54 protein-coding genes (2 of these 54 only partly in view) are annotated in these 55,756 nt (G+C 72.2%); 27 read left to right on the plus strand and 27 right to left on the minus strand.

Annotation, left to right across the window (positions count from 1 at the left end):
• From ABZ842_RS29085 to ABZ842_RS29095, 3 genes are all read right to left on the minus strand, one after another.
• Positions 1–734: the 5' portion of a PDR/VanB family oxidoreductase gene (locus ABZ842_RS29085; protein WP_361543058.1), read on the minus strand. It extends 406 nt beyond the left edge of the window; the window shows 734 of its 1,140 coding nt (coding positions 1–734); it begins with the start codon at positions 732–734; its stop codon lies off the left edge, out of view.
• 3 nt (positions 735–737) lie between these two features.
• The gene (locus tag ABZ842_RS29090; protein ID WP_361543061.1) at positions 738–1,622 is read right to left on the minus strand and encodes a metal-dependent hydrolase; all 885 of its coding nucleotides are present in this window, start codon (positions 1,620–1,622) and stop codon (positions 738–740) included.
• Positions 1,623–1,977: 355 nt separating this feature from the next.
• Positions 1,978–5,112 carry an alpha-N-acetylglucosaminidase gene (locus ABZ842_RS29095; protein WP_361543064.1) on the minus strand — a complete coding sequence of 1,045 codons (3,135 nt, stop codon included), beginning with the start codon at positions 5,110–5,112 and terminating at the stop codon, positions 1,978–1,980.
• Between the two features lie 112 nt (positions 5,113–5,224).
• On the opposite strand from ABZ842_RS29095, the gene ABZ842_RS29100 reads away from it, so the two are divergent.
• Positions 5,225–5,731, plus strand: coding sequence for a hypothetical protein (locus ABZ842_RS29100; RefSeq protein WP_361543067.1), 507 nt, complete (start codon positions 5,225–5,227; stop codon positions 5,729–5,731).
• 43 nt (positions 5,732–5,774) lie between these two features.
• On the opposite strand, the gene ABZ842_RS29105 is transcribed toward ABZ842_RS29100, so the two are convergent.
• The 3 genes from ABZ842_RS29105 to ABZ842_RS29115 form a co-directional block, all read right to left on the minus strand.
• Positions 5,775–7,232, minus strand: a complete 1,458-nt coding sequence (locus ABZ842_RS29105; protein ID WP_361543070.1) for a DUF1996 domain-containing protein — start codon at positions 7,230–7,232, stop codon at positions 5,775–5,777.
• Positions 7,233–7,702: 470 nt separating this feature from the next.
• Positions 7,703–8,359, minus strand: coding sequence for a response regulator transcription factor (locus tag ABZ842_RS29110; protein WP_361543073.1), 657 nt, complete (start codon positions 8,357–8,359; stop codon positions 7,703–7,705).
• On the minus strand, positions 8,344–9,639 hold the full coding sequence (locus tag ABZ842_RS29115) for a histidine kinase (protein WP_361543076.1): 1,296 nt from the start codon (positions 9,637–9,639) through the stop codon (positions 8,344–8,346). The genes ABZ842_RS29110 and ABZ842_RS29115 overlap by 16 nt, the downstream gene beginning before the upstream one ends.
• A 233-nt stretch (positions 9,640–9,872) precedes the next feature.
• Between ABZ842_RS29115 and ABZ842_RS29120 the strand changes: the two genes are divergently transcribed.
• Entirely contained in the window at positions 9,873–12,059 is a 2,187-nt protein-coding gene (locus ABZ842_RS29120) for an MMPL family transporter (RefSeq protein ID WP_361543079.1), read from the plus strand.
• Positions 12,060–12,122: 63 nt separating this feature from the next.
• Here the strand turns inward: ABZ842_RS29120 and ABZ842_RS29125 are convergent, their stop codons facing one another.
• Positions 12,123–13,115, minus strand: coding sequence for an NAD-dependent epimerase/dehydratase family protein (locus ABZ842_RS29125; RefSeq protein ID WP_361543082.1), 993 nt, complete (start codon positions 13,113–13,115; stop codon positions 12,123–12,125).
• Here ABZ842_RS29125 and ABZ842_RS29130 point away from each other — a divergent pair.
• Together ABZ842_RS29130 and ABZ842_RS29135 are read left to right on the plus strand one after the other, a co-directional pair.
• Positions 13,114–13,962 (plus strand): hypothetical protein, encoded by an 849-nt coding sequence (locus tag ABZ842_RS29130; protein ID WP_361543085.1) that lies wholly within the window; start codon positions 13,114–13,116, stop codon positions 13,960–13,962. The two genes, ABZ842_RS29125 and ABZ842_RS29130, sit on opposite strands and share 2 nt — an antisense overlap.
• A gap of 45 nt (positions 13,963–14,007) precedes the next feature.
• The gene (locus ABZ842_RS29135; RefSeq protein ID WP_361543088.1) at positions 14,008–15,480 is read left to right on the plus strand and encodes a PepSY domain-containing protein; all 1,473 of its coding nucleotides are present in this window, start codon (positions 14,008–14,010) and stop codon (positions 15,478–15,480) included.
• A 60-nt stretch (positions 15,481–15,540) separates the two neighbouring features.
• Here the strand turns inward: ABZ842_RS29135 and ABZ842_RS29140 are convergent, their stop codons facing one another.
• Together ABZ842_RS29140 and glnII are read right to left on the minus strand one after the other, a co-directional pair.
• Entirely contained in the window at positions 15,541–16,164 is a 624-nt protein-coding gene (locus ABZ842_RS29140) for a winged helix-turn-helix domain-containing protein (protein ID WP_361543091.1), read from the minus strand.
• Positions 16,165–16,599: 435 nt separating this feature from the next.
• A complete protein-coding gene (gene glnII, locus ABZ842_RS29145; RefSeq protein WP_361543094.1) occupies positions 16,600–17,619 on the minus strand; it encodes a glutamine synthetase in 1,020 nt (339 codons plus the stop codon).
• Positions 17,620–17,862: 243 nt separating this feature from the next.
• On the opposite strand from glnII, the gene ABZ842_RS29150 reads away from it, so the two are divergent.
• Complete coding sequence (locus ABZ842_RS29150) at positions 17,863–18,747, plus strand: Gfo/Idh/MocA family oxidoreductase (protein WP_361543213.1); 885 nt, start codon at positions 17,863–17,865, stop codon at positions 18,745–18,747.
• Between the two features lie 20 nt (positions 18,748–18,767).
• On the opposite strand, the gene ABZ842_RS29155 is transcribed toward ABZ842_RS29150, so the two are convergent.
• Positions 18,768–19,130 (minus strand): arsenate reductase family protein, encoded by a 363-nt coding sequence (locus ABZ842_RS29155; protein ID WP_361543097.1) that lies wholly within the window; start codon positions 19,128–19,130, stop codon positions 18,768–18,770.
• A 121-nt stretch (positions 19,131–19,251) separates the two neighbouring features.
• Here ABZ842_RS29155 and ABZ842_RS29160 point away from each other — a divergent pair, with 121 nt between their 5' ends.
• Positions 19,252–19,551: a hypothetical protein gene (locus ABZ842_RS29160; RefSeq protein WP_361543100.1), complete on the plus strand. Its 300-nt coding sequence runs from the start codon at positions 19,252–19,254 to the stop codon at positions 19,549–19,551.
• 96 nt (positions 19,552–19,647) lie between these two features.
• Here the strand turns inward: ABZ842_RS29160 and hemC are convergent, their stop codons facing one another.
• Together hemC and ABZ842_RS29170 are read right to left on the minus strand one after the other, a co-directional pair.
• A complete protein-coding gene (hemC, locus tag ABZ842_RS29165; RefSeq protein ID WP_361543103.1) occupies positions 19,648–20,583 on the minus strand; it encodes a hydroxymethylbilane synthase in 936 nt (311 codons plus the stop codon).
• Positions 20,584–20,671: 88 nt separating this feature from the next.
• On the minus strand, positions 20,672–21,421 hold the full coding sequence (locus ABZ842_RS29170; RefSeq protein WP_361543106.1) for an SDR family oxidoreductase: 750 nt from the start codon (positions 21,419–21,421) through the stop codon (positions 20,672–20,674).
• A 64-nt stretch (positions 21,422–21,485) separates the two neighbouring features.
• Between ABZ842_RS29170 and ABZ842_RS29175 the strand changes: the two genes are divergently transcribed.
• Positions 21,486–22,037: a MarR family transcriptional regulator gene (locus tag ABZ842_RS29175; protein WP_361543109.1), complete on the plus strand. Its 552-nt coding sequence runs from the start codon at positions 21,486–21,488 to the stop codon at positions 22,035–22,037.
• Between the two features lie 678 nt (positions 22,038–22,715).
• Here the strand turns inward: ABZ842_RS29175 and ABZ842_RS29180 are convergent.
• Entirely contained in the window at positions 22,716–23,252 is a 537-nt protein-coding gene (locus ABZ842_RS29180; protein ID WP_361543112.1) for a GNAT family N-acetyltransferase, read from the minus strand.
• A 40-nt stretch (positions 23,253–23,292) separates the two neighbouring features.
• Positions 23,293–24,051: a GntR family transcriptional regulator gene (locus ABZ842_RS29185; protein ID WP_361543115.1), complete on the minus strand. Its 759-nt coding sequence runs from the start codon at positions 24,049–24,051 to the stop codon at positions 23,293–23,295.
• Between the two features lie 602 nt (positions 24,052–24,653).
• Here ABZ842_RS29185 and ABZ842_RS29190 point away from each other — a divergent pair.
• The 16 genes from ABZ842_RS29190 (at position 24,654) to ABZ842_RS29265 (ending at position 35,962) form a co-directional block, all read left to right on the plus strand.
• Positions 24,654–24,851 (plus strand): hypothetical protein, encoded by a 198-nt coding sequence (locus tag ABZ842_RS29190; protein ID WP_361543118.1) that lies wholly within the window; start codon positions 24,654–24,656, stop codon positions 24,849–24,851.
• Between the two features lie 110 nt (positions 24,852–24,961).
• Positions 24,962–25,159 (plus strand): hypothetical protein, encoded by a 198-nt coding sequence (locus ABZ842_RS29195; protein WP_361543121.1) that lies wholly within the window; start codon positions 24,962–24,964, stop codon positions 25,157–25,159.
• An 80-nt stretch (positions 25,160–25,239) separates the two neighbouring features.
• The gene (locus ABZ842_RS29200) at positions 25,240–25,515 is read left to right on the plus strand and encodes a DUF6284 family protein (RefSeq protein WP_361543124.1); all 276 of its coding nucleotides are present in this window, start codon (positions 25,240–25,242) and stop codon (positions 25,513–25,515) included.
• Positions 25,512–25,784: a DUF6303 family protein gene (locus ABZ842_RS29205; protein WP_361543127.1), complete on the plus strand. Its 273-nt coding sequence runs from the start codon at positions 25,512–25,514 to the stop codon at positions 25,782–25,784. The genes ABZ842_RS29200 and ABZ842_RS29205 overlap by 4 nt, the downstream gene beginning before the upstream one ends.
• Positions 25,785–25,825: 41 nt before the next feature.
• Complete coding sequence (locus ABZ842_RS29210) at positions 25,826–26,650, plus strand: protein spdB (protein WP_361543216.1); 825 nt, start codon at positions 25,826–25,828, stop codon at positions 26,648–26,650.
• Positions 26,647–27,033 (plus strand): RRQRL motif-containing zinc-binding protein, encoded by a 387-nt coding sequence (locus ABZ842_RS29215; protein ID WP_361543130.1) that lies wholly within the window; start codon positions 26,647–26,649, stop codon positions 27,031–27,033. Before ABZ842_RS29210 ends, ABZ842_RS29215 begins: the two co-directional genes overlap by 4 nt.
• A gap of 21 nt (positions 27,034–27,054) precedes the next feature.
• Complete coding sequence (locus ABZ842_RS29220) at positions 27,055–27,399, plus strand: hypothetical protein (RefSeq protein WP_361543133.1); 345 nt, start codon at positions 27,055–27,057, stop codon at positions 27,397–27,399.
• An 85-nt stretch (positions 27,400–27,484) separates the two neighbouring features.
• Positions 27,485–27,703, plus strand: coding sequence for a DUF6257 family protein (locus tag ABZ842_RS29225; RefSeq protein ID WP_361543136.1), 219 nt, complete (start codon positions 27,485–27,487; stop codon positions 27,701–27,703).
• 97 nt (positions 27,704–27,800) lie between these two features.
• Positions 27,801–29,972 carry an ATP-binding protein gene (locus ABZ842_RS29230; protein WP_361543137.1) on the plus strand — a complete coding sequence of 724 codons (2,172 nt, stop codon included), beginning with the start codon at positions 27,801–27,803 and terminating at the stop codon, positions 29,970–29,972.
• A gap of 224 nt (positions 29,973–30,196) precedes the next feature.
• A complete protein-coding gene (locus tag ABZ842_RS29235; RefSeq protein ID WP_361543138.1) occupies positions 30,197–30,322 on the plus strand; it encodes a hypothetical protein in 126 nt (41 codons plus the stop codon).
• 81 nt (positions 30,323–30,403) lie between these two features.
• Positions 30,404–31,273 (plus strand): hypothetical protein, encoded by an 870-nt coding sequence (locus ABZ842_RS29240; protein WP_361543139.1) that lies wholly within the window; start codon positions 30,404–30,406, stop codon positions 31,271–31,273.
• Positions 31,270–32,160, plus strand: coding sequence for a bifunctional DNA primase/polymerase (locus tag ABZ842_RS29245; protein ID WP_361543142.1), 891 nt, complete (start codon positions 31,270–31,272; stop codon positions 32,158–32,160). Before ABZ842_RS29240 ends, ABZ842_RS29245 begins: the two co-directional genes overlap by 4 nt.
• Positions 32,157–32,516, plus strand: coding sequence for a hypothetical protein (locus ABZ842_RS29250; RefSeq protein ID WP_361543145.1), 360 nt, complete (start codon positions 32,157–32,159; stop codon positions 32,514–32,516). Before ABZ842_RS29245 ends, ABZ842_RS29250 begins: the two co-directional genes overlap by 4 nt.
• A complete protein-coding gene (locus ABZ842_RS29255; RefSeq protein ID WP_361543148.1) occupies positions 32,513–34,057 on the plus strand; it encodes a YfjI family protein in 1,545 nt (514 codons plus the stop codon). The genes ABZ842_RS29250 and ABZ842_RS29255 overlap by 4 nt, the downstream gene beginning before the upstream one ends.
• A gap of 322 nt (positions 34,058–34,379) precedes the next feature.
• Entirely contained in the window at positions 34,380–34,619 is a 240-nt protein-coding gene (locus ABZ842_RS29260) for a helix-turn-helix domain-containing protein (RefSeq protein WP_361543151.1), read from the plus strand.
• Between the two features lie 71 nt (positions 34,620–34,690).
• The gene (locus tag ABZ842_RS29265) at positions 34,691–35,962 is read left to right on the plus strand and encodes a site-specific integrase (RefSeq protein ID WP_361543154.1); all 1,272 of its coding nucleotides are present in this window, start codon (positions 34,691–34,693) and stop codon (positions 35,960–35,962) included.
• 110 nt (positions 35,963–36,072) lie between these two features.
• On the opposite strand, the gene glnA is transcribed toward ABZ842_RS29265, so the two are convergent.
• Positions 36,073–37,482: a type I glutamate--ammonia ligase gene (gene glnA, locus ABZ842_RS29270; RefSeq protein ID WP_361543157.1), complete on the minus strand. Its 1,410-nt coding sequence runs from the start codon at positions 37,480–37,482 to the stop codon at positions 36,073–36,075.
• Between the two features lie 228 nt (positions 37,483–37,710).
• Here glnA and ABZ842_RS29275 point away from each other — a divergent pair, with 228 nt between their 5' ends.
• On the plus strand, positions 37,711–38,178 hold the full coding sequence (locus ABZ842_RS29275) for an RDD family protein (protein ID WP_361543219.1): 468 nt from the start codon (positions 37,711–37,713) through the stop codon (positions 38,176–38,178).
• 154 nt (positions 38,179–38,332) lie between these two features.
• Here ABZ842_RS29275 and ABZ842_RS29280 read toward each other — a convergent pair whose 3' ends face one another.
• The 4 genes from ABZ842_RS29280 to lipB all read right to left on the minus strand — a co-directional run bounded on the left by ABZ842_RS29280 (position 38,333) and on the right by lipB (position 41,555).
• Complete coding sequence (locus ABZ842_RS29280) at positions 38,333–39,043, minus strand: DUF4191 domain-containing protein (RefSeq protein ID WP_361543159.1); 711 nt, start codon at positions 39,041–39,043, stop codon at positions 38,333–38,335.
• A 10-nt stretch (positions 39,044–39,053) separates the two neighbouring features.
• Positions 39,054–39,263 carry a hypothetical protein gene (locus ABZ842_RS29285; RefSeq protein WP_361543162.1) on the minus strand — a complete coding sequence of 70 codons (210 nt, stop codon included), beginning with the start codon at positions 39,261–39,263 and terminating at the stop codon, positions 39,054–39,056.
• Between the two features lie 288 nt (positions 39,264–39,551).
• Complete coding sequence (lipA, locus tag ABZ842_RS29290) at positions 39,552–40,523, minus strand: lipoyl synthase (RefSeq protein WP_361543165.1); 972 nt, start codon at positions 40,521–40,523, stop codon at positions 39,552–39,554.
• A gap of 237 nt (positions 40,524–40,760) precedes the next feature.
• Positions 40,761–41,555 (minus strand): lipoyl(octanoyl) transferase LipB, encoded by a 795-nt coding sequence (lipB, locus tag ABZ842_RS29295; protein WP_361543168.1) that lies wholly within the window; start codon positions 41,553–41,555, stop codon positions 40,761–40,763.
• Positions 41,556–41,791: 236 nt separating this feature from the next.
• On the opposite strand from lipB, the gene ABZ842_RS29300 reads away from it, so the two are divergent.
• Positions 41,792–43,327, plus strand: coding sequence for a regulator (locus tag ABZ842_RS29300; protein WP_361543171.1), 1,536 nt, complete (start codon positions 41,792–41,794; stop codon positions 43,325–43,327).
• A 55-nt stretch (positions 43,328–43,382) separates the two neighbouring features.
• Here the strand turns inward: ABZ842_RS29300 and ABZ842_RS29305 are convergent, their stop codons facing one another.
• Both ABZ842_RS29305 and ABZ842_RS29310 read right to left on the minus strand, forming a co-directional pair.
• On the minus strand, positions 43,383–44,717 hold the full coding sequence (locus tag ABZ842_RS29305; protein WP_361543222.1) for an NAD(P)/FAD-dependent oxidoreductase: 1,335 nt from the start codon (positions 44,715–44,717) through the stop codon (positions 43,383–43,385).
• A gap of 640 nt (positions 44,718–45,357) precedes the next feature.
• Positions 45,358–46,266 (minus strand): TIGR01777 family oxidoreductase, encoded by a 909-nt coding sequence (locus ABZ842_RS29310; protein ID WP_361543225.1) that lies wholly within the window; start codon positions 46,264–46,266, stop codon positions 45,358–45,360.
• 36 nt (positions 46,267–46,302) lie between these two features.
• Between ABZ842_RS29310 and ABZ842_RS29315 the strand changes: the two genes are divergently transcribed.
• Positions 46,303–46,839, plus strand: a complete 537-nt coding sequence (locus tag ABZ842_RS29315; RefSeq protein WP_361543174.1) for a GNAT family N-acetyltransferase — start codon at positions 46,303–46,305, stop codon at positions 46,837–46,839.
• Between the two features lie 16 nt (positions 46,840–46,855).
• Here the strand turns inward: ABZ842_RS29315 and ABZ842_RS29320 are convergent, their stop codons facing one another.
• Positions 46,856–47,377, minus strand: coding sequence for a DUF4240 domain-containing protein (locus tag ABZ842_RS29320; RefSeq protein ID WP_361543227.1), 522 nt, complete (start codon positions 47,375–47,377; stop codon positions 46,856–46,858).
• A 96-nt stretch (positions 47,378–47,473) separates the two neighbouring features.
• Here ABZ842_RS29320 and ABZ842_RS29325 point away from each other — a divergent pair, with 96 nt between their 5' ends.
• The gene (locus tag ABZ842_RS29325; RefSeq protein WP_361543177.1) at positions 47,474–48,454 is read left to right on the plus strand and encodes an SDR family oxidoreductase; all 981 of its coding nucleotides are present in this window, start codon (positions 47,474–47,476) and stop codon (positions 48,452–48,454) included.
• A 276-nt stretch (positions 48,455–48,730) separates the two neighbouring features.
• Here ABZ842_RS29325 and ABZ842_RS29330 read toward each other — a convergent pair whose 3' ends face one another.
• The 5 genes from ABZ842_RS29330 to sucB all read right to left on the minus strand — a co-directional run.
• Entirely contained in the window at positions 48,731–49,759 is a 1,029-nt protein-coding gene (locus ABZ842_RS29330) for a WYL domain-containing protein (RefSeq protein WP_361543180.1), read from the minus strand.
• Between the two features lie 30 nt (positions 49,760–49,789).
• Entirely contained in the window at positions 49,790–50,614 is an 825-nt protein-coding gene (locus ABZ842_RS29335) for a MerR family transcriptional regulator (protein WP_361543183.1), read from the minus strand.
• 126 nt (positions 50,615–50,740) lie between these two features.
• Positions 50,741–53,413, minus strand: coding sequence for a pyruvate dehydrogenase (acetyl-transferring), homodimeric type (gene aceE / locus ABZ842_RS29340; protein WP_361543186.1), 2,673 nt, complete (start codon positions 53,411–53,413; stop codon positions 50,741–50,743).
• Positions 53,414–53,730: 317 nt separating this feature from the next.
• The gene (locus ABZ842_RS29345) at positions 53,731–54,369 is read right to left on the minus strand and encodes a GntR family transcriptional regulator (RefSeq protein WP_361543189.1); all 639 of its coding nucleotides are present in this window, start codon (positions 54,367–54,369) and stop codon (positions 53,731–53,733) included.
• 444 nt (positions 54,370–54,813) lie between these two features.
• Positions 54,814–55,756 carry the 3' portion of a 2-oxoglutarate dehydrogenase, E2 component, dihydrolipoamide succinyltransferase gene (gene sucB, locus ABZ842_RS29350; RefSeq protein ID WP_361543192.1) on the minus strand. The gene runs 881 nt beyond the window's last position, so the window shows 943 of its 1,824 coding nt (coding positions 882–1,824); its start codon lies beyond the right edge, outside the window; it ends in the stop codon at positions 54,814–54,816.

A 55,756-nucleotide genomic window follows, 5' to 3' on the forward strand; every position in this document is an offset into this window, starting at 1 on the left:
TCCAACGCCGGCCGGCCGTCCGCACCCGTGGCGACGACGGTGACGCGCCCGCCGTCCGCGCCCAGCTTCTCGACCTCGTCGAGGAACGGCATCGAGGCGCGCGACCGACCGCAGTACAGCAGCCGCCAGTCGGCGCCGGCCGCGGCGACGGCCCGCAGCATCGGCAGGACGGGCGTGATCCCGATGCCGCCGACGACGAAGACGTACGCCAGCGAGGCCACCAGCGGGAAGCGGTTGCGCACCCCGCGGACCTCGATCCGCGCCCCCTCGCGCAGCCGTTCGTGCACCTCGCGCGAGCCGCCGCGGCCGTCGTCGACCAGGCGCGTCGCCACCGCGTACGCCCCCGTCTCGGCCGGGTCGCCACACAGCGAGTACTGCCGGACGAGCCCCGACGGCAGCACCAGGTCGAGGTGGGCGCCCGGCTGCCAGGGCGGCAGCGGCGCTCCGTTTGGGGCCTCCAGGCGCAGTTGGACGACTCCGTCGGCGGGCTCGGTCCGTTCGGTGACGGTGACGGTGACGATCTGCCGGCGTGTGGCGGTCGCGCCCCGGCCGGCGGCGATCGGGGCCATGCCGCGCGCCCGGCCCTGTCCGGAGACGGGTTCGCTCAGCGCCGGCATCGGCCACAGCGGGGAACGCTCGATGCGGCGCCGCGCCGCCCGCTTGGCGAGGGCGACGGCACCGGCCGCACCGGCGGTGAGAGCCAGGGCGCCGAGGTTGAGGGGGCGGGGGGCCATCGCTCAGCGGCCCCCGTTCGCGCCGGGGGAGGACGCCAGATAGGCCACCGCCTGTGCCGTACTGCCCTCCTGGGAGGGGTGATAGGCGCGGCTGAGGTAGCGGGGGATGGAGCGCAGCATGTCGCCGGTCGCCGGCAGCACGCCCGCCCGGCCCGCCCGGTGGAACTGCCCGAACGACGCCTTGCCGTCGGCGAGCAGCGGATCGTTCGCCATGAAGAACCGCACGCCGCGCTGCCAGAGGAAGACGAGGGTGGAGAACGCGGTCGCCCAGGTGCGCACCCGGCGCCGGTAGTCGCCGTCGACGTGGGTGAACAGGTCGAAGGCGACAGCCCGGTGCTCCACCTCCTCCGCGCCGTGCCAGCGCAGCAGGTCGAGCATCATCGGATCGGCGCCGCGCCGGTCCAGCTCGTCGGCGTTGAGGACCCAGTTGCCGAGGAAGGCGGTGTAGTGCTCGATCGCGGCGATCAGCGCGACGCGCTCCAGCAGCCACCAGCGGCGCGCCCGCCCGGGCGGCAGGGTGCGGTCGCCCAGCAGCTTCTGGAACATCCAGTCCACCTGGGCGGTGTACGGGGTGGGGTCGAGCCCGAGGGCCTTGAGGTGCGGCAGTACGTCGTCGTGCGCCTGCGAGTGGACGGCCTCCTGGCCGATGAAGCCGATGACGTCCGCGCGCAGCCGGTCGTCCTCGATCAGCGGCAGCACCTGCTTGTAGACGTGGATGAACCATCGCTCCCCGGCGGGGAGCAGCAGGTGGAGCACGTTGATGGTGTGGGTGGCGAAGGGATCGCCGGGCACCCAGTGGAGAGGGGAGTCCGCCCAGTCGAACGAGACCTTGCGGGCCTTGAGTTCGACGTGCTCCGACGCGACCGGAGCGGGCTGCGTGTTAGACATGCCGTCAATGTACTGACGGGTAAAGCGCGCGACCAGATGCGTGCACGCGCTTTTCCCTCCGCTCGGGCGCGGCCCCGCCGCGGCGCCTGTGCGGTGTCGGCGTCTGCGGCCCGTCTGTGGCTGTTCGCGCAGTTCCCCGCGCCCCTGTTTTACGCGCCGCGCGTTGGTCTCTGCGGCCCGGTGGTGGGCTTGTCGCGCAGTTCCGCGCCCCTGGAAGCCTCAGCTCGCAGACAACTGACGGGGGAAGCGAAACAGGGGCGCGGGGAACTGCGCGACAAGCCGCGTACTACCCGCAGACGCCGACACCGCACAGGCGCCACGGCGGGACCGCGTTCCTTGAGGCGAGGGCCTCGAACTACGCGGGCGCTACGCGCCAGCCGCTGAAGGCGACCGTGCCGCGGGCTCCGCTGCCTCCGTTCGCCGCCGTCATGAAGACGCCCACGTCCTGGACGCCCGCCGCGCCCGGCGACGAGACCGTGGCGATGGTGCGCCACGTCGCGCCGCCGTCCGTGGACAGCTCCCCGGTGAAGTCGGCGCCCTGGCCCCGGGTCAGCCGCAGCAGGACCGGTGCGCGCACGCCCGTGATCCGGCGGTACACGTCGAGGGTGCCGTCGCCGTTGGAGTCGTACGACAGCGCGACGCCCTGGCCCGGCGTCACCGCCAGATTGACGAAGCCGGTCGCACCGGGGCGGGCCAGGTCGTCCCGTACGACGATGCCCGACCGCGCCCAGCTGCTGGTGTTGGCCTGGGAGTCGACCCGGACCGTGACCGCGGTGCCCGGGGTGAGCAGCCCCTTCCGGTACGCCGTGCCGAAGTGCGCGGTGCCCCGCCACAGGTCGTTGCCCGCACCGTTGATCGCCAGCCGGTCCCCGAGCTGACCGAAGACCGCGGCGTTGTTGGCGTACGTGTGCCACTCGGCCGCCAGCGGGGCGGCGACGTGCAGTTCGCCGACCTGGGTGACCGGCACCGCGTCCGCGCCCTTCGGCCCGTACCGCACCGTCAGCCGGTACGGCAGCGCCCGCAGGGGCTCGGTCAGGGCCTCACCGGGCGCGCTGACCCGCCAGCCGACCGCGCCGGAGCCACCCGCGGCCACGCTCGTCAACGAGCGCGTCGCCGGCGGCTGCGGCGACAGCTCGGCGGCGGCCAGCGTGAGGTCCACCCGGCCGGTGGCGCGCAGCCCGTTGAGGTTGCGGAAGGTCGCCGTCAGCTCGCCCGCACTGCCCGGCCGGAAGACCGGCGGGTCCACCGTCACCGCGGTCGTGCCCTGGTACGCGGCGCTCGCCAGGGCGTCGCGCACCCTGAGCGCCGTGCGGTGGGCGTCACCCGTCGAACGGGTCGGATAGGCGCGGCGCTCCTTCGTCCACGCCTCCTCGGAGGGGTACCAGTCGAAGGACTTGGGCGCCCGCCCCTGCTCCAGCGCCGCCGTCAGCTCGGTGAAGTACGCCTCCCACTGCGGTACGTGGACGTCGGCGATCAGTCCGTGCCAGTCGCGGTTGGCGTAGTTGGACAGTGCGTTCGCGGCCGGCCGGTCCGCCCACGTCGTGATCAGCGCCCGCGCCGTGCGCTCCAGCTCCACCGCCTCCGCCGGGCTGGTCGCCAGCCACTTGGCGTCCTCCAGCCAGGGTCCGAGCAGGAACGCCCGGTGGCAGCCGGCCGTCGTGTCCGCGAGCCGCATCAGCTTCAGCCACACCGCGGCCACGCCCTTGAACGCCGCCACGTCCTTGCTGGCGTACGCGGCCCGCAGGGCGAACTGCAAGGTGCGCGAACGGTTCGCCAGCGCCTGCCGTGCCAGGTCGGTCACGTCGTACCGATAGGTGTCGCTGTCCCGCAGGTCCCCGTCCACCTCCAGCAGCGCGGCGAACGCGCGGTCGAAGCCGGCCGGGTCGAACGCGGTGCCGATGGACGACGTCAGACTGGGCCTGCGCAGGAAGTGCGAGTCGTACGGCCGCCCGTCGGTGCTGGTCAGCTTGTACGCGGTGGCCGCCAGCGCCGCGAAGGCGGTGCTCGCAGCCGCGTCCTTGCCGCCGTAGCGGACGTGCGCGTACTCCGCGAACCACGCCGCCCGGTCGATCTTCTCCTTGCGCCACGCCAGTTCGCTGAACAGCTCCAGCGCGAGCGGATCGCGCTCCGCGGCCTCCGGCATGTACGCGGTGCCCACCAGCGCGCTGCCCGGCCGGTCGCGCCAGGCCGCGAACCGCTCCGTCCACCGGTCCGTGTTCGCCCCGATCGTGGTCCGCCCGCCGAAGTTGGGGATGGTGCCGAAGGCGTACGGCGCCCCGCCCCACTCCTTCTCGCGGTCGACGGTGGTGTCCAGGTCGGACAGGCCGTCGACGATCAGCACCCGACGGGTGTCGATGGCGTCCAGCAGCGCCGGCCGCGGGTTGGACTGCCAGCCCAGGATCACCCACGTCGCCTCCGGGCGGGCGGTGCGCAGCGCCTTCTCCACGGCGCGCGCCGCGTCCGGCACCGGCACGTCACCGGCGCTGCCGCCCTCGTGCAGCAGATCCATCTTGAACAGGTCGGTCGCCCCGAACAGCTCCTCCTGGTGCCGGTAGAAGGCGGCGGCGACGCGGGGGAAGACGGAGGTGCGCGGGTCCAGCCAGTCGGGCCGGCGCAGCCCGTTCCACAGGCCCTGCGCGATGACCCGCGACCCCGGATTGCGCTCGGTGAAGCCGTCCGGCACCGTCCCGAAGTAGCCGGGCAGCACGGGCTGCATCCCCAGTTCACGCAGCCGCTGAGCGATCTTCAGGCCCAGCTCGGCGCGGCGCGCCAGCAGTTCGGGCGAGAGCGGCCCGCCGTACTCGCTCATGTTCTGCAACAGCCACCACGCCTGGTGCGAGGGCGCCGGCAGCCAGGTGCGGGCCTCCAGGTCGGAGTAGCCGAAGTCCTTCAGGAGCAGGTGGTACACGGCCTCCTGGCCCGGCGTCACCAGCACTTCGTTGCAGCCGTGCAGGGCCAGCACGTCGATCAGCCGCTCCCAGCGCGCCCAGTCGGCGTAGGGGGCGGTGTAGCCGTCGTGCGTGTCGTTGTACGCGAACCGGTGCGGCACCGTCGCCGACCGCTCCAGCGCGGTGCGCGGCGCCGGCAGCTCGTCGGGCAGGTCGAGCCGGCTGCCCGACCAGGAGACGTGCGCCCGGCACACGTACTTCAGGTACCAGTGGACCCCGGTCAGTGCGACGGCGGGGGACGTTCCGGTGACTTCGATGCGTCCTTTGGCGCCGGTGACGGCGAACCGCTCCGGGCCCTCGATCGCCCGCAGGCGGAACTGGTCCGCGTGGCGCGGCAGCAGCCGGCGGAGGGCGGCGCGGGCCGCGGTCAGCTCGGCGTCGTGGCCGGCGGCGGTTTTGGTCTTGGTGGTGACGGTGGTCGGTGGTGGGGCCTGTCCGGAGGGGGTGAGGTGATCGGCGGCAGCCGCGCGGCCACCGAGGGCCGCACTCGCTCCGATCGCTCCCGCGGTGCCCAGGACCGTACGTCTCGACGGCTCGAACATCGGCGCTCCTCTGCGCGAAACGATGTAATCCACGTCACAACAGATGCGTGCGTGGCGCAGGTTACCGGGCGTTCCGCCCCTTGCAACGGCACCCCGGGGGCACCATGGCCGGATGAGGGCGAGGAAGGGGGCCGGCGCGCGGCGTACGGCCCGTACGGCACTGGCAGTTGTGGCCCTGACGCTGCTCGCCGCGTGCGGTCCGGGCGACGACGGCGACGGGCGTGGCGACGGCGTCGGGCGTGGCGACCTCGACCGGAAGCCGACCGGCGCGGCGGAGTCCCCGAAGGCGGCGACCGGCACGCTGGAGGAGCTGGCCGCGAAGGTGGACTGCGCCCCGAACGTCCGCACGGACACCGAAGAGCTGCGGCAGGCGAACTGCCGGACCGCGGACGGCGCGTACGTCCTGACCACCTTCGCGACCGAGCGCGGTCTGCGCGAGTGGCTCGACGCGGCCGACGACTACGGCGGTGCGTACCTGGTCGGCCGCGCCTGGGTCGTCTCGGGCGGCGAGGCCGCCGTCACGGCGCTGCGCGGCCGGCTCGGCGGGGAGGTGCACCAGGGTGCGGACCACGGTGCGGATCAGGGGGCGGGTGACGGCTCGGAGCACGGGCACCACTGACGGCGGGGTCCGGTCCCACGGCCCCGCCGTCGTGGCGTCCGGTTCAGCGGCAGCGGCGCCCGGAGTTGATGCAGGAGACCATCCGGTCCATCAGCCGCTCGTCGAAGACGTTGATGAAGTCTCCGTGGTCGGTGACCGGCTTGTGCAGCTGCTCCGGGAAGGAGTCGACCGCGAAGCGCGAGCCGCGCGGCACGTCGTACACGATCCGCTGCACCAGCTGCGGGATCGCCGTGAAGCCGCGCGGGCAGGCGCCGCGGGCGTCGGCGAAGGCCACATGAGTGCGGTGGTTGGGGCTGTCGATTTTGGGGTTCTTCGGGTCCCGCCCGTCCCAGCAGCCCTGGAACCGGAACGTGCGCACCACGTCGCTGCCCCGCGGACACCGCGGGTACTTGTCCTTGAGCTGGCGGTTCTCGAAGCCGGTGCAGCTCCAGGAGGCGTTGGCGTTCGCGGTGCCGTTGGTGAACGCCTTGGCGTCGCCGGTGATGATGCGCAGCAGCCGCGGCATGGCGGAGACCCGGCCCGTCGGGCTGCCGACGAAGGTGAGGGAGACCTCGACGGGCGTCTGGATCTCCCCGACGTTCTTGTCCCGGCCGCCGCCGTCCTGGCCGGCGTCCGCTTCGGCCCGCCCGTTCTGGACCCGTAGCACCGGCCAGTAGTACGAGGAGCGGTCGCCCCGGTTGCGACAGGTGGTGGCGCCGACCGCGAGGTCGTCGTCGCTGGCGAAGGCGTCGTTGGCCTGGTTGCCGACGTAGTCGTGCATGTGGTGGGCGCCGTTGGCGACCCCGGGCGCGACGATCACGTTGTCGGAGTTGAACAGTCCCTTCGCGTTCACCCCGCAGCTGGTGGTGAAGGTGCCGCGGGAGGCGCCGCGACGGTTGGGCGGCGGCTGCACGTTGGGGCGTACGGTGCGGATGTCGACGAAGTCGGAGGCGACGGGGCCGTTGCCGGCCTGCCCCTGCCCCTGCCCCCGCCTCTGCCGTGGGGCTTCGTCGTCGTCCGGCCCGTCGTCCGCGTCGTCGTCCGTGCGCAGGGTGCACGCGGCCAGCCCCGCGAGGCCGTTCGCCGGCGCGCCGGCGTCGCGCACGGCCGAGGCGATGCGGTCGATGTCCGCCTGCCGCTCGGCCCGCAGCGGCGCCAGGACCAGCTCGTCGGCGAGTGCCGGGTCCCGCCCGATCGCCTCCCGGCGGTCGGCGAACCGCGCGTACGCGTCCGTGATCTGGCCGTCCAGCGCGGCGAGCGCCCGGTCCACCGCGGGGCGGGCCGCGGGCGGCAGTTCGCGCGGCAGCCCGTTCGCCACCTCCGGACAGTCGATCGTCGACGCCCGGGCCGCGACGCCGTCGACGGCGGAGCGCTCCTGCCGCCCCGACCCGCCTTGGTCCGCGGAGGCGTACACGTCGATCGCCACCAGCCCGCCGCCGCCGAGGACGAGTGCGGCGGTGGCGGCGATCGCCCGGTGCGCCAGGGTGGCGCGTTTCCTTCGGTTCCTGCTGTTGCGTCCCATGGAACTCCTCTGCTTCGTTGCCGGGGAGAGGGTTGTTTGGGGGGTCCCGGCAGAGGGAGAAGCGCGCCCCTCCATACGGGTGGGACGCCAGGGGCGTTCAGCGCCCGCGAAAGCCAGCCCGCAGGCGCGCCAGCGCCGCGACAGGTGCGCGATGCCGTCACCTGCGACCCGTCGGTGGCTTGTCGCGCAGTTCCGCCCCCGGCACCCTGCGGGCACGAAGAGGACCCCCAGTACCCCTCAATGCCCTCGCCGTTTCCCTGCGGGAGCGTTGTCTTCCGCGGGTACGTCGTGGTTGTTCGCGCAGTTCCCCGCGCCCCTAAAACCCCTGCCCTGAGCCTGCAGGCAAATGACGGGGGCAGCGAGTCAGGGGCGCGGGGAACTGCGCGACCAGCCCACCACCGGGCTGCAGTGGTCATGGCTCCCGCGGGGAAACGGCGCGGCCGTTGAGGGGCGCGGCAGGGCGCGTCTGGTTAGGCCTGCGCGCCGTGGTCGAGGTAGGCCAGGACCGCGAGCACCCTTCGGTTGTCGTCGTCAGACACCGGCAGGCCCAGCTTTCCGAAGATGTTCGAGGTGTGCTTCGCCACCGCCCGCTCCGTCACCACCAACTGCCCCGCGATCGCCGCGTTCGACCGGCCCTGCGCCATCAGCTCCAGGACCTCCAGCTCCCGCGGGGTCAGCCCGCCCAGCGGCCGGTCCTTCGCCCGCCGCGACAGCAGCTGCGAGATCACCTGCGGATCCATCGCGGTGCCGCCGCGGGCCACCCGCCGCACCGCGTCCACGAACTGCTCCGCGTCGAAGACCCGGTCCTTCAGCAGGTACCCCACGCCGCCGTTGCCGTCCGCCAGCAACTCGCGCGCGTACAACTGCTCCACGTGCTGGGAGAGCACCAGCACCGGCAGCCCCGGCCGGGCCCGGCGCGCGGCCAGCGCGCACTGGAGGCCCTCGTCCGTGTGGGACGGCGGGAGCCGGACGTCGACGACCGCGACGTCCGGCTCCAACTCGGCGAGCGCCCGGCTCAGCTCCGGCCCGCTCTCCACGGCCGCCAGGATCTCGAAGTCGTACGCCTCCAAGAGCCGGACCAGCCCGTCACGCAGCAGGAACAGGTCTTCGGCTAGAACAACTCGCAAGGGATCTCCATGGTGACCATGGTGGGGCCGCCTGCTGGAGAGCTGACGGCGAGGACGCCGTCGAATGTACCGAGCCGCCGCTCGACCCCGCTCAGGCCGGACCCCGCACCGATCGACGCACCGCCCCGGCCGTCGTCGGTGACCGCGATCCGCAGCGCACCCTGGGTGTGGGACACGTCCACCCATATCTGCTGGGCGCCCGCGTGCTTCACCGCGTTCGTCAGCGCCTCGCTGACCGCGAAGTACGCCGCAGACTCCACCGGCGCCTCCATCCGGCCGGTGAACTCCACGTCGACCTCCGTGCGCACCGGCAGCCGCAGCGCCAGCGCCTTCACCGCATCGCCCAGGCCGCGCTCCGCGAGCACCGGCGGATGGATGCCCCGCACCAGGTCCCGCAGCTCGGTGAGCGCGTCCGCGGACGACTCGCGCGCCTTGGCGACCAGCTCCTTCGCCTTCGCCGGGTCCTTCTCGATCAGCGCTTCGATCGTGCTCAGGTTCATCCCCATGGCGACCAGCCGCGCCTGCGCGCCGTCGTGCAGATCGCGCTCGATGCGGCGCAGCTCCGCCGCCGAGCTGTCCACCGCGTCGTGCCGCGTCTCCGTCAGCCGGTCGATGCGCTGCTCCAGCTCCTCCTGCCGGTTCGGCACGAGGACGGCCGCCGTCAGCCGGAAGTGGGCGCCCACCAGGGCCGGGGCCAGCCGCACGCCCGCGGCCAGGAACGCCGCGCCGACCCCGGCCGCGATGCCCGCCGTGCCCCAGCCGGTCACCGGGACGAACATGTACCAGTACGTGCCCTCCGCGGCCACGATCGGGGACCACAGGCCCGCGCCGAGCAGCAGCCCGAACACGCCCTGCAGGGGCACTCCGAAGGCGAGGACCGCCACGACCGCGCCGGCTGTCATGTCCACCAGCAGCCACTGGAGGTCCCGCCAGGTCGCCGGGTCCTTCAACAGCAGCGTGCAGCGCTCCACCTGGCCCGTGATCCCCGTCCGCAGGTCGCGCGGGAAGGGGCGGTACCCCGGGGGGATCCGGGTCTGCGCCCAGCGGGCCGCCAGCAGCCGGCGCTGCCCGGTGTGCATCCGCACCAGGGTGAGCACGGCGGGGGTGGTGAACACCCCCACGCCGATCGGGATCAGCGCGATGGAGACCAGGGACAGCACGAACAGCACGATCGACCCGACCAGCGCCAGCAGCGTCAGGGCCAGGCCCTGGAGCCCCGCCGCCACCGCGGCGCGCCCGCGCTCCGCCACCGTCACCCGCGTCGACCGTGTGGCCTCCATGCGGCCCTCCTGTTCGCTCCCGATCCTGCTTCCCACGCTTCCCCTCCAGTCTCCGACGCCGCCCCCGCCCCCACACGGGGCCCCGCCACCGAATCCGGGGTGGTGCTAGCACCACCCCCCTGGCCTCGCCTTTTGGCTCCGCACAGGGGGCTGAAGCGGCTGGGGCGCCCGCGCCGCGCTGCCTAGCGTCAAACGCAACCTAACCGGAGCACGACGTGGGGAGCGAAACCACCATGAGACGCAATGTCGCCGCGCGGATCGGCGTATGGAGCGCGCACCACCGCAAGACCGCCGTGATCGGCTGGCTCCTGTTCGTCGTGCTCGCCAGCGTCGTCGGCGGTGCCGCGGGAACGGTGGAGATGACCGACTCCGAACAGGGCGCGGGGGACTCCGCCCGGGCCGAGAAGATCCTGGAGGACGCCCGGCTCGACGCGCCCGCCGGAGAACTCGTCCTGGTGCGCGCCGACGCCGCCGGCGGCTGGCGGGAGGCGGCCCGGGCGCTGGCCGCGGCGATCGAGGAGACCGGCGAGACGACCGCCGTCGAGCCGCCCCTGGCCTCGGCGGACGACAAGGAAGCCCTGCTCCGCTTCGAGATGAAGGGCGCGTCCGACAGCGCTGCCGACCGGGTGCAGCCGGTGCTGGACGCCGTACGCGACGCGGGCGGGGGGCGCGAGGGCGTCGAGGTCCACCAGTTCGGCGACGCCAGCGCCGAGAAGTGGCTGAACGACCTGCTCGCCGACGACTTCAAGAAGGCCGAGTTCACCGCCGTACCGCTGGCCCTCGGGATCCTGCTGGTCGCCTTCGGCGCGGTGGTGGCCGCCCTGCTGCCCGTCGGCCTCGCGCTCACCGCGTGCGCCGCCGCCTTCGGACTGCTCTCCCTCGCCAGCCACCAGCTGCACGTGTTCCAGACCACGTACTCGGTGATGTTCCTGATGGGGCTCGCCGTCGGCGTCGACTACTGCCTCTTCTACCTGCGGCGCGAGCGCGACGAGCGGGCCGCGGGCCGGGACGCCGAGACCGCGCTGCGGATCGCCGCCGCGACCAGCGGGCGCGCCGTCCTGGTCTCCGGCGTCACGGTGATGCTCGCCATGGCCGGCATGTTCCTGTCCGGGCTGATGCTCTTCAAGGGCTTCGCCGTCGCCACCATCCTGGTCGTGGCCATCGCCGTGCTCGGGTCGGTCACCGTGCTGCCGGCGCTGCTCGCCTGGCTCGGCGACCGGGTCGACGCCGGCCGCATCCCCTTCCTGAACCGCCGCCGCGGCAAGCGCGGGGCCCAGGCGAGCGGAGCGCTCGCCGGCTCCCTCCTCGGCCCGGTGCTGCGCAGCCCCCGGCTGTTCGCCGCGCTCGGGACCGTACTGATGCTGGCGCTGGCCGTGCCCGCGGCCGGGATGAAGACCGAACAGCTCGGCATGGAGAAGCTCTTCGGCTCGGACGCGCCCCTGACCGTCGCGTACGAGCAGATCACCGACGGCTTCCCCGGCGGCCCGGACCCGGCGCGGATCGTGGTGAAGGCCGACGACATCGAGGCGGAGCCGGTGCGCAAGGCGCTCGCGAGCTTCGAGCCGGGCGGCGACCGGGGCACGACCGTCACCGTCCACCCGGAGCAGGACGTCGCCGAGATCGAGGTGCCGCTGCCCGGTGACGGCAGCGACGCGACCTCCCGGGACGCCCTCGCCGAACTGCGCGAACGCACGGTGCCCGCGGCCTTCGCCGGCACCGGCGCCGAGGCCCGCGTCACCGGCAAGCTCGCCGAGTCCGTCGACTTCAACGAGCAGCTGAAGAGCGGCATCGTGCCCGTCTTCGCCTTCATCGTCGCCGTCACGTTCCTGCTGATGCTGCTCTGCTTCCGGTCCTACGTGATCGCCGTGACCTCGATCCTGCTCAACCTGCTGTCGGTGGCGGCGGCGTACGGCGTGATGGTCGCCGTCTTCCAGCACGGCTGGGGCGCGTCCGCGCTCGGCATGGAGGCGGTGGGCGCGATCGAGAGCTGGATCCCGCTGTTCGTGCTGGTGGTGCTGTTCGGGCTGTCGATGGACTACCACGTCTTCGTGGTCTCCCGGATCCGCGAGGCCCGCGACCGCGGCGCGGACAACCGCACCGCGATCGCCGAGGGCATCCGACGCACGGCGGGCGCGGTGACCGGCGCCGCGGCCATCATGGTCGCCGTGTTCGCGGTCTTCGGCACGCTGTCCATGCAGTCCATGCAGCAGATGGGCGTCGGACTCGCGGTCGCGGTCCTGCTGGACGCCACCGTGGTCCGCATGGTCCTGCTCCCGTCGGTGATGTCCCTCCTGGGGGACCGCAACTGGCGCACCCCGCGGCTGCTGCGCCGGCTGCCGCAACTGGAGCACGGCGACGAGACCGAGACCGAGCCCGTCACGGCACCGGCGCCGCACACCCGCAGCGCCAGCGGCGTCTGAGGAAGCCACGGGACACAGGGAGGTGCAGGCGGAGGCTGTGCGGGGGCCGTGCGGGGGAGACCCTCACAGCCCCCGCCACACCTCTTCCTGCTCCGCCGACAGGCCCGTGCCCCGCTTCCCTCGGACCTCCCCGCCGACCGTCTCCAACCACTCCCACGTGTCCGCCACCGTCTCCGCCAGCGGCCGGCACTCCAACCCCGCCGCCAGCGCCTTCGACACGTCCAGCGAGTACAGCGCCCCCGCCATGTCCGGGGCCTGCCGCGGCGGCACCCACAGCGGCAGGTCCGTCCACGGCTCGATCCCCGCCTCCAGCACCCGCTCCGGGGCGATCCACCGCAGCCCGGCATCCGAGCCCGTCGCCGCGACGCACTCGCCGAGCACGTCCCCGAAGGTCGCCGTCCCGGGAGGACCCACCAGGTTGTACGGGCCGCTCAGCCCGGCCTGCGCCGCCGACAGGGTCCACTCCGCCAGGTCCCGCACGTCCACGTACTGCACGGGCGCGTCCGCCGGCCCCGGCGCGGGGACCGTTCCGCCGCGCCCGATCCGGGCCAGCCACCACGGCAGCCGCCCGATGTTCTCCCAGGGCCCCAACAACAGCCCCGCACGCACCAACAGCGAACGGTCCGCGCCGAACGCGTCCACCGCCGCCAACTCGCCGCCCCGCTTCGCCTCCGCGTACGGCACGTCCCGGGCGTCCGGCGCGCCCTCGACCGGCGGCGCCGACTCGTCCGAGCCCGGCGGCGCCGGCCACGCGTAGACGGAACAGCTCGACACGTACGCGTACCGCCCGGCCCGCCCGGCGAGCAGCCGCGCCGCGTCCCGCACCGCCACCGGCGCATCGGCCCAGGTGTCCACGACGACGTCCCACCCTTCGGGCGCCGCGGCCAGCGCCGCCAGGCCGTCCGCCGCCGTCCGGTCGCCGACCAGCGCGGTGACCCCCTGCGGCGCCGGCCTGTTGCCCCGGTTGAAGACGGTGACGTCCCAACCCCGCGCCAGCGCGGACCGGACGAGCGCACGCCCCACGAACTCCGTACCACCCAAGATCAGAAGCCTCATGACCCGACCCTGCCGCGCCGACCCGCCCCAGGGCCAGGACTTCCGCTCGCAGGAGAACGCGCCACGGGAGAACGCGCCACAGGGCAGCGACCCGCAGGGCAACAACCAGCAGGAGAACACCCCGCCCCCTCCCGCTGCCGGGACGGGGGTGGCAGCATGTGCGGATGTGACATCCGCCCGGCCGCCGCTGCGCGCCCTGAGGGCCGCACTCTTCGCGGCGGTCTGTACGGCGTTGTCCGCCGCGGGGCACGCGTACGCCTCCGGCCACGACCTCCCGCCGGCCGCGCTGGCGCCCGCGTTCGCCGGCACCGCCGTCCTCGGCTGGCTCGCCGCCGCCCGCCGTCGCGGCCCGTACGCCATCGGCGCGGGCCTGCTCGCCGGCCAGGGCGCGCTGCACCTGCTCTTCGCCCGCACCCAACCCCACCACCCGCCGCCCGCACCGTCACCCGCCGACGGGCCCGGACCTCACGGCCTCCCGCCCGACCCCGCGCCCGCGCTGATCGACCCGTCCGTCCTCACCGGCGGGTACGGGATGCTCCTCGCCCACGTACTCGCCGCCGCGATCTGCGCACTGTGGCTCGCCCGCGGCGAAGCGGCCTTCTTCCAACTGGCCCGCGCCGTCGGCGCCCTCGCCTTCACACCGCTGCGGCTGCTGCTCGCCCTCGCGTCCGCCCCGGACGGGGCGCGGAGCCGCACCGCACCCCGTCGGCGCTCCACCGCGCTCGCACGGCCGCACGCCGCACTCATCGCCCACTGCCTGGTGCGCCGCGGCCCGCCCGCCGCCGGCTCGGCCCGCCCCTTCGGGCCGCCGAGCACCCGCGCCACGGCCCCTGGAGCAGCCGTCTGACCCGGGGGTCGCTTCCCCCTGTCGTCATCGACTCCCAGGATCGCCATGTCCCTCGACACACCTGCCCCCGGCAGCAGAGAAGACCGACCGTCCCCCGAGCCCCCGCTCACCACCGAGACCGAGCAGCAAGCCGCGGCCGAACAGGAAGCCGCGACCGGCTCCCGCTGGAGCGCACTGCGCCCCCTCGTCCTACGGCTGCACTTCTACGCCGGACTGCTGATCGCCCCGCTGCTGCTCGTCGCCGCCGTCAGCGGACTGCTCTACGCCCTCTCGTTCCAGGCCGAGAAGATCGTCTACCGGCAGGAGCTGACGGTCCCCGACGGCGACCGCTCCCGCGCCCTCCTCCCGCTCTCCGACCAGGTCGCCGCCGCACGCGAAGCCCGCCCCGACGCCACCGTCACCGCCGTGTGGCCGAGCAGCGAGCGGGGCGCGACGACCCGGGTGCTGATGGACGCGCCCGACGTCGAAGAGGGCAAGTCGCTCGCCGTCTTCGTCAACCCCCACACCGGGGAGATACGCGGCGAACTGCCCTCGTACGGCAGCTCCGGCGCCCTCCCGCTGCGCACCTGGCTCGACGAGCTCCACCGCGATCTGCACCTCGGCGATGCGGGCCGCCACTACAGCGAACTCGCCGCGAGCTGGCTGTGGGTCGTCGCACTCGGCGGCCTCGCCCTGTGGATCGGCCGCCGCCGCACCGCCCGACGCGCCCTGTTCGTCCCCGACCGCAAGGCCAAGGGCCGCCGCAGGACCCTGTCCCTGCACGGCACCGTCGGCCTGTGGGCCGCCGTCGGGCTCGTCCTGCTCTCCGCGACCGGACTGACCTGGTCCCGGTACGCGGGCGAGAACATCGGCGCCGTCCAGGACCAACTCGGCGGCGCCACCCCGGCCGTTTCCGCGAGCCTCGACGGCGCGTCGGGCGGCGGCGGTGAGCACGCCGGCCACGGCGGCGGCACCGGCGGCGCGCACCAGGGCGCCGACGTCGGCATCGACCGCGCGCTGGCCGCCGCCCGCACCGCCGGGATCGACGGCCCGCTCGCCGTCACCCTGCCCACCGACGCCACCGGCTACGTGGTCAAGGAGACGGACACCACCTTCCCCGTCCGGCTCGACTCCGTCGCCGTGAACCCCGCGGACGGCCGGGTCATGGACGAACTCCGCTTCGCCGACTACCCCGTGCTGGCGAAGCTGACCCGCTTCGGCATCGACGCGCACATGGGCGTCTTCCTCGGCCTCGCCAACCAACTGGCCCTGGCGGCCCTCGCCCTGGCCCTGATCCTGGTGATCGTGTGGGGCTACCGCATGTGGTGGCAGCGCAGGCCCACCAGGGGCCGGGCGCTGACCGGCGGCCGACCCGTCCCGCGCGGCACCTGGCGCCGGGTGCCGCCCGCCCTGCTGTTCGCGCTGGCCGCACTCACCGTGCTGATCGGCTGGTTCGTGCCGCTGCTCGGCATCAGCCTGGCGGCGTTCCTGGTCGTGGACCTCGCCCTGGGGGCGGCGGCCCGCAGCAGACGCGCCTGACGTCGACCCGTCCGTGCCGGACCGCCACCGCGGCGGCCCGGCCCGGACCGGGCGGCGCCGTCACGGCGCGTACTTGTACCCCACCCGGCGCACGGTCTGGATCGAGTGCCGGTGCTCCGCGCCCAACTTGCGGCGCAGCCGGGCGACGTGGACGTCGACAGTACGACCGTCGCCGACGTGCCCGTACCCCCACACCGTCGTCACCAGGTGGTCCCGCGAGTGCACCCGGTGCGGATGCGCCACCAGGTGCGCCAGCAACTCGAACTCCAGATAGGTCAGGTCCAGCGGCCGGTCGTCCACCAGCGCCACCCGCTCCACGGAGTCGATCCGCACCGGACCGCCCGCCTCCGCGGCCCGGGCCGCCGGCACGGCGACGGGCGCCGGCTGCTGGTCGGCCGGTACGAGCACCAGATAGCCCACCATCGGCGGCCGGCCCGCCACCGCGGGCACGTTGTGCTGCGGCGCCGGCAGCCAGGTGGCCCCCGGCGGCAGGAAGTCGGCGACGCTGCGGAACGTCCCCAGCGGCACGACCTCGTCGGGGGAGACGGCCCGCAGCCGGTGCCGCGCCGGCCGGGCCGACGGCGGCAGCGCACCGGGCCGGACCGGCGCCTGGACGGTGCGGTTCGCGGCCGGCGCCGCGGCCTGGACCGCGGAGAACGTACGGGGATGAGCGGGGTTCGCCATGAGAGGTCAGCTCTCTTTCGCGCGGAGGAGTCGACGAGTCGATGGGACGGACGTACGTCGTGCGCGCTGGCCGAAGGCCGGACGACCGGTTTTAGTGGGCCCGCGCGTTCTGCGCGCGGCAACACACCCGGTCGAAGTCGTGGTGCTGCCGGGAAGGCCAGAACGGCTCCAGGTCACTGGGACCCGTCACGGAGTTCTGGTAGCCGGCCATGGGCTCATTGAATCAGATGAACGCCCCGCGAAGCAGGGCCTCTCTCACGGACCGAGACGCCGATCTCGTCACACTCGCGCGGCATGGCTCATTCCGGGTTCGGCGCCCCGAGCGGGCTCGGACGGATGCCCGCGCACTGCGGCAACGACGCGAGGGGCGCCCGCCGTTCAACGGCGGACGCCCCTCACACATGTGGCCGAATCCTCTGCCTTCGGCGGGTGTCGTCAGACCTGCCCGGCCTTCTCCAGCGCCGTGCAGCAGGTGTCCACCATCAGCCGGGTCACCACGTACGGGTCGACGTTCGCGTTCGGCCGGCGGTCCTCGATGTAGCCCTTGCCGTCCTTCTCGACCTGCCACGGGATCCGCACCGAAGCGCCCCGGTCCGAGACCCCGTAGCTGTACTCGTTCCACGGCGCCGTCTCGTGCAGCCCCGTCAGCCGGTCGTCGATGCCCGCGCCGTAGTTCTTGACGTGGTCCAGCGGCTTGGAGCCCTCGCCCAGCGCTTCGCAGGCGGTGATGATCGCGTCGTACGACTCGCGCATCGCCTTCGTCGAGAAGTTGGTGTGCGCGCCCGCGCCGTTCCAGTCGCCCTTCACCGGCTTCGGGTTGAGCGTCGCCGAGACCTTGAAGTCCTCCGCCGTGCGGTACAGCAGCCAGCGGGCGATCCACAGCTGGTCCGCGACCTCGACCGGGGAGAGCGGGCCGACCTGGAACTCCCACTGGCCGGGCATGACCTCGGCGTTGATTCCGGAGATGCCGAGCCCCGCCGTCAGACAGTTCTCCAGATGGGCCTCCACCACGTCCCGGCCGTGGATCTCGTCCACGCCGACGCCGCAGTAGTAGCCGCCCTGCGGCGCCGGGAAGCCGCCGACCGGGAAGCCGAGGGGACGGTCGCCCTCGAAGAAGGTGTACTCCTGCTCGATCCCGAAGATCGGCTCCTGCTCGGTGAACCGCTCCGCGACCTCGACGAGCTGCGCCCGGGTGTTGGAGGGGTGCGGGTTCATGTCCGTGTCCAGGACCTCGCACAGCACGAGGAGGTCGGCACCGCCGCGGATCGGGTCCGGGCAGGAGAAGACCGGCTTGAGGACGCAGTCGGACGCGTTGCCCGCGGCCTGGTTCGTGCTGGACCCGTCGAAGCCCCAGACGGGCAGCTCCGCCCCAGTCGGCAGGATCTTCGTCTTGGAACGGAGCTTCGCGGTCGGCTCGGTGCCGTCGATCCAGATGTACTCAGCCTTGAAGGTCACGGGTCTCATCCTTTGCGGGTGCTGCGGAATGTCCGACAGCTTCGCAATGGGCGATTTCCCGGCCGTTGCCCGGTTGTGAACCCCGTGTTACGCCCTGCGTCGCCCGTGTAACGCCCGTTACGGCAGCCGGAACCACCGGATCCCAGGATCCCCGGGGCGGGCGGTGGGCAGACTGGGGCCATGACATCGCAGCCGCAAGCAGCCGCAGCCTCAGCCGTCACCGGGACGGCCCCCACCTCGTCGATGCGCGTCGGGCTCGTCGGGGCGGGCCCCTGGGCCGAGCGGACGCACGCCCCCGCGCTCGGCGGCCACGACGGGGTCGCCTTCGCCGGGGTGTGGGCGCGCCGCGAGGAGGCCGCGCAGGCGCTGGGGGGCCGGTACGGGGTGCCCGCGCTCACCGGCGAGGACGGCATCGACGCGCTCTTCGCGGTGTGCGACGCCGTCGCCTTCGCCGTACCGCCGGACGTCCAGGCGCCGCTGGTGGGGCGCGCGGCGCGGGCCGGGTGCCACGTGCTGCTCGACAAGCCCGTCGCGACGGACCCGACCGCGGCGCGGGAGGCCGCGGACGCGGTGGCGCGCGCCGGGGTCGCCTCGCTCGTCTTCTGCACGATGCGGTTCGCCCGGGCCTCGCGCGACTGGCTCGCCGAACAGGCGGCGAAGGGCGGTTGGTTCACCGGTCGGACCCACTGGTACGGGTCCCTGTTCGCGGCCGACTCCGACAGCCCGTACGCGGCCTCCCCCTGGCGGCGCGAGAAGGGCGGGCTGTGGGACCTCGGCCCGCACGCGCTCGCCGCGCTGGTCCCGGTGCTCGGCGACGTCACCGAGGTGACGGCGGCGCGCGGCCCCGCGGACACCGTCCACCTGGTGCTGCGGCACGCCGGCGGGGCGTCCAGCACCGTCACCCTCACCCTGAGCGCGCCCGCGCGGGCGCAGGGGGTCGGGCTGGAGTTCGTCGGCGAGGAGGGCGCCGTGAGCCTGACCGAGACGTGGGACGCGGTGGCGTCGTTCGGCTCGGCCGTCGACGCGCTGGTGGAGAGCGCGCGGACGGGGCGCGCGCACGACTGCGACATACGGTTCGGGCTGCGGCTCACGGAGGTCCTGGCGGCGGCCGAGGCGCAGCTCGGCTGATCCGCCCGCCGAGTCCCGCGTCAGCCGCGGCCGATGGCGTCGCGCACCGCGTCGTCGGTGCGCGCCACCACGGCCGTTCCGTCGTCGGCGGTGATGATCGGGCGCTGGATCAGCTTGGGGTGCTCGACGAGCGCGGCGATCCACCGCTCGCGGGACGCCCCGTCGCGCGCCCAGTCCTTGAGGCCGAGCTCCTTCGCCGCGGCCTCCTGGGTGCGGGTGATGTCCCACGGCTCAAGCCCGAGCCGGTCGAGCACCTCCGTGATCTCGGCCGCGGAGGGCACGTCCTCCAGGTAGCGCCGCACGGTGTAGGAGGCGCCCTCGGCGTCGAGGAGGGTGAGGGCGCTGCGGCACTTGGAACAGGCGGGATTGATCCAGATCTCCATGCCGCAACCGTACCGCCGAAACCACCCCGGAATGCCGTCTGGCCAGCGGCGATTGTCAGTGCCGGACCGTAGAATGAACACTAGTTCGGGATGGTCCCGCCACCGCAACGGGAGGTTGTCGATGGCCGTATCCAGACTCATGAGGAAGCCCGTTCAAGCAGGGCGCACCGCCCAGTACACCCAGTACGCGCCCCTGGCGAAGAAGCCCCTCCCGGCCGGTCGGCCGCGGGAGTGGTACGTGACGCACAACCGTCGGCTGAAGGCGATGCGGCTGGCGATAGCCCTGTTGGACTCGGGGGTCTACCACCCGACGACGGCGGACAACGCGCGGATCCGCTCGACGGCGGACGAGCTCGGCATCCACCCCCCGTCGGACACCACCTGCCGGATGGTCAGGGCGCTGATCCGCTACGGCCGCTGAGGCGGTTGCCCGCGGGGTCCCGGTGGTCGGGGCCCCGCGGGGCGCGGGCCGTCCCGGTGGTCGCCGGCGCGGTCGGTGGCGCGGGCGTCAGCGGCGTCAGTGGGCGATGCCGTCGATCAGCTCGCGCGCGCCCTGGCGCAGCAGCGCCACCGCCACCGAGGTGCCCAGCGTCGCCGGGTCGAGCGGGCCGGCCCACTCGTGCGCGTTCAACACCCGCTTGCCGTCCGGGGTGAACACCTTCGCCCGAAGCGACAGCTCACCGCCGCGCTCGGCCGTGGCGTACCCGGCGATGGGGGAGTTGCAGTGCCCCTGGAGCACATGGAGGAACATCCGCTCCGCCGTCGCCTCCCGGTAGGCGTTCGGATCGCCGAGCTCGCTGACCACGTCGATGGTCTCGACGTCGTCCTGCCGGCACTGGAGCGCCAGGATCCCGGCTCCGATCGGCGGACACATCGCCTCCACCGACAGCACCTCGCTGATCACGTCCGTACGCCCGATGCGTTCCAGTCCGGAGACGGCGAGCAGCAGGGCGTCCGCGTCCCCCGCCGCCAGCTTCTCCAGCCGGCGGTTCGCGTTGCCCCGCATCGGGACGCACTCCAACTCCGGGTGTGAGGCGGCGAGCTGGGCGATCCGGCGTACGGACGAGGTGCCGATCCGGGTGCCGGGCGGGAGCTGGTCCAGGGTCAGCCCGTCGGGGTGCACCAGGGCGTCCCGGATGTCGTCCCGCGCCAGGAAGGCGGCGAAGGTCGTGCCGGCCGGCAGCGGACGGTCCGCGGGCACGTCCTTCACGCAGTGCACCGCGAGATCGGCCTCCCCGGCGAGCAGCGCCGCGTCCACCTCCTTGGTGAAGGCGCCCTTGCCGCCCAGCTTGGCGAGGTCGCCCATCCACCGGTCGCCGGAGGTCGTGACGGGCACGACCTCCGTACGGATCTCCGGTCGCAGCGCGGCGAGTTCGGTACGGACGCGCTCCACCTGGGCGAGGGCCATCGGGGACGAGCGGGTGACGATGCGGATCAGCTCGGGAACGGACATGGCGAACACCCTAGGGGTTCGAACGCGGTGGACCGTGCGCTTCGGCCACCGCGTGGCCCACGGCACAGCCGTACGGCCGAGGGGAGCCTCAGTGTCCCTTGTGCGCACCGCCGTTCACGTGCAGCACCTGCCCGGTGACGTGACGGGCGGCGGGGGAGGCGAGAAAGGCGACGGCACCGGCGATGTCCGCCGGCGTCCCAGGCCGCCCCGTCTCGGTCGACGCCACCAGCGCGTCGCGTCGCGCGTCGGCCAGCTTGTCCCGGAAGAACTCGGTGTCGACCGTGTACCCGGGCGAAACGACGTTGGCCGTGACGCCCCGCGCCCCCAGCTCCCCGGCCAGGCTCACGTTCCACGCGACGAGCCCCGCCTTGGCCGCCCCGTACGAACCGGCGCCCTGGTCGGCGGCGATGGACCCGATGCTCACCACCGAGCCGCCCACGGCGAGGCGCCGCTCCACCGCCTTGGTGGTGAGCGCCGCGCTCACCAGGTTGGCGTCCAGGTTGGCGCGGAAGTCCCGGGCGTACGCGGCGAGGTCCGACGCCCCGTCGGCGTCGAAGTCGGTGTTCCCGCCCGCGTTGTTCACCAGGACGTCGATGCGCTCCGGCAGTTGCGCCACCAGCCGCTCCAGGGCGGCCGGGTCGGTGTGGTCGCACTCCAACGCCATGACGTGGGCCGCCTCGCCCGCCCCGTCCGCGAGCTTCAGCACCACCTCGGCCAGCACCCCGGCCCGGCGGCCGGTGATGACGACGGTGCCGCCGGTCTCGGTCGCGGCGAAGTGCTCCGCGAGGGCGCGGCCGATGCCCGTACCGCCGCCGGTGATCAGGATCGTGCGTGACATATGCTGGCCTCCAAGTCGTTCAGATCTAAATTCAGGTCTAAACATAACCTGAGTGAGAGGCGCCGTGGCAAGCGAATACCCTCCGACGCAGTCATCGGCCCAGGACATCGCGGACGCCTGGGCACGGGAACTCCCCGACGTCCCGGTCTCCTCGATCGGGGTCGTCACCCCGCTGTGGCAACTGGCCAAGCTCTTCGGCGACGACCGCCGCCGGGTCCTCACGGGCGCCGGCGTGGACCCCGCCACCCTCGACCTGCTGAGCGTGCTGCGCCGCGCCGGCGCCCCGTACACCCTGACCACCCGCGAACTCAGCCGGCGCGCGCTGGTCACCGCGGGCGCGATCTCCCAACGCGTGGCCCGCGCGGAAGCCGACGGCCTGGTCACCCGCACCCGCCCCCAGGGCCGCCCCCGCACGGTGGACGTGGCCCTCACCCCCGCGGGCCACGCACTGGTCGAATCCACGGTGGGCCGCGTCCTCACCCGCGAATCCGCCCTACTGGCCGCCCTCCCGCCCGACCAACAGTCCCAACTCGCGGCCCTCCTGACGGCGCTGCTCGACACGGTGCAGCAGGCGGTGGGCGACACCCGGGTCTCACAGGTGGGCGACGAGTCGTGAGGCACCGCCCCGCCGGCCGCTGTTCGGTCGCGCAGGGCTTCGTTCCGGCCGAAGCGAAGTGTTCCGCGGACGCCCGGCGTGCCCGTCCCCGACGATGTCGACAAGGCATCGAAGCGACGGGGAGGGCGCATGGGCAAGCAAGTCAAATGCGGATCGACGGAGACCACGACCGGCAGACCGTGTCAGAACCCGGCGATGGTCGGCTACTCCCGCTGTCAACTCCATCGGGGAGTGTGGACGCCACCCCAGAAGAGGAAGCGGAAGAAGCGCTGACCGAACGCGACGGATCGAAGCGTTCCGGATCCGGACGCAGCTCGCTCGGGCGGTGGATCGGAGTCAAGGCGGTTTCGGAAGGCCGGTCCAAAGGCGGAGGGCCGCCGCCTCCCGGAGGAGGCGGCGGCCCTCATGACCGTACCGACGGTTGTCGGGCGAACCCGACCCGCGTTTTAGATGTCGAAGAACTGATGCTTCCTCTTCGTCACCTGCGGCGCTGGATCAGAGAGGCTGGATGACGTGCAGCGGAGCGGTTGTCATTGGTTGTCAAGGGTTGTCGCTGGTTCCCCTCGGACGGCCCGTAGGCGGCCCCGCGCGGTGAACCGGTGCCCGTGTCGGTTCCGACGACGGGTAAACGGGGACTGAGACTTAGGGCTGAGACCATCAGCTTTCGCGGATGCCCCCTCAGCTACGTCCGGCCAGACCCTCCCGCCACCTGTAATCAGGGTGCACGGTCAAGAGGTCATCGGGCATGGCCAGGTCACCGGCAGCCCGTTGCGCAAGCCATCCCGAGAGCCGGTGAGGCGGTGCTTCGGTGCGGACATGCTTGAACCCCAATCGCTCGTAGTAAGCGTGCAGCCCCGTGTTCGTGCGCCATGTGTCGATACGCACCCAGGTCCGCCCCTCCAACTCGGCGAGCCGAGACACCCAGTCGATGACCCGGACGCCGAGATGCCGCCCAGAAGCGGCACGCGCGACGATCAGCTTGTACAGGTAAAGCGCCGATTCTGGATGGTCGGTGTCCATCCAGAAGTCACGGTCGACTGCACCGCGGCTCACGGTCGCTAGCGCCTGCCCCTGGTCGTCGACGACGACCCAGGCGCGTCCCTCGTCGATACTGGTGTGCCATTTGGCGATGGCCCGTTCGCCAGTCTCAGGGTCGCTCCACTGGTCGGTGTCCTTGGTCCGCAACCAAGCTTCCGCCTCTGTGCGCAGGGACATCAGGGCGGGAATGTCATCCGCCGCCGCAGGGCGAAGGTACTCAGTCCGTGCTGACTTCATAAAGGATCTTGTGCCTGTCTCCGGGGAGGATGGTGACCATGCAACGGAGGGGACGACCGTCCGAGTCATAGCCGGTTCTTGTGTGCTCTGCGACTGGTGTCGCTGCTGGTAGGGCAAGGAGTTCTGCCTCCTGCCGAGTCGGCATGCGGACTGAGATCTCATCTCGGTACTTGGCCTGCACGAGCCCCACGGACGCCAAAATGCCGCCGGGCGCCGAAACGTCGCGGGGCTCCATCAGGGGTGTCCCGACCACAAGTTCCTGGGGAAAGTAGGAGTCGGCAAGGGCGTAGGGCCGATTGTCCACATAGCGGGTGCGCTTTCGCGCGACGGCCAAGCCGTCCTCGGGGAGGGCGAGACATTCGCGTACGTGGGGTGGAGGTTCCACGATGGACACACTGATGTCCTGTCGAGGGGTCTTCCCCTCCTCCGTGACCGCGCTGGCCCACTGGTCGCCGGCGGTCTGCCCCTCGACCGCGTTGGCGTGACGGCTCCGGCTCTCCAGCGTCGTCCAGTTCCACACCACGGGCGGGTAGTCCTCGCGGACATATTTCCCTTGGCCTTGCCCCGTCACGACCAGTCCTTCTTCGACTAGAACGCGGACGCCTGCCCTGATCGTCTCGCGGCTGTAGCCGTACTGGCCCATCATTTTCGACTCACTGGGAAGCGCCTCGCCACCTCCCAGCTCCCCAGAGAGGATCTGTTCCCGCAGGTCATAGGCCACTTCCTGGGACTTGGTCATGCCTCGTCGCATGGGCATCGCATCTCCTCTTCTTCGACTCCTCCATACAAGTTAGACCAGAGGGCTTGACTCGCAAAGCCGCCATCGGGCAATCTCATGTCACGGCACTCCTCCAGACAAGTGGGAGAGGGTGTCACGTACGGTCCATCCGTACATGTCTGTCCAGGCAAGCGCCCCGGGTGGGTCCCGTGAAAGCGGGATCCGGAAGCGGATTCCACACCCGTCCGGGAGTGCCGGTTGGTTGAGAACTGAACAGAGTGTTCGAACGAACGGCGGGGTGGAAGTCCCCGTCCCTGCGGCGGCCGGGTTAGGGCCGTCGGCGGCACACCTTGCTCGTGTGTCAGCGCTGGAGAACACCAGCGGGGATCATCCCTCCCTTTTCGGGAGGTCAGCCCCTCAGGTGCCATCTGGCACACGGCCGCCCTGCTGGCGTCAGAGCAGTGACGATGACGCACCCGCTCCCGGCTCGGGACCGGCCTCCGTGGCAACGGAGCGCCGGTGAAAGCCGGCGGTTGCCTCCTCCGTCCGTCCGGCCGATCTGGTCGTACGGACGGGGCCGAGGGGAGCCGGGATGGTCCCGGGGCCGCCTGAGGGGGTTCCTGATGTTCGGAATGACGAAGTCTGCCGCTGCTGGTGCGTGCCTGAAGGAGCGGGCCGCGCGTCGCATCCACGCCGTGGTCGTGACGGTCGGCGGGGAGCGCAGCCGACGGGCCGCGAACAAGGTCACGACCGCGCTGCGGCTGGGCCGTATCGACCTGTGCGACGACGCCACCTGCGTCGACTGCGCGCCCGTGAAGTAGCCGCTGCGGGAGCTCCCGCAGCGCACCGCCCCGGATCAGCCGTGAGGTGTCGGATCGGATCCGACCCGGGGCACGCACCACCACTCACTCACCGTTCGAGGGGATCTCTCATGGGCAACATCGACAAGTTCTCGACCAAGGTGGCGGCGCAGGTTGTGCAGGCCGCAGCCCAGAGCGTCCAGACCCGTGGCCAGGCCGACGCTCTCATTCAGGCCGCGAGGCACGGGGGCGAGGCCGCCGTTCGGAAGCTGGCCGCCTCCATGTCCACCGAGGACCTTCAGCGCGTACAGAAGCGCCTCAGTCGCTAACCACACCACAACGGCGCACCCCCGGAGAGGCAACTCCGGGGGTGCTGTTCGGGCCGTTCCACCTGAGAGGAGCACGACCCATGGGCATTGTCCCTGATTTGACGATCGCTGACGCGGCCACCGCGTTCGCGCCGTGGCTGGAGCCGACGGGCGCGGAGTTGGACGCGATCGAAGCCGAGCTGCCGGTGATCCTGGCCGAGGTGGACGAGTTGGACGCCTACATCGTCACCCTGGACCGGACGCCGACGGAGTTGGACAAGCGCCGGCTGCGTAGGGCCCTGACCCGCGTGCTGCACGCGCGTCGGAACCTGGCCAACCACACCGCGGACGCGGGGCTGGCCGGGGATGCCGCGTGAGGTACACGGCGACGCTGAGCAAGACGTGTCTGGGCAGGTGGGAGTTGTACATCGCTGGCCCGGGCCGGGTGGACGACTGGCCGGTGGCCGACTTCGACCGGGCGGCCCCGGTGCCGACCATCGCCGAGCGGGCCGCGGCGCTGGCCGCTCTCGGCTACGAGCTGCCCCCGGGCGGCGCGTGGCGCTGGGACGAAGACCAGATGACGGCGACCGAGCAGGTTGAGCTGTCCGCCCGCGTCGACGTGCGGCCGATCGGCGGTGCCTCGTGAGCGCCCGCCGGTCGGCGGCGACTGCCGCCCCCGCCGTCGCGATGACCGCCGTCTCCATGGTGCTGACGCTGGCCGTGGTGATGATCTGGCTCGGGGCCGTGGTGCCGTGGCCGATCGCGCTCGTGGTCGGGCTCGGGATCGACGGCGGCTGGCTCGCCGTGCTGGCGTACGAACGCCGCCTCGCCGCCCAGGGCGACCGCTCTCTCCTGGTGACGGTGGTCGGCTGGGCCTTCGGCCTGGTGGCGACCGCTGTCCTCGTCGGCCACGCGCTCACCGAGGCGTCGCCTGCCGCGTGGCTGGCCGTCGCCTGGCTCCCCATCGCCGCCAAGCTCTTGTGGCTGGTCCACTCGATGTGGGAGCGCACGGCACTGACCCCGGCGGCCCTTGGCACGATCCGAGGCATCCAGCAGGACGCGCGGGACAGCGCCGCCGTCGCCCGCGCCCAGCTCGCCGCCCAAGCCGCCACCGAAGAGACCCGACTGACGGCCGTGACGGCCGCCGGGGCACGTGTCGCACGCGTACAGGCCCGTACCGCGCAGACCCTCACGGCCGCGTGGGGAGCGCTGGAGACAGCCCGACAGGGCGACGCCCGCACCGCTCTGACCAGCGTGACAGCCCCCGTCACACCCGATGTCGCACCCGTCTGGGAACTCCCCGTCTGGGGCCCGGTCGACCCGGTGACACCCCCCGCGCTGGAGACCGGCACCGGGCTCACGGATGACGACCTCGACGCGCTTGTCGACGCGATCCGTCACAGCGTCACACCGCCCCTGTCCTACCGCGACATGGCCCAGCAGTTCCGGGCCGCCGGCCACGCCGCCGGGGAAACCCGGCTCCGGGCCGCGTGGAAGCGGGTCGCGTCGTGAGCCCCGCGTTCGGTCGCTGCTACGACCCCAGTGGCGCCCTGCACGGCATCCCCACCTACCCGTGGCGCCTCGCGCCCGACGGCTACGCCACCCGCCGCCAACTCCGCGCCAAGGGGCTGCGCCCCGGCGGGCAACCTGTCTCCGCGCAGGTGATGCGCCGCTCCCGCCGGCGCCGCGGGGGTGTGACGGTCGCGTACCTCTACCGGATCGACCACGCCAAGCCGGTCCGGCCGATGACGTCGCGCAAGTGGGGCGCCTTGGCGCTAGCGATGCTCGCCCGCCGCACCTGCCCCCGCTGCCAGATCACCTACTCGTACTGCATCCCCACTTCTCTCGGGGTGTGCGTGACCTGTGCCTTTCCCGACGCTCAGGCCGCCGCGTGACCAGTTCAGAAGGGAGCGCTCGTGAACGAGAACACCGGTGAGATCACCAGGGCGTCCGCGGACGCCCTGGCAGCGGCCAGACAGGGCGAACAGTTCGCCCTCATGCTGTCCGCGATTCAAGCCGCGCAAGTCGCCCAGCAACACGGCGGCGGCTGCGGCTGCCAGCACACCCAGCAGCCGGCCCGGCCGCGTCGGAGCACCGGTCAGGTACTCGCCATCGCGGGCGCGGTGTGCGCCTGCGGCGCCGTCGCCGTCGGCATGTTCCTCGCCATCGCCGTCACCGCGCTCGCGGTCGCCGGCGGGAGCGTCGTGCTCCTGCTCCTGGTCCGCGAACTCCGCACCAACCAGGGCCAGAAGCGCCGCTGACCGGCTGCCTGTCCACCCTCGCCCGCACCTGGGCCGGGGGTGGGCGGGGAGCTGGGACAGCCCCGGCCCGGAGAGGGGACCTGCGATGGCACGGATCGAAGAGCGTGAGCCGAAGCTGACCGCGGGCGAAAAGGCCAAGGTGAGCTGGTACGTCCTGCGGATGGCAAAGCGCGGCCTGGCTGATGACCGCGTCCGCGGCGGCGTCGTGGACCAAAGCGACCTGGAACGCAAAGTCGAGCGCATTATCGAGGGCGCCCGCAAGCGCGAGGAGCGCGAGGCGAAGGCCGCCCGCAAGAAGCAGTAGATGCGCCCCCGGGACGGCCGACGGCCGGCAAGCACTGGCCGCCCCGGGGCCCATTCCCCTATCGACCGCCCGCGGGGCGGGATCGGAGAACTCCATCATGACGGAATCGACGGCGGACGCACCCGTGATGGGGAGTGTCCACGACCTGAACGAGCACCGGACCCGTGCGGGCGGGCCGGTGTCCCTCCTCAAGCCCGCCCCTGCCGAGAACACCCCGAACGTTGCCGACGGGTCGGCCCAGGGTCCGGACGTGGCCGTGCCGTTGTGGGTACGGTCCGGGCGCGCGGTCCGGGCCGCGGTGACGCACGACCGCACCCGCACGACGGCCCGGTTGGCGATCCGGCACAGCTCGTACGTGCTGGGCGGGGGGCGGATCGTGGCCCGCCGCGCGTGGGACGGACGCACCGCCGCCCGGTACGAACGGATGATCCGCGCCGCTGAGGCAGCGGGGAACATGGAGGCGGCGGCGGAGTGGGAGGAGCGCGGTCGCGCGTTTCGGGCTGCGCGGCATCAGCGGCGGATGGACCTGATCACCTCCCCTGAGCGGGTCGCGCGGTCCGCCGCGTACGGCACGGTGGCCGGCGCGGGCGGTCTGCTCCTCCTCGGTATCGCGCTCGCCATCGCCACCGAAACCCCGTCCGACGTCGCCACCCCCGCGCTGGCCATCGTCGAGTTGGTGCGGCTGCTGGTCGTGATCGTGACCGTGGTCTGGGGCCCCGCCGTGGCGATGGGGCCGTGGCTGGTGCTGGCCGGCCTGTGGGCCGTGGGCCGGCATCGGCAGGCGGCCCCGCAGTGGGCTCTGCCCGCGACCTCCCGCACGACGGACAGCGAGCCCATTACCCCGTCCATCGTGGTCAAAGCCCTGCGTGACCTCGGTGTGCCCGCGCTACGGGGCGCCATCAAGGAGATGGGCGACGCGGGCGCGAGCATGCTGGGCCCGATCGTGCTGGCGGGCTGCGGCGTGGAGGTGGACATCCTGCTGCCGAGCGGGTGCAGCACGGAGGAAGTCCTTGCCCGGCGGCGGAAGCTGGCGGAGAACCTGGGCCGCCATGAGCACGAGGTTCATCTGTCGGTGGCCCCGGCCGCGCGGACGGTGCGGGCGTGGATCGCCGACTCGGGCGCGCTGGATGAGCCGATCGGCCCGAGCCCGCTCGTCCTGGACGAGACGACGACCGCCGACTATAAGACCGGCCGCGCCCCGTGGGGATTCGACCTGCGTGGCGATGCCGCCCTGATCAGCCTCCACCAGCGCCACATGCTGATCACCGGCCTGTCCAACCAGGGCAAGACCGCGTCGCTACGGTCTCTCGTCCTCTGGCTGGCCCATGACGTCAGCGTCGAACTCCGGATCGCCGACCTCAAGGGCGTGGGCGACTGGCAGTGCACGGAGGGGATCGCGACCGTCCTCGTCCAAGGGCCCACCGACGACCACGTCATCGAGGCCACAGAGATGATGGAAGAGGGCGTGGAGGAGATGAACCGGCGCCTGCTCGCGCCGAAGGGCAGCGTGTTCCCGCCGCTGGTCCTCATCTGCGATGAAGCCCAGGTCGCGTACGGGTCCGGCGCCATCGGGGACGACAAGCGCCCCTACGGCGGCGCCAAGGCCACGTCCCGCTACTTTCAGGCGGTCAAGGCGATCCACGACCAGGGCCGAGCGGTGAACGTCACCACCTGGGAGGGCACCCAGGACCCGACGAACGAGAACCTGCCCAAGCGCTCCCGTGAGGGCAACCACATCCGGGCGTCGCTGGTGCTGGGCACCGAGTCGCAGGCCCGGATGGCGATCGGTGACGCGGCGGTCGACGCTGGGGCCGCCCCCCACAAGCTCCGGCAGGGACTCGACAAGGGCACCCTCGTCGTCGCGGGAGACGGCGTGAAGCTCGCTCCCGGCCAGCCCGCCATCACCATCCGCACCCACTACATCAGCGATGACGACGCCGACGTGATCGCCGACCGGATCCGCGCCCGCCGGGCAGGCGTCACCACCCGCACCGCCACGGTCGCGCCGGTCGAAACCGACCACCTCGCCGACATCGCGGGCGTCATCGGCGACGACACCCGCGTCCTGACCCAGGACGTCCTCAAGCGCCTCGCCGTTCTGGACGAGACGACGTACGGCGGCTGGTCGTTCATCGACCTCAAACGTGCCCTCGACGGCACCGGAGCCGAGCCCTACAAGTCCGACGGCCGCATGGCCATCGCCCGCGACCGGATCCGCCAGGCGCTCTCCGCACGCGACGACGACAGCGGTTCCGCTTCCGCTTCCTGACACAGGGAGGCACCCCCACCCGAGCCAGGGAGGCAGGGAGAACTCCCTCACCCCCTCCCTGCCCCGCATCCCTGGCGTTGACCAGCACAAATGATCTGTCAGGGAGGCAGGGAGGCATCCCAGGCCAGGGGCCCGAAACCCCCTCCACAAGCCCCCGGGAAGAGGGTGCGCCAGCCTCCCTGAACACCAAATGAGCACCATTCCGCTTCCCACTGAGGAGCCCCATGGACCCGTTCGACGACTGCGACCGCTGCAACCCGACCGACGACACCGAGCCCTACCCGCACCCGCACTGCTGCGGCTGCGGCGCCGACGGCTCCAGCGAGCGTCCCAACTGCACCTGCCCGTAGCACCACCGAGGGCGGCCCCCTCTCGGCAAAGACCGGGGCCGCCCTCATCCAGCACAACCCAACGAACTGGAGGCATCCAGCATGACGCAACCCACCCCGCTCGCGCGAGGGTCCATGCCCGCCGGTCGGGAGCTCCCGGCCACAGATAGCCCGCGGTTCTACCTCACCACCCACAAAAAGCACTGGCTGCGGGAAACACCCGTTGACCTGTTCCTGAAGTCCGAGCACCTTGCCTCGGCCGTGAAGCCCCTCCAGCCCCGCGGCAGGTACGCGGTCGACTCCGGAGGCTTCACCGAGCTTCAGCGACACGGCCGCTGGACCCGCACCCCCCGCCAGTACGTGGACGACCTGCGCCGCATCTGGGAACACGTCGGCCCCTACGACTGGGCAGCCGGGCAAGACTGGATGTGCGAAGACCTCATCATCAACGGCGGGCAGGCCGGACCGCTCACCTTCGCAGGCACCCACCTGTCCGTAGCCGAGCACCAGCGCCGCACGGTCCGGAACTTCCTCGACCTCCGGTCAATCGCACCCACCCTGCGGATCATCCCCACCCTGCAAGGCAGCACCATCCCCGAATACCACCAGTGCGCGGACCTCTACGAGTCCTACGGCGTGAACCTGCGCGCCGAACCGATCGTCGGGCTCGGCTCAGTCTGCCGTCTCCAGTCCACTCGCCAGGGCGCAGCCATCGTCACCGCCATGGCCGCCCGCGGCTACCGGCTCCACGGCTTCGGCTTCAAGACCCTGGGCCTGTCCCGCGTTGGCCACCTGCTGGCCTCTGCCGACTCCGCCGCTTGGAGCTCCCACGCCCGCCGCCGCCCCCCGCTCCCCGGCCACACGCACCTGAACTGCGCCAACTGCATCGACTACGCCCTGATGTGGCGCACCCGGGTCCTCAACAGCCTCCCGCCCCAGGGCCCCGGCACTGGACTGGAGACAGCCGCATGAACACCCTCCTCAACGCCGCCCTCGACGCCGCCGCCCGCGGCTGGCCCGTCTTCCCCCTGCGCCCCGGCACCAAGCGCCCTGCCCTCCACGGCGAGCAGCAGTGCCCCCGCACCGGGCCCTGCTCCACGGGGCATCAGAAGTGGGAGCAGCGCGCCACCCTCGACCCCGACCTCATCCGCGCCGCCTGGACGTGTGCCCCGTACAACGTCGGGCTGGCCACCGGGCCGGCCGGGCTGCTCGTGGTCGACCTCGACCAGCCCAAGAACGAGAAGAGCAGTTCGGGCGCCCCTTGCGGGGCGACGACCTTTCGTGCGCTCTGCGAGCGCGCCGGCCACCCGGTGCCCACCACCTATCGCACCCGGACCGCGAGCGGCGGGCAGCACCTGTACTTCAGCGCCCCGGCTGGTGTGCGGCTCACCAACACCGCCAGCAGCCTCGCGCCGTTGGTCGACACGAGGGCGTGGGGCGGCTATGTCGTCGCCGCGGGCAGCACCACCCCCACCGGAACGTACGAAGCGCTGAGCACCCCTCAGGCGGCCCCACTGCCCGCGTGGCTGCTGAGCATCCTCAAGCCCGCCCCCAAGCCCGTACGGCGGCCCTCAGGGGCTATTGCGGGGCAAAGTTGTCGATACGCTGACGTAGCTCTCTCCAGCGAAACCCGCACCGTTGCCACCACCACCGAGGGCGGGCGGGATGCCGCACTCCTCCGGGCAGCGCGAGCACTCGGGCGCTTCGTCGCGTGGGGCGACCTCCCCCGACACGTGGTCGAGCAGGCTCTTCAGGAGGCGGGGGAATCGGCCGGACTCAAGCCGTACGAGTGCCGCTCCACCATCCGCAGCGCGTTGAACTGGTCCATCGCCAACAACCCGCGCCGGACGGCGGCATGAGCACCCCTCCCCCCTCCCTGAAGAGCACCACCAGCACCCCCGGTTGCACCGGCCCCGCCGAACCGACCGGCACCCCGGACGGCCGTAGCGCGCCCGAGGGTCGTCGCCCGAAGGGCGTCCTCTCTGCCTGTCGCCCTGACCGGCACGCGACCAGCGACGGACGCCGCATCGTCGGTGGACTCCACATCGTCGCCCCCGGTCGCGGCACCACCCCCACCGCTCGTTCCTGGTGCGCCTGCGGACGCGATCTCTATGCCGTCGGCCACCGCCGCGTACTCGCCCTCATCGCCGACCACGCCCACCACCGGGACGTCTGCCCGCACCACCGCACTCAGGAAGGCAGGGCCGCCGCATGAGCGCCGACCTGTGGGAGGGCTTCAGTGATGCCCTGGATCCCGAGACCATCACCGGCCCCGTGTGGGACGAACCTGTCCCGCTCAATCCCCGCCGGGAGCTCCCGGTGTTCCCGGTGCACGCGCTGCCCGAGTGGCTGGGCAGCATGGTCGCCGGGGTCGCGGAGGAGACGCAGACCCCGGTAGACCTGGCCGGGTGCTTGGCTCTAGCCGTGCTCGCCACGGCGGCCGGCGGGCGGGCCATGGTTCACGTGCGGGGTCACTGGCGCGAGCCGGTGAACCTCTACACGGCCGTGGCCCTGCCCCCGGGCAACCGGAAGTCGGCCGTGTTCGCGCTCATGACCGGCCCGCTGCTGGCCGCCGAGAAGGCATTGGTGGAGTTGTCCGGCCCGCGCCGGGCCGAAGCCGAGACCACCGCCCGCCTGGCCCGCTCGGCTGCCGACAAGGCCGCGCAGAAGGCCGCCGCAGCGGAACCCGGGCTGCGTGACCAGCTCACTGCCGAAGCCGTCCACCTCGCCCAGCAGGCCGACGAGATGACCGTCCCGGCGAAACCCCAACTCGTCGCGGACGACGTCACCCCCGAAAGCCTCGCCACCCTGGTCGCGGACCAGGACGGGCGGATGAGCGTCATGTCCGCCGAAGGGGAGATCTTCGACATCATCGCCGGACGCTACTCCGGCACCCCCAACATGGGCATCTTCCTCAAAGGCCATGCCGGGGACATGGTCCGCGTGAACCGGCAGGGCCGCGACGCCCAGCACGTCGAAGCCCCCGCCATCACCATGGGCCTTGCGATCCAGCCCGAAGTGCTGGATGCCCTGGGCAGGGTGAAGGGGGCCGACGGGCGGGGGCTGCTGGCCCGGTTCCTGTATGCCAAGCCGGTGTCTCTGGTCGGCTCCCGCAACCTCACCCCGGAGCTTCTTCCGGAGGAAACCGCGGCTACCTACGCCAAGCAGTTGGGCGGGCTGGCGTTGGCGCTGGCGGATTGGACCGACCCCGCCGTTCTCACGCTCACCTCCGACGCCGACGCGGTCCTGTTGGCCTACCAGAAGGTGACCGAGTCGCGGATTGGGAAGGGCCGCAGCCTCCACCCGGTCATCAAGTGGGCGTCCAAGCGTGACGGGGCCGTCGCCCGCATCGCCGGGCTACTCCACCTCGCCACCCATCCCGACAACGGATGGATGGTCCCCATCAAGGCCGCCACCATGGCCGCCGCCACCGAAATCGGGGACTACTTCACCGCCCACGCCCTGGAAGTCTTCGACGCCATGGGCGCCGACCCCGCCCAGGAAGCCGCCCATCAACTCCTCACCCACCTCAAGGAACAGCGCCTGTCCGGCTTCACCAAGCGCGAGCTGTTCCGGGGCCTGTCACGCGGAGACTTCCCCGCCATGACCGACCTCGACCCGGCGCTCACCCTGCTGGAAGAACACGGATGGGTCCGCCAGCAGCCCGTTCCCCCGCGCTCCGGACGCGGGGGCCGGCCACCGTCGCCCCGCTTCGACACCCACCCCAACGTCACCCCGCCACTCGCCACCGGCTGACAGAACCTCCATTCCGCTGACAGAACTGACACAACCCCCAACCCGGCCCGCTGACCTGCACAAAGAGCCATGATCACGGCTCTGACAAAACCTCCGAAAACTCTGACAGAACCTCCCCGCCCCCAGTTTCCGGCACCACCCACACAGACCAAGCCGCCCCGGGAGCGCTCCGACAGAACCCTCCACCCGGAGGTTCTGTCAGAGTTTTCGGAGGTTTTGTCACGACGCCGGAAACTGGAGTAACCGCAGGTCAGCGGGCCAGCAGCGAAGTTCTGTCAGTTCTGTCACGGAAACCCGCCCAACCCGCCCCGAGGAGTCCCCCGTGGCACCCAAGCGCAGCCCCGAGACCAATCCGCAGGTGAGCCTGCGGTCCGGCCTCCCCAACCAATATCTCGACACCGACGACATCGCCGCGATCTTCAAGGTGCCCAAAGAGACGGTCTACCAGTGGCGGAAGAAGCACATCGGTCCGCCGGGATTCCGCGTCGGCAAATACGTCCGCTACGACCCCGCCGCCGTCCGCGCCTGGGTCACCCACCAGAGCAGCACCGAAGCAGCCTGAATGTCTCTCAGCCCGTGGCACTCCAGCCGGAGCGCCACGGGCCTCCTCATGCAACGAAGGGATCGACCTGCATGGCAGGCCACATCCAAGACCGCTGGTACAAGGCCGAGCGCGGACCCGATGGCAGACTTCGCCGCGTCAAGAGCGAACGCCACGGAACCGGCATGCGCTACCGGGCCCGGTACGTCGCTCCCGACGGCACCGAGAAGTCCAAGTCCTTCCCCGACAAGCAGAAGCGACTTGCTGAGGGGTGGCTCACGCAGATCGCTGCCGACATGGCGCGTGGGCAGTACGTCGACCCGACCGCGGGGAGGGTGACGTTCCAGCAGTTCGCCACGACGTGGCTGGCGTCCCAGACGACCGACGTGTCTACCATCGCGGCGATGGAACTTCGGTTCCGGCTGCACGCCTTCCCTCATATCGGTTCCCGCTCCATGTCCGCGTTCCAGCCCGGACACATCCGCACCTGGGCCCGAACTCTGCAAGATGCTGGCCTCGCGTCGTCGTACCAGCGAGTCATCTTCGCGAACGTCTCCGCCGTCTTCGCTGCGGCTGTGGATGACGGGATCATCACCCGAAATCCCTGCCGGGCCGGGTCCGTCCGGGCACCCAAGCTCGATGCTCGGAAGCTCAAGCCGTGGTCCCATCAGCGGGTGCTCGCCGTCCGGGCCGGACTCCCGGAGCCTTACCGGTCAACTGTCGACGTAGGCGCTGGATGCGGTCTGCGGCAGGGAGAGGTCTTCGGGCTTGCGCTCGATGAAGTCGACTTCCTGGGCGGTGTCGTTCACGTCGTTCGCCAGGTCAAGATGGTGGGCTCACATCTGGTCTTCGCCCCGCCGAAGGGCGGCAAGCTGCGTGATGTGCCGCTGCCGGACGTCGTCTCCCACGCCCTCGCACGGCACATCACGCAGCGCCCGCCCATGGAGGTCACCCTCCCGTGGAAGACGCCTGATGGCCCGCCCACGACGGCCACGCTGCTGTTCTACTCGCGTGAGCGGAAAGCCCTGAACCGGAACTACTTCAACATGCACCTGTGGAAGCCCGCGTTGGTCGCCGCTGGCGTGATTCCGGAGCGTTCGCCGGGGGAGAGGTTCAAGCGCTCGCGCGAGCACGGCATGCACGCGCTCCGCCACTACTACGCCTCGGTGCTGCTTGATGCCGGGGAGAACATCCGGGCCCTGGCCGAGTATCTGGGGCACTCGGACCCGGGCTTCACGCTTCGCATCTACACGCACCTGATGCCCAACAGTCAGGACCGTGCCCGACGGGCCATCGATGAGGTGTTCCGTCCGGACGCTGAGGATGACGGCGAGGATGGCGGGGCGGTCCCGGTCGCGGCGTGAACGAAGCCTGAAGAAGGGCCGTCGGCCGTGCCTTCCGAGAGGGGAAGAACACGGCCGACGGCCCACAGACGGCCCAGGAGAGCGAAAATAGGCTCTGACCTGCGGCGATCTTAGATGTCGAAGTACAGCTCGAACTCGTGCGGGTGCGGGCGGAGCTGGATCGGGGCGATTTCGTTCGTGCGCTTGTAGTCGATCCAGGTCTCGATCAGGTCCGAGGTGAACACGCCGCCCGCCTGCAGGTACTCGTTGTCCGCCTCCAGGGCGTCGAGGACCGCGGGGAGGGACGTCGGGACCTGCGGGACGCTCGCGTGCTCCTCGGGGGCGAGCTCGTAGAGGTCCTTGTCGATCGGCTCGGCCGGCTCGATCTTGTTCTTGACGCCGTCGATGCCCGCGAGGAGGAGGGCCGCGAAGGCCAGGTACGGGTTGGAGGACGGGTCGGGGGCGCGGAACTCGACGCGCTTGGCCTTCGGGTTGGAGCCGGTGATCGGGATGCGCATCGCGGCGGAGCGGTTGCGCTGCGAGTACACCAGGTTGACCGGGGCCTCGAAGCCGGGGACCAGGCGGTGGTAGGAGTTCACCGTCGGGTTGGTGAAGGCGAGCAGCGACGGGGCGTGCTTGAGGATGCCGCCGATGTAGTAGCGGGCGGTGTCCGAGAGGCCGGCGTAGCCCTGCTCGTCGTAGAAGAGGGGGACGCCGCCCTGCCACAGGGACTGGTGGACGTGCATGCCCGAGCCGTTGTCGCCGAAGATCGGCTTCGGCATGAAGGTCGCGGTCTTGCCGTTGCGCCAGGCGACGTTCTTCACGATGTACTTGAAGAGCATCAGGTCGTCGGCGGCGGCGAGCAGGGTGTTGAACTTGTAGTTGATCTCCGCCTGGCCGGCCGTGCCCACCTCGTGGTGCTGGCGCTCGACCTGGAGACCGGCCTTGTCCAGCTCCAGGGAGATCTCGGCGCGCAGGTCGGCGAAGTGGTCGACCGGCGGGGCGGGGAAGTAGCCGCCCTTGTAGCGGACCTTGTAGCCGCGGTTGTCCTCGACCGCGCCGGTGTTCCAGGCGCCGGCCTCGGAGTCGATGTGGTAGAAGCCCTCGTTCGCGGAGGTGTTGAAGCGCACCGAGTCGAAGACGTAGAACTCCGCCTCGGGGCCGAAGTACGCGGTGTCCGCGATGCCGGTGGAGGCGAGGTACGTCTCAGCCTTCTTGGCGATGTTGCGCGGGTCGCGGCTGTACTGCTCGCCCGTGATCGGGTCGTGGATGAAGAAGTTGATGTTGACGGTCTTGTCGCGGCGGAAGGGGTCGACCCGCGCCGTCGACAGGTCGGCGCGCAGCGCCATGTCGGACTCGTGGATCGCCTGGAAGCCGCGGATCGACGAGCCGTCGAAGGCCAGCTCCTCGGCCGGGTCGAACGCATGCGCCGGGATGGTGAAGTGCTGCATCACGCCCGGGAGGTCGCAGAAGCGGACGTCGATGAACTTGACGTCCTCGTCTGCGATGAACTTCTTCGCGTCGTCGGCGTTCTGGAACATCCAACTCCTCCTACTCCCGACCCGGGAGGGGCGGGGTGGTAGCTCGTCCGTGCGGCCAGTGCGGTGGCACACGCAGGTCCCGACCATAGGCAGGAGGCATTTCTCCAGCATGACCCGATTGTTTCGCTCGCGTTAACCGGGCCGGTCGTCGGGTTGCGTACGTCACCCCCGCCCCGGCCCCCCACGGGTACCGCCACGGCCGGGGCCCAGTACCGTGGACGGGTGGACGTGGACAAGAGGCAAGCAGTCGGATCGTGGCTCTCCGGGCCCCGCGCGGCGGCCGAGGACATGGGCGTCGACTTCGGTCACCGGGGCAAGCGGCTCGGCCTGCCGGAGGAGGGGCCGGGCGCCATCGCGCCCACGGGGCGGCGCCTCGGCGCCATCTTCGTCGACTGGGGGCTCTGCTTCCTGATCGCGAACGCGTTCTTCGGCGACGGCGCGCCCCAGACCACCGCGAACATCGCGGTCGGCGTCCTCTTCGTGGTGAACGCCCTCGCCGTCGGGACCGTCGGCTTCACCCCCGGCAAGCGGCTCTTCAAACTCCGGGTCGTCTCCGTCGACGGCGGACGGCTCGGCTTCGGCCGGGTCCTGCTGCGCACCGTGCTGCTCTGCCTGGCGCTGCCCGCCCTGATCTGGGACCGCGACGGGCGCGGGCTGCACGACCGGTTCGCCAAGGCCGTACAGGTGCGGCTCTGAGCCGTACGGGCACGGAAACAGGTACGCGTACGGGCAGGGAAACAGGTACGCGAGAGGGGCGGCCCGGATCGAATCCGGACCGCCCCTCTTCACATCGCGTCGCGCAGAAGGCTGCGGAAGGCTTCTCAGCGCTCCCAGCGAACGCCGCCGCCGGTCAGCGCATCTTCGGGCCGCCGCGCGGCATGCGCATGTTCTTGGGCAAGGGACCCTTCGGCATCGGCATGTTGCTCATCAGGTCGCCGAGCGCCCGCAGTCGGTCGTTCGTCGCCGTCACCTGCGGGCCCGAGAGCACGCGCGGCAGCTTCAGCATGGTCGTACGGACCTTCTTCAGCGGGACCTGGCCCTCGTCCGTGCCCACGACGATGTCGTGCACCGGCACGTCCATCGCGATCCGCGCCATCTTCTTCTTCTCGGCCGCGAGCAGTGTCTTCAGCCGGTTCGGGTTGCCCTCGGCCACCAGCACGATGCCCGCACGGCCCACGGCGCGGTGCACCACGTCCTGGTTGCGGTTCATCGCGACCGCCGGCGTCGTCGTCCAGCCGCGCCCCACGTTCTGCAGGACCGCGGCAGCCGCGCCCGGCTGGCCCTCCATCTGGCCGAACGCCGCCCGCTCGGCCCGGCGTCCGAAGACGATCGCCGCGGCGAGGAGGGCGAACAGGAAGCCCAGGATGCCCAGGTAGACCGGGAAGCCGATCAGGTAGCCGAAGCCGAGGAAGACACCGAAGGTGACGATTCCCACGGCGGCGATGACGAGCCCGACCTTAGGGTCGGCCTTGCGCGTCATCTTGTACGTCAGGGCGATCTGTTTCAGTCGCCCGGGGTTCGCAGCAGCGTCAGTGCTGTCTGTTTTTGCCTTCCTCGCCATAACCCGAAGTTTACGTGGCCCGCGGCGCGCGGTCCGCCACGGCCTCCAGTACGTGCAGCGCCTCGACGCGGTCCTGGGCCCGGCGGCGGTCCTCCAGCACGGCCGACCAGGCGTTGCGGCGCGCGGTGCGCTGCCCGCGGCCCAGGAGAAGCGACTCCACGGCGCGTAGGGCGACGGTCACGGACGGGAGGGCGGTGGCGCGCTCGGGAAGTGCGTGCACGGTGGTGACCCCCTTCGGGGAAGGCGGAGCGGCACGGGCCGCTGAGGGCCGGACGGGTCTGCAGGAAGGTCTGCAAAACGAGGGTTACCCGTTGGTGTTACCAGCGCGTGACCGGGTGGTCAAACGGTGATGAAACCCTGATGCGGGGCCCCGGAACGCTGACGCGGCCCGTACGCCGCCCCGACCTGCGGGGAGCGTCCGGGCCGCGCCGTACGTCGCATTACCGGGCGGTAGTCGCTTGTGCTCGAATTCACACGGTGACGGTCCGGGCCTCGTCGGGCCGGCGGCTCACACCACCGGGAGCTGGGCGCGGTCGCCGGTCAGCCGTCGCTCCATCGCCTGCTGGTACAGCCGGCCGGCGCGGTACGAGGAGCGCACCAGCGGACCGGACATCACGCCGGAGAAGCCGATCTGCTCGGCCTCGTCCTTCAGCTCCACGAACTCCTGCGGCTTCACCCAGCGCTCGACGGGGTGGTGGCGCACCGTCGGCCGCAGGTACTGCGTGATCGTGATCAGCTCGCAGCCCGCGGCGTGCATCTGCTGCAGCGCGTCGGTGATCTCGGCGCGGTCCTCGCCGAGCCCCAGGATCAGGTTCGACTTGGTGACGAGCCCGGCCTCGCGGGCGCGGGTGATCACCTCGAGCGAGCGCTCGTAGCGGAAGCCGGGGCGGATCCGCTTGAAGACCCGCGGCACGGTCTCCACGTTGTGCGCGAAGACCTCGGGCCGGGAGCTGAAGACCTCCTCCAGCGCCTCCGGCGCCGCGTTGAAGTCGGGGGCCAGCAGCTCGACCTTGGTCCGGCCGTCGGCGCGGTCCGCGGTCTGGGCGTGGATCTGGCGCACCGTCTCCGCGTACAGCCAGGCGCCGCCGTCCGGCAGGTCGTCGCGGGCGACGCCGGTGATCGTGGCGTAGTTCAGGTCCATGGTGACCACGGACTCGCCGACCCGACGGGGCTCGTCGCGGTCCAGGGCCTCGGGCTTGCCGGTGTCGATCAGACAGAAGTCACAGCGCCGGGTGCACTGGTCGCCGCCGATGAGGAACGTCGCCTCGCGGTCCTCCCAGCACTCGAAGATGTTGGGACAACCTGCCTCCTGGCACACCGTGTGCAGCCCCTCGCTCTGCACGAGCTTCTGCATCTTGGTGTACTCGGGGCCCATTTTCGCCCGGGTCTTGATCCACTCGGGCTTGCGCTCGATGGGGGTCTGGGCGTTGCGGACCTCCAGGCGCAGCATCTTGCGTCCGTCGGGTGCGACAGCGGACACGTGGTGCCCCTTTCTGCGTTGCATTGCGTTGCGCTGCATTGCGTTGCGTGGCACTGCGTTGCGACGCGCACGGCTATGCGGCATTCGAATCAGCGGCGCACACCAGGGTACGCCCGTCGTTTGTACGGCCCTGTGTCATGCCAACCCGGTCACACACAGGCACATTCCCCCGAACGGTCAGTGACCGCGGCACCGGGGGAAGTGCGGCGCGGCTCACACTGCGGCTCAGCCCGCGGCTCACACCGCGGGCTCGACCTCCCGCGGTTTGGGTTCCACCTCCGCCAAGACCTCCCGCAGGTGCCCCTCCAGCACCGGCAGGACGTCCGCGATGGTGAGGTCCGTGCCCAACTCGTCCGCCAGCGAGGCGACCCCGGCGTCCCTGATGCCGCACGGCACGATCCGGTCGAACCAGGTGGTGTCCGGGTTCACGTTCAGCGCGAAGCCGTGCATGGAGACGCCCTTGGCGATGCGGATGCCGATGGCCGCCAGCTTGCGGTCCTCGCGCCGCTGGCCCGCGTTGGACGGGGCGTACTCGGGGCCGTTCAGCCGGGGGTCGAACTCGTCGTTCGCGAGCCGCGGGTCGAACTCCAGCGAGAGCCCGCCCAGCGACGGCCGCTGCTCCACCGGGTCGCCCAGCACCCACACCCCGCTGCGGCCCTCGATCCGGCTGGTCGCCACGCCGAACTCGGCGCAGCAGCGGATCAGGGCCTCCTCCAGCCGGCGCACGTGCGCCACCACGTCCACCGGGCGCGGCAGCTTCAGGATCGGATAGCCCACGAGCTGGCCCGGGCCGTGCCAAGTGATCTTGCCGCCGCGGTCCACGTCGACGACGGGGGTGCCGTCCAGGGGGCGCTCGCTGTCCTCGGTGCGCCGGCCGGCCGTGTACACCGGTGGGTGTTCCAGCAGCAGACAGGTGTCCGGGACCTCGTCCGCGAACCGGGCGGCGTGCACCTCGCGCTGCTTCTGCCACGCCTCCACGTACTCGACCGCTTCCTCGCCGAAGCCCAGCCGGACGAACCGCAGCTCACCCACGGCACTGCCTCCCTCGAACCGTCTTCTCGCGCTGCCGCGCCTGCTGCACCTCCGCCACTGTACGGCGGTCGGCCGATCGGAGCGGGCGGGAGTTCTTCCCGTCAGCGTCGACCCCAATCCTCACACGTTCGGATGAAGCTCCGTCGAACGCCGTGGGCGGGCCTTAAGAGGCCGCTAAATTCGCGCCGTTCCATGAGGGCTGCGACCGGCCCGGAAGGCAGGAGACCGCACAGCTGATGACGGAACGACCCCCGCAGCGCACCCCCAACCGCCAGCTGGCCGCGCTCATCGCCGAGGCCGGATTCTCCAACGCGGGACTCGCCCGCAGAGTGGACCAGCTCGGGCAGGAGCACGGGCTGGACCTGCGGTACGACAAGACGTCCGTGACCCGCTGGCTGCGCGGCCAACAGCCGCGCGGCACGACCCCCGCGCTCATCGCCGAGGTGTTCACCAGACGCCTGGGCCGACGCCTGTCGGCGCAGGACCTCGGCCTCGACGCGTGTGCCCCCGTCTACGCGGGGCTGGAGTTCGCCGCCACCCCGGAGGAGGCCGTCGACATCGTCGGCGGCCTGTGGCGCAAGGACTCCGGCAGCCACGCCGAATTACGCAAGATCGCCTTCACCCCCGCCGGGCTCGTCGTGCCCAGCAGGGACTGGCTGATCGGGCGGGCCGACGAACGCGTCAGCCGCGGTGACGGAAGCCGTGCCGACGGCAGACACGGCGACGGCAGACACAGCGACGGAAGTCGCGCCGACGGCAGACACGGTGACGCGCCGGCGACCGGCCTGCGGGTGCCCCACCAGGGCGGCCCGCCGATCGGCGTGCCCCGACAGCGCAGCATCGACCGCAGTACGGACCGCGGCCCCGGGCAGCGGGTCTCCAGCGGCGACATCGCCGCCCTGCGCTCGGTCGGGGAGCTGTTCCGCTCCATCGACGACGCGTACGGCGGCGGCCACGCCCGCCAGGCCCTCGTGCGCTACCTGGAGCACGAGGCCGAGCCGATGCTGCGCGGCACCTACGGGGAGGTCACCGGCCGCCGGCTGTTCGGCGCCGTCGCCGACCTGACCCGGCTCGCCGGCTGGACGTCGTACGACATCGCCGCGCACGGGCTCGCCCAGCGCTACTTCGTCCAGGCGCTGCGGCTGGCGCAGGCGGCGGGGGACCGGGCGTACGGCAGCTACGTCCTGGTCACCATGAGCCGGCAGGCCGTCTACCTCGGGCACGGGCGGGAGGCCGTGCAGCTCACCCGGGTCGCCCAACAGGGCCTCGGACCCTCCGCGCCGCCTGTGGTGCAGTCGCTGCTGCACGCGGTGGAGGCCCGCGGACACGGCGTGCTCGGCGAGGCCCGCGCCTGCACCGCCTCCCTCATGCGGGCCGAGCGCGCACTGGAGTCGGCGCGCCCGGGCGACGAAGTGCCGCACTGGGCGCGCTTCTTCGACGAGGCGCAGCTCGCCGACGAGTTCGGGCACTGCTACCGCGACCTCCAGCAGTACCGGGCCGCGGTGCAGCACGCCGAACGCTCCCTCCAACTGCGCCCGCACTCCCTCGCCCGCAGCCGCCTCTTCTGCCGGGTGGTGCTCGCCAGCGCCCGGCTCGGGCTCGGCGAACTCGACCAGGCGTGCGCGCTCGGCGCGGAGGCGGCCCTCCAGGCGTCCGAGATGCGCTCGGCCCGGGCGCAGGAGTACGTGCGCGACTTCGAGCGCCGTCTGGAGCCCTACCGGGACGCGGCGGCCGTCCGCACCTACCGCGAACGCATCGCGGCGATGGGCTGACGCACCCGTCGGCACGGGGCGCGCCGAGAAGGCGTGCCCCGTGCCGACGGGCGGGCTACGCCGCCGCGGTCAAGGCGGTGCCGGGCCCCGTCGCGCCGCCGGAGAAGTCGCGCAGGACCTCATCGGCCACCCTGCGGGCCGAGTGCAGCGCGCCCCGGACCGTGCTCGTGTCCCGGTGGTCACCGCACACGTACAGGCCCGACAGCACGCGCACAGGGCGCCGTAGGTCGTGGCCCGGAGGCATCGCCGGGACCGCTTCGGGGGTGTGGTGGACGGCGAGCAGCTCCCAGTCGTCCGTCGGGACGCCGTAGAGACGGGACAACTGCTCCCGCACGGTGCGGTCCAGGGCCGGCGGGGGAGCGCCGAGGACCGTGGAGGTGATCAGGGCGCGGTCGCCGGGGGCGCGGGCGGGGTCGACCTCACTCATCACCGCGGTGTACGAGACCGGACCACCGCGGTCCGCGTCCAGGACCAGCGAGGCGCCCGTGGGGGGCGCCACCGGTGCCGCGTGGTGCACCACCGTCACCGGGTGGAAGGGCGGCACCCTCAGCCCCGGCAGCAGTTCGGCGGCCTCCCGCGCGCCGGTGGCCAGCACCAGCGCGCGACAGCTCAGCTCCCCGTACTCCTCGGTGCTGACCCGGTTGATCGACGCGTCCTTGATCCGTACGCCCGTCAGGACCGTGCCGGTCGGCAGCCCGTCGGCGAGCAGCCGCGGCAGGGTCGCGGCGCCGCCCTCGGGCACGCACGTCCGGCCCCGGGCGAAGCCGTGCAGGGCGAGGTCGGCGCACCGGCTGGACGTCGTCAGCCCGGGGTCGGACAGCAGGGCGGCGAGCAGGGGCCGCAGGAAGCCGCCCACCGTGCGGGACGGGAGGCCGCGGGCGGCGAGCGCCGCGGCTGCGGTGCGTTCGGGGCGGGCCGCGAGGCGGTCGGGCGGGGTGCCCGCGAGCCGGGTCAGGAAGGCGCCGAGCCGGGCTTCGTCCAGCGGACGGGGGGCGCTCGCCAGGGCGCGCGCCACGGTGAACGCCCGGCCGCGGTCGTCCTGGCCGGCCGCAGTGCCGCCGCGGCGCAGTGTGACCTCGCCCGTACGGTGCAGCCGTCCGTCGCGGTGGACGAGTGCGCCCGGCGCGAAGGGGCGCAGGGGCAGCCCTTCCAGGCCCGGCGTGCGGTGCAGTTCCGGGAACGAGGTGTTGAGCAACTGGCCGACGCGGTCCAGGCGGAAGCCGTCGACCTCGTCGGTGGCCATCCGGCCGCCAGGCTCGGGCCCGGCTTCCATCACGGAGACGCTGACGCCCGCCTCCGTGAGCAGCCGGGCCGTCGCGAGCCCGGCGACGCCGGCTCCGACGATGATGACGTCCGCGTGGTCCGCGTCGTGAGCGGTGCTGATGAGCACGTGCCCCTCCCCGAGGTCGGCGACGCTGGTGGGAGTGCCGGGCCACGGACTGCCGGACTCCCACAGGGTCATGCCCCCAACGGGCGCGGTGAATACCGTAGTTCGGGGGGAGCGTGTGAAGGCGTGGCCGATCTGCGCCCCGCGCGCTGCGGCTCGCGCCCGCGGGGCCGGGTGCTTCGGGCGCCCTCTCCTGCGCCCTGTGAGCCGGTGCGGCTTCGCCGTGCGGCGAGCTGTGCTGTGGCGTCTGCGGGCCGGTGGTGGGTTGCTCGCGCAGTTCCTCGCGCCCCTAAACCCCCGTCCGTCTGCGGGCCGGCGGTGGGCTTGTCGCGCAGTTCCTCGCGCCCCTAAACCCCCGTCCGTCTGCGGGCCGGTGGCGGGCTTGTCGCGCAGTTCCCCGCGCCCCTGTTTCGCTACCCCCGTCTGTCACGTGCGGGGCGTGTACGAGGTCGCCCTACGCCCGTAGGGCGTGGGCAATTAGGGGCGCGGGGAACTGCGCGACAAGCCCACCACCGGGCCGCACAGGTCAACGCTTCCCGCAGGGAAAAGGCCGGGCATTGAGGGGGCGGAACGGCGCGGCGAGGTCACCACCAGGTCGCACAGGGCAACGGAGCCCGCAGGGAAAGGGCGGGGCGGCCCAGGCTCACGCGGGGGTGGTGAGCGCCGCTGTGATCGCTGCGTCGATGCCGGGGAAGGCGAACGAGAAGCCCGACTCCAGGAGCTTCGTCGGCACGGCCCGCTGGCTGGCGAGGACGTCGCCGGCCATGTCGCCGAGGGCGATCCGCAGCGCGAAGGCGGGGACGGCGAAGACCGCGGGGCGCCGCACCGCCCGCGCCATGGCCGCGGTGATCTCCCGATTCGTCAGCGGGTCCGGTGCCGTGCAGTTCACCGGCCCGGACAGGGAAGGGGTGTCCAGGATGTGCCGCAGCGCCGCGACCTCGTCGTGCAGCGCGATGAAGCTCCAGTACTGCCGGCCGTCGCCCAGCCGCCCCCCGAGGCCCGCCTTGAAGAGCGGAAACATCCGGCCCCACGCCCCGCCGTGCCGGGACACCACCAGCCCCGTGCGGGCGTGCGCGGTACGGATCCCCGCCTCCTCCGCCGGCGCCGCGGCCTCCTCCCACTCCACGCAGACTTTCGGCAGAAAACCGTCGCCCGGCGGTGCGCTCTCGTCCACCGCGCGGTCACCGGTGTCGCCGTAGAAGCCCACCGCGCTGCCGCACAGCAGCACCCGCGGTGGGGCGTCCAGGCTGGCCACGGCCTCCGCGAGGGCCGCGGTGCCCAGCACCCGGCTGTCCCGGATCTCCTTGCGGTACGCCGCCGTCCAGCGGTGGTCCCCGACGCCCGCGCCCGCCAGGTTCACCACCGCCTCGCAGCCCACCAGCCCGGCCGTGTCCACGTACTGCCGCTTCGGGTCCCACCGCACCTCGTCCCCGGCACGGGCGGGGCGCCGCACCAGGCGCACCACCTCGTGCCCGTCGGAGCGCAGGGAGCGCACGAGCGCCGTACCGATGAGTCCGGTGGAGCCGGAGATCGCGATCCGCATGAAATCCATCCTGCCCGTGCCGTCGGTCGTGGCACAGTTACCCGCATGCCCGAGTCGCATGCAGCCACCACGCACCACGTCCGCCCCGCCCGTACCGACGACGACGCCGCGCTCGCCGCGCTGGACGGGGACACCTGGTCCGCGCTGCACTCCGTGACGCCGCGGAAGGCACCGCCGTACGGCCCCTTCTTCCACGAGCACAACCCGCCCGAGAACATCCTGGTGGCGCAGGACGGCGAGCCGAGCGACGAGCACGGCGAGGGCGGCGACGTGCTCGGCTACATCAAGCTGGTGTCGCCGACACCGCTGCCCAGCAACCGGCACGTGCGCCAGATACAGGGGCTCGCGGTGGCACACGCGGCCCGCGGCCGGGGCGTCGGGCGGGCCCTGCTGCGCGCCGTCTGCGACGAGGCCCGCCGGCAGGGCGCGACGCGGATCACGCTGCGGGTGCTCGGGCACAACGCACCGGCCCGCGCCCTGTACGAGGCGGAGGGCTTCGTCGTCGAGGGCGTGCTGCCGGGGGAGTTCCTGTTGGAGGGCGAGTACGTCGACGACGTCTGCATGGGCCGCGCGCTGTACTGAGCCGCGGCGCGCCCGCTCACTCGGGGCCGAAGCGCTCCCACAGCCGGGGGAAACGGCGTGCCAGCGCCGCGTCGTCGTCGAAGTCGAACGGGGTGCCCACCGGCTCCGAGGTCTGCGGCGCGATCCCCAGCTCCGGCGCCACGACCCCGGTGAGCTGCTCGTACGCCTCGTCCGCCGCGTACCCCAGTGCCTCCCCGTCACCGTCGATATCCTCGTCGAAGTCGTCCAGCAGCTCCGCGAGGTCGTCCGCGTCGTGCAGCGCGCCCTCGAAGACCTCCCGGCCCTGGCCGATGAGCCAGCAGCGGAAGTAGTCGAAGGCGTCGTCGCTGGCGCCGCCGAGCAGCAGCGCCGCCGCACCCCACAGGTCCCAGGTGTACGCCCGGTTGTACCGCGCCTCGAAGTGGCGGGCGAAGTCCAGCACGGAGTCCGGGTCGAGCTGGAGCAGCCGTTCGACGAGCAGGTCGGCGTGGTCCTCGGGGTCGCCGTCGGCGGCCTCGCGGGTGCTGTCGACGATCTCCCAGAACTCCGTCTCGTCCATCACGCGTCCAGCATCGTGGCTGGGGCGACCGGGCGCACGCGGAGCCCGGAAAATGCCGGACAGCAGGTGTCGGGAATCCGTGTCACGGTCGGTGCCATGACGACGAGCAAGCCGACGAGCAAGCCGACAGGCAAGACGACGAGCAGCACGCACGGAACGACGCCCACCCGACCGCTGACGGGGAAGGTCGCCCTGGTCGCGGGCGCCACCCGGGGCGCCGGGCGGGCCATCGCGGTCCAGCTCGGGGCCGCGGGCGCGGTGGTTTACGCCACCGGGCGCACCACCCGCGAGCGGGTCAGCGAGCTGGGGCGGGCGACCGAGACCATCGAGGAGACCGCCGAGCTGGTCACCGCCGCCGGCGGCCGGGGCGTCGCCGTCCCCACCGACCACCTGGTGCCCGAGCAGGTGCGCGCACTGGTGGACCGGATCGAGCGGGACCACGGCCGGCTGGACGTCCTCGTCAACGACGTCTGGGGCGGCAACCCCCTGCTCGACTTCGACACCCGGATGTGGGACGTCGACCTGGCGCGCGGGCTGCGGATGATCGACCTGGGCGTGCGCACCCACATCGTCACCAGCAGCATCGCGCTCCCCCTGCTGGTGCGGCGGCCGGGCGGACTGCTGATCGAGGTCACCGACGGCACCGCGGAGACCAACCGGGAGCCGCGCGAGAACTTCTACTACGACCTCGCCAAGAACGCCCCGATCCGGATGGCGTACACCCTCGGTGAGGAGCTGCGGCCCCTCGGCTGCACCGCGGTCGCGGTCACCCCCGGCTTCCTGCGCTCCGAGGAGATGCTGGACGGCTTCGGGCTCACCGAGGAGACCTGGCGGGACGGCATCGGGGAGCAGCCGCTGCACTGGGGGCTGTCCGAGTCGCCGCTGTACGTCGCACGGGGCGTCGCCGCGCTCGCCGCCGACCCCGACCGGGCGCGTTGGAACGGCCGGTCGCTCGACAGCGGGCGGTTGGCGCGGGAGTACGGCGTCACGGACGCGGACGGGAGCCGGCCGGACGTGTGGGGGTTCATGATTGCGGAGAGGGCGGGGAGGGCGCCGCGGCTGGACGACTACCGCTGACCCAGTGTTCCTGATCCTTAAGACAGGCCGCGGCCTGTCCGTGGAGTCCCCCGGGCCCCTGCCGCCGCCACGGCCTTGACGGGCGCGGTTTCGCCGTGCGGCGAGCTGCATTGTGGCGTCCGCGACAAGCCACAGCCGGGCCGCAGACGGACGGGGGTTTAGGGGCGCTGGGGGTCCCCCCCACGCCCTCTGGGCGTCGGGGGCGGAACTGCGCGACAAGCCACACGCGGGCCGCGGACGCCACGGCACAGCTCGCCGTGCGGCGAACCGCAGGCGCTAGGCGTAGCGCGCCGCCAGGCGTTCCGCTGCTTCGGCGAAGGTCGCTCGTAGGGACGGCGGTTCCATGACCTCGACGTCGGGGCCGAGGGCCATGAGTTGGGCGTACGCCACCTCGTGGGACTCGACGGGCAGGGTCACCGTCAACTCGCCCGCGGCGTCCGGGCCGTCCGCGGCGGCCAGGGCGTCACGCGCGGCAGCCCGGTCGGTGACGTGCGGCAGGCGGCGCGCGCCCTCCTGCGTGACCCGGATGACGACCTGGGTACGGAGGATGGACCGGGCGAACTGCGCCGCCCGCTCCGCCCAGAACGCCGGCAGGTCGAAGTCCGGGTCGCGCTCGAAGTACGCGTCCGCCGCCTCGTCCACGTCCCGCAGACCGCCACCGGCACTGCCGTCCGCACCGCCCACGGCGACAGGTTCCACCGTCGAGAACCGGTCGATGCGGTACACCCGGTACGTGCCGTCGACCCGGGCGCACAGGTACCAGACGCCCGCCTTCAGCACGAGTCCGTACGGCTCCAACAGCCGCTCCACGCGCTCGCCCCGCCGGTTGCCGTACTCGGCCCGCACCCGCCGGTCGTCCCAGACCGCCTCAGCGACCCGCGTCAGCATCGGCGGAGTCTGCGGCTCGTGGTACCAGCCGGGCGCGTCCAGGTGGAAGCGCTGGGCCGCGCTCGCCGACGCGTCCGCGAGCGAGGGCAGCAGCGCCGCGGAGACCTTCAGCCGGGCCGCGGACGCCGCGTCCGCCAACCCCATCTCGCGCAGCGCGCCGGGCAGCCCCGACAGGAACAGCGCCTCCGCCTCGCTGCGGCCGAGGCCGGTCAGCCGGGTGCGGTAGCCGCCGATGAGCCGGTAGCCGCCCGCCCTGCCCCGGTCCGCGTACACCGGGACGCCCGCCTCCGACAGGGCCACCGCGTCCCGGGTGACCGTCCGCTCGGAGACCTCCAACTCACGGGCGAGCTCCGCTCCCGTCATCGACGGTCTGGACTGGAGCAGCAGCACCATCTTGATCAGCCGGGCAGCGCGCATCCCCCCATCATGCCCCCCACTGCGTGGGCGCTACACCAAGGGTTCCTGAAGCTCGGTCACCCAGCCGTCGGGGTCGGCGGGGCACTCCAGGGTCACCTCGCGCGCGTAACCGGCCGAGCGGTGGCCGTACGCGTCGATCCAGCGCGCCAGCGCCTGAGAGGTGGGGACGATGCCGTCCATGGAGCCGCGGTGCACGATCGTCGCCGCCCGCCGCAGCGCCGGGAGCACCACGAGCTCCACCCCGCTGCCGGGACCGGGCAGGGACTCCTGCGTCACCCGCACCGCCGCGTGCACCACGACCGCGCCGCCGCCGTCGGGCGCGCTCTCGTAGTACGCGATGCCGGGCCCGGCCGGCGAGACCCCGGCCGCCGCCAGCCGCCCGAACAGCTCGTCGTACAGCGGCTGGATCACCGGGCCGACGTGCTCGGGGCCGTAACTCGCGGCCGTGGCCGTCAGCTCCGCGACCCGGACCGCCGGGACGGGCTTCACCACGACCTCGTCGACGGGCAGCCGGCCCTCGTCCTCGATCGACCGCAGCCGCGCCTCGACCCCGGTCAGCCGCACCGCCGCCGCGGCCATCGCCTCCTCCAACCCGGCACGGCGCGCCACCAGCATCTGCCGCAGCTCCGCCACGTCCAGCTCCTCACCGAGGACGCGACCCACCTCCTGGAGCGTGAAGCCCAGGTCCTTGAGGGCGATGATCCGGTTGAGGGCGGCGAGCTGGTGCGCGGCGTAGTGCCGGTAGCCGGTGACCGGGTCGGTGTGCTCGGGCCGCAGCAGCCCGATGGCGTCGTAGTGCCGCAGCATCCGCGCGGACACCCGACCGTGCCGGGCGAAGTCTCCGATGGTGAACATGGCTCCTTCGAAACACTCCCTGGGGCAGTTCCGTGCCCCACCCAAGCATTTTTCGGGGGTGCTCCGCCAACACGGCATCACCCCCGGACGGTGGTGCGAGCCGTCCGGGGGTGATCTTCGGGAGCGTCAGAGCCCGTAGCGCTCCCGGGCCTCCTTCACCGCCGCCGCGGGAACCTCGCCCCGCCGCGCCAGCTGCGCCAGCGCCGCCACGGTGATCGACTGGGCGTCCACGCCGAAGTGCCGGCGGGCCGCGTCGCGGGTGTCCGACAGGCCGAAGCCGTCGGTGCCCAGTGAGGACCAGTCCTGCTCGACCCACTGGCTGATCTGGTCCGGCACCTGCCGCATCCAGTCGCTGACCGCGAGCACCGGGCCCGGCGCGCCGCTCAGGGCCTGCCGTACGTACGGGGTGCGGTCCTCGCCGCGCAGCAGCGCCTCGTCCGCCGCGAGTGCGTCGCGCCGCAGCTCGCCCCAGGACGTCGCGGACCACACGTCGGCCGTGACGCCCCAGTCGGCGGCGAGCAGCTGCTGCGCCGCCAGCGCCCAGTGGATCGCGGTGCCGGAGGCCAGGAGCTGGATCCGGGGGGAGTCCGTGCGGGGCGCCTCGCCCTCCTTGAAGCGGTACAGACCGCGGACGATGCCCTCCTCGACGCCCTCGGGCATCGCGGGCTGCTGCTTGGGCTCGTTGTAGACCGTCAGGTAGTAGAAGACGTCCTCGGCGTCCGGGCCGTACATCCGGCGCAGGCCGTCCTTGACGATGACCGCGATCTCGTACGCGAACGCCGGGTCGTAGTTGAGCGACGCCGGGTTCGTGGCCGCGATCAGGTGGGAGTGGCCGTCGGCGTGCTGCAGGCCCTCGCCGGTCAGGGTGGTGCGGCCCGCGGTGGCGCCGACGATGAAGCCCTTGCCGAGCTGGTCGGCGAGCTGCCACATCTGGTCGCCGGTGCGCTGCCAGCCGAACATCGAGTAGAAGATGTAGAACGGGATCATCGGCTCGCCGTGCGTCGCGTACGACGTCGACGCGGCGATGAAGTCCGCCATGGCGCCGGCCTCGGTGATCCCCTCGTTGAGGATCTGGCCGTCCTTGGCCTCCTTGTAGTACATCAGCTGGTCGCGGTCGACCGGCTCGTACGTCTGGCCCAGCGGCGAGTAGATGCCGGCGGACGGGAAGAGCGACTCCATGCCGAAGGTCCGGGCCTCGTCGGGCACGATCGGCACCCAGCGGCGGCCGGTCTCCTTGTCCCGCATCAGGTCCTTCACCAGGCGGACGAAGGCCATGGTGGTGGCCATCTCCTGGTTGCCGGAGCCCTTCTGGAGGGCCTTGAAGCCGCGCTCCTCAGGCTCGGGGAGGGCGACGGCGTGCACCCGGCGCGCGGGGGCGGGGCCGCCGAGCGCGGCGCGCCGCTCCTGGAGGTAGCGCACCTCGGGGGAGTCGGCGCCCGGGTGGGCGTAGGGCACCAGGTCGCCCTCGAAGGCGCTGTCCGGGATCGGCAGTTCGAGCAGGTCGCGCATGCCCTTGAACTCGTCGATCGAGAGCTTCTTCATCTGGTGGTTCGCGTTCTTCGACGCGAAGCCCTTGCCGAGGGTGTGGCCCTTCACGGTCTGCGCGAGGATCACGGTCGGCGCGCCCTTGTGGGCGAGGGCCGCGCGGTAGGCCGCGTACACCTTGCGGGCCTCGTGGCCGCCGCGGGAGGTGTAGAAGCACTCGGCGATCTTCGCGTCCGTGAGCACCTTCGCCAGCTCGACGAGCGCGGGCTCGGCGCCGAAGAAGTGCTCGCGGATGTAGGCGACGTCCCGGGTGGCGTACGTCTGGAACTGGGCGTCCGGCACCTCGCGCAGCCGGCGGACCAGCGCGCCCTGGGTGTCGAGCGCGAACAGCTCGTCCCAGGCGGAGCCCCACAGCGACTTGACGACGTTCCAGCCGGCGCCGCGGAACTGGGCCTCCAGCTCCTGCACGATCTTGAAGTTGGCGCGGACCGGGCCGTCGAGGCGCTGGAGGTTGCAGTTGATGACGAAGGTCAGGTTGTCCAGCTGCTCCCGGGCCGCGAGCGCGATGGCCGCGGTCGATTCGGGCTCGTCCATCTCGCCGTCGCCGAGGAACGCCCACACGTGGGAGTTGGCGGTGTCCTTGATCGAGCGGTTGTGCAGATAGCGGTTGAAGCGCGCCTGGTAGATCGCGGAGAGCGGGCCGAGGCCCATGGAGACCGTGGGGAACTCCCACAGCCAGGGCAGCCGGCGCGGGTGCGGGTACGACGGCAGGCCGGCGCCGCCCGCCTCCTGGCGGAAGTTGTCCAGGTGGGCCTCGGTGAGGCGGCCGTCGAGGAAGGCGCGGGCGTAGATGCCGGGCGAGGCGTGGCCCTGGATGTAGAGCTGGTCGCCGCTGCCGTCGCCCTCCTTCCCGCGGAAGAAGTGGTTGAAGCCGGTCTCGTACAGCCAGGCCGCGGAGGCGAAGGTGGCGATGTGGCCGCCGACGCCGTGCCGGGCGCCGCGGGTCACCATGGCGGCGGCGTTCCAGCGGTTCCAGGCGGTGATCCGGGACTCGATCGCCTCGTCGCCGTCGAAGGCGGGCTCGGCGCCGGTGGGGATGGTGTTGACGTAGTCCGTCTCCAGCAGACGGGGCACGGGAACGCCGGCGCGCTCGGCGTGCTGCAGGGTGCGGCGCATCAGGTACGAGGCCCGGTGCGGGCCCGCGTGCTGAGTGACGGCGTCCAGGGAGGCCGCCCATTCGGCGGTCTCCTCGCTGTCACGATCCGGGAGCTGATCGAGCTCGCTCGGAAGCTGCTTGCCTGCGGGGTCGGTCATGTCGCCGCCTTCCGGACTGGAGGGGGGTGGAGATGGTGGGAGGCAGGTGGTACTCGGGTCGTACGGGTATCTGCCGGGGTGCCTTGTCTGGCAGGACAGGGCGTCGGGGCGGGTGCCCCCAGCGACTGTAAGCCTCTGATCGATGATCGATCAAAGTGCTAGGAGGTAAAACTTCTCCGAAGGGCGAAATTGGCATTCCGTGCCGCGAAATGGGGCACGCAGTGCCCTGGAAAAAGGCAGGAAACGGCCCGGATGTACGGGCGAAGGCTCAGGTGAGCGAGTGGTTCTGCGGTGTGGGGGTTCCGCGGTGGGGCGGATTACGGGGCGGGGCGCTCGGGCGCGGGTGCGCAGCCCAGGACGTGCGCCTTCACCAGGGGGCCGATCTCCGGGTCGTGTCTGAGGAAGGCGTCGACGATGGCCTGGTGCTCCTCCGCGTACGACTGCTGGACCGTGCCCAGCCAGCGGATGGACAGCGCCGTGAACACCTCGATGCCCAGGCCCTCCCAGGTGTGCAGCAGCACGTTGTTGCCCGCCGCCCTGACCAGCTCCCGGTGGAAGGCGACCGTGTGCCGGACCTGGCCGGCGGAGTCGCCGACGCGGTCCGCCTCGTACAGCGCGGCGACGTGCGGGGTGAGCACCGAGCAGTCCACGGAGAGCCGGTCGGCCGCGAGCTCCGCCGCGATCTGCTCCAGACCGGCCCGGACCGGATAGCTCTCCTCCAGGTCGGCGGCGGTGAGGTTGCGCACCCGGACGCCCTTGTTCGGCGCGGACTCGATCAGCCGCAGGCTCTCCAGCTCCCGCAGCGCCTCGCGGACCGGGGTCTGGGACACCTGGAGCTCCGTGGCGATGCCGCGCTCCACGATCCGCTCGCCGGGCTTCCAGCGCCCGCTGACGATCCCCTCCACGATGTGCTCGCGGATCTGCTCCCGGAGCGAGTGGACGACGGGCGGGGTCATGGGAGCTCCCGGGGGGACGCGGACGGGGTGTCAATTATTGCTGCCGTGGGTGTGCGGGAAGAGTCCCCGACCGGACACAGAGCGCGGTGATCCCAGGTCACGGGGTCGGCTCCGACGGCGGCGACGGACGGGCCCCCGTCGACGACCCGGAGCGGTGCGGGAACCTTCCGCCGCTGGTCGGAGGGGGTGTGGCCGCCGTCGACGGGGCCTTGCGGCTACCGATCGGTACTCCGGGGCCGGCCGCGCGGGGACAGCACGCGGCGCAGGCGGACGTACTCGGGGCGTAACGCAATTCACTGGGGTGAGTGTCACCACAAGGTGCCGTCGAAGGCGTGTTCGCGCCGGGCACGCCGACGCTGCCGGCACGGGCACGGGCACGCCGACGCCCCCGGCCGGAAGTTCCGGCCGGGGGCGCTGGTGTGGTGCTGCTCGGTGCCCTATGGGCTACAGGCCGAGCTCGACCTCGAACTCACCGGCCTCCAGGATCGCCTTGACGGCGCTCAGGTAGCGGGCGGCGTCGGCGCCGTCCACCAGGCGGTGGTCGTACGAGAGCGACAGGTACACCATGTCGCGGACGCCGATGACGGTGCCTTCGGCGGTCTCGATGACGGCCGGGCGCTTCACGGTGGCGCCGATGCCCAGGATGGCGGCCTGGGTCGGCGGCACGATGACGGTGTCGAAGAGCGCACCGCGCGAACCGGTGTTGCTGATGGTGAAGGTGGCGCCGGCCAGGTCGTCCGGACGGATCTTGTTGGTGCGCACGGCACCGGCGAGCTCCGCGGTCTTCTTGGCGATGCCGGCGATGTTCAGGTCGCCCGCGCCCTTGATGACCGGGGTCATCAGCCCCTTCTCGGAGTCGACGGCGATGCCGATGTTCTCCGTGTCGAAGTAGGTGATGGTCCCCTCGTCCTCGTTGATCCGGGCGTTGACGATCGGGTGGGCCTTCAGCGCCTGGGCCGCCGCCTTCACGAAGAACGGCATCGGGGAGAGCTTGACGCCCTCGCGGGCGGCGAAGCCGTCCTTGGCCTGGGCGCGCAGCCGCATCAGCTTGGTGACGTCGACCTCGACGACCGTCGTCAGCTGGGCCTGGCTGTGCAGCGCCTTCATCATGTTGTCGCCGATGAGCTTGCGCATCCGGGTCATCTTGACGGTCTGACCGCGCAGCGGGGAGACCTCAAGCGCCGGGGCCTTCGCGGCGGCCGGCGCCGGAGCGGCGGCAGCGGCGGGGGCCGGGGCAGCGGCGGCGGCAGCGGCGGGGGCCGGGGCAGCGGCGGCGCGGGCGGCCTCGGCCGCGGCCACGACGTCCTGCTTACGGATGCGGCCACCGACGCCGGTGCCCTTGACCGCGGACAGGTCCACGCCGTTCTCGGCGGCGAGCTTGCGGACC

Source organism: Streptomyces sp. NPDC047315, from assembly GCF_040643215.1.
In the GTDB taxonomy this organism is placed as follows: domain Bacteria; phylum Actinomycetota; class Actinomycetes; order Streptomycetales; family Streptomycetaceae; genus Streptomyces.

Bases quoted from the DNA above. Each gene is read 5' to 3' on its own strand.
- ABZ842_RS29090 (WP_361543061.1), bottom strand. From the start codon at position 1,622: ATGTCTAACACGCAGCCCGCTCCGGTCGCGTCGGAGCACGTCGAACTC.
- ABZ842_RS29095 (WP_361543064.1), bottom strand. From the start codon at position 5,112: ATGTTCGAGCCGTCGAGACGTACGGTCCTGGGCACCGCGGGAGCGATC.
- ABZ842_RS29100 (WP_361543067.1), top strand. From the start codon at position 5,225: ATGAGGGCGAGGAAGGGGGCCGGCGCGCGGCGTACGGCCCGTACGGCA.
- ABZ842_RS29105 (WP_361543070.1), bottom strand. From the start codon at position 7,232: ATGGGACGCAACAGCAGGAACCGAAGGAAACGCGCCACCCTGGCGCAC.
- ABZ842_RS29115 (WP_361543076.1), bottom strand. From the start codon at position 9,639: ATGGAGGCCACACGGTCGACGCGGGTGACGGTGGCGGAGCGCGGGCGC.
- ABZ842_RS29120 (WP_361543079.1), top strand. From the start codon at position 9,873: ATGAGACGCAATGTCGCCGCGCGGATCGGCGTATGGAGCGCGCACCAC.
- ABZ842_RS29130 (WP_361543085.1), top strand. From the start codon at position 13,114: ATGACCCGACCCTGCCGCGCCGACCCGCCCCAGGGCCAGGACTTCCGC.
- ABZ842_RS29125 (WP_361543082.1), bottom strand. From the start codon at position 13,115: ATGAGGCTTCTGATCTTGGGTGGTACGGAGTTCGTGGGGCGTGCGCTC.
- ABZ842_RS29135 (WP_361543088.1), top strand. From the start codon at position 14,008: ATGTCCCTCGACACACCTGCCCCCGGCAGCAGAGAAGACCGACCGTCC.
- ABZ842_RS29140 (WP_361543091.1), bottom strand. From the start codon at position 16,164: ATGGCGAACCCCGCTCATCCCCGTACGTTCTCCGCGGTCCAGGCCGCG.
- ABZ842_RS29150 (WP_361543213.1), top strand. From the start codon at position 17,863: ATGCGCGTCGGGCTCGTCGGGGCGGGCCCCTGGGCCGAGCGGACGCAC.
- ABZ842_RS29155 (WP_361543097.1), bottom strand. From the start codon at position 19,130: ATGGAGATCTGGATCAATCCCGCCTGTTCCAAGTGCCGCAGCGCCCTC.
- ABZ842_RS29160 (WP_361543100.1), top strand. From the start codon at position 19,252: ATGGCCGTATCCAGACTCATGAGGAAGCCCGTTCAAGCAGGGCGCACC.
- hemC (WP_361543103.1), bottom strand. From the start codon at position 20,583: ATGTCCGTTCCCGAGCTGATCCGCATCGTCACCCGCTCGTCCCCGATG.
- ABZ842_RS29170 (WP_361543106.1), bottom strand. From the start codon at position 21,421: ATGTCACGCACGATCCTGATCACCGGCGGCGGTACGGGCATCGGCCGC.
- ABZ842_RS29180 (WP_361543112.1), bottom strand. From the start codon at position 23,252: ATGTCCCTGCGCACAGAGGCGGAAGCTTGGTTGCGGACCAAGGACACC.
- ABZ842_RS29185 (WP_361543115.1), bottom strand. From the start codon at position 24,051: ATGACCAAGTCCCAGGAAGTGGCCTATGACCTGCGGGAACAGATCCTC.
- ABZ842_RS29190 (WP_361543118.1), top strand. From the start codon at position 24,654: ATGTTCGGAATGACGAAGTCTGCCGCTGCTGGTGCGTGCCTGAAGGAG.
- ABZ842_RS29195 (WP_361543121.1), top strand. From the start codon at position 24,962: ATGGGCAACATCGACAAGTTCTCGACCAAGGTGGCGGCGCAGGTTGTG.
- ABZ842_RS29200 (WP_361543124.1), top strand. From the start codon at position 25,240: ATGGGCATTGTCCCTGATTTGACGATCGCTGACGCGGCCACCGCGTTC.
- ABZ842_RS29210 (WP_361543216.1), top strand. From the start codon at position 25,826: ATGACCGCCGTCTCCATGGTGCTGACGCTGGCCGTGGTGATGATCTGG.
- ABZ842_RS29225 (WP_361543136.1), top strand. From the start codon at position 27,485: ATGGCACGGATCGAAGAGCGTGAGCCGAAGCTGACCGCGGGCGAAAAG.
- ABZ842_RS29230 (WP_361543137.1), top strand. From the start codon at position 27,801: ATGACGGAATCGACGGCGGACGCACCCGTGATGGGGAGTGTCCACGAC.
- ABZ842_RS29235 (WP_361543138.1), top strand. From the start codon at position 30,197: ATGGACCCGTTCGACGACTGCGACCGCTGCAACCCGACCGACGACACC.
- ABZ842_RS29240 (WP_361543139.1), top strand. From the start codon at position 30,404: ATGACGCAACCCACCCCGCTCGCGCGAGGGTCCATGCCCGCCGGTCGG.
- ABZ842_RS29245 (WP_361543142.1), top strand. From the start codon at position 31,270: ATGAACACCCTCCTCAACGCCGCCCTCGACGCCGCCGCCCGCGGCTGG.
- ABZ842_RS29250 (WP_361543145.1), top strand. From the start codon at position 32,157: ATGAGCACCCCTCCCCCCTCCCTGAAGAGCACCACCAGCACCCCCGGT.
- ABZ842_RS29255 (WP_361543148.1), top strand. From the start codon at position 32,513: ATGAGCGCCGACCTGTGGGAGGGCTTCAGTGATGCCCTGGATCCCGAG.
- ABZ842_RS29265 (WP_361543154.1), top strand. From the start codon at position 34,691: ATGGCAGGCCACATCCAAGACCGCTGGTACAAGGCCGAGCGCGGACCC.
- glnA (WP_361543157.1), bottom strand. From the start codon at position 37,482: ATGTTCCAGAACGCCGACGACGCGAAGAAGTTCATCGCAGACGAGGAC.
- ABZ842_RS29280 (WP_361543159.1), bottom strand. From the start codon at position 39,043: ATGGCGAGGAAGGCAAAAACAGACAGCACTGACGCTGCTGCGAACCCC.
- ABZ842_RS29300 (WP_361543171.1), top strand. From the start codon at position 41,792: ATGACGGAACGACCCCCGCAGCGCACCCCCAACCGCCAGCTGGCCGCG.
- ABZ842_RS29310 (WP_361543225.1), bottom strand. From the start codon at position 46,266: ATGGATTTCATGCGGATCGCGATCTCCGGCTCCACCGGACTCATCGGT.
- ABZ842_RS29315 (WP_361543174.1), top strand. From the start codon at position 46,303: ATGCCCGAGTCGCATGCAGCCACCACGCACCACGTCCGCCCCGCCCGT.
- ABZ842_RS29320 (WP_361543227.1), bottom strand. From the start codon at position 47,377: ATGGACGAGACGGAGTTCTGGGAGATCGTCGACAGCACCCGCGAGGCC.
- ABZ842_RS29325 (WP_361543177.1), top strand. From the start codon at position 47,474: ATGACGACGAGCAAGCCGACGAGCAAGCCGACAGGCAAGACGACGAGC.
- ABZ842_RS29330 (WP_361543180.1), bottom strand. From the start codon at position 49,759: ATGCGCGCTGCCCGGCTGATCAAGATGGTGCTGCTGCTCCAGTCCAGA.
- ABZ842_RS29335 (WP_361543183.1), bottom strand. From the start codon at position 50,614: ATGTTCACCATCGGAGACTTCGCCCGGCACGGTCGGGTGTCCGCGCGG.
- aceE (WP_361543186.1), bottom strand. From the start codon at position 53,413: ATGACCGACCCCGCAGGCAAGCAGCTTCCGAGCGAGCTCGATCAGCTC.
- ABZ842_RS29345 (WP_361543189.1), bottom strand. From the start codon at position 54,369: ATGACCCCGCCCGTCGTCCACTCGCTCCGGGAGCAGATCCGCGAGCAC.